We start from the raw sequence: 57671 nt of genomic DNA, 5'->3' as shown, positions 1-57671 counted from the left end.
CTCCTCGACATCCGCTGGCTTGCCAGCAAGGAGATCCTGCACTTCACCGGAGCCCTCCTGATCTTCCGCATCGTTCTGTCCGAGCAGACCAGCGGTGCCTTCGGGTTCTTCCAGGTTCTCGGCCTCCAGAACGGCCAGATGGCGACGTTGCTCTGGATCATTCTCGGCACCTCTGTCGCCGGCGGCCTGGCCTGCGCCGCCGTGATGAAGCCCGGCCGCGAGCCGGCCATTCACATGGTGGCGCTCAGTCTGCTGGCGGCCGGCGCTTTCATGGACAGCCAGGTGACGAACCTGACCCGTCCGGCCGAGATGTATCTGAGCCAGGCGATGATCGCGTTCGCCGGTGCCCTGTTCCTGCCGCCCGCCCTGGCCTCGGGCCTGATGTCGGCCCTGAAGAAGGGGCCGAACTACATTCTGAGCTTCGTGATCGTCTTTCTCACGACCCAGAGCATCGGCGGATCGCTCGGCTCGGGGGTCGTCGGGACCTTCGTCACCTGGCGCTCCAAGGTGCACTACCAGGCCCTGGCCGAGCACCTCATTCCGACCAATCCCATCGTCGCCCAACGCATGAGCCAGCTCTCGGGCGCCTATGGCCGCGTGCTCACCGATCCGGCGCAGATGAGCACCCAAGGGCTGACCCTGCTCAACCAGCAGGTCACGCGGGAGGCCAACGTCCTCGCCTACAACGACGCCTTTCTGGCCATCGCCTTGCTCGCCGTGTTCGCGCTGGCTGCGCTGATCGTCCACGTCGCGGTGGTCGCCATCGGCAAGCGCCTTGCACCCGCTCCCCAACCTTCCCTTGCCTGACAACCTCTACGATTGATCCCCATGCTGAAGTTTCTCAGATCCACCGCCACCCTTGTTGCCGTCGTGATCGGCATCGCCGGTACCGCGCTCGTGCTCTACGCCTGGCGTCTGCCCCCGTTCACGAGCTCGGTTGAGACCACCGACAATGCCTATGTGCGCGGCCAGGTGACCCTGATCAGCCCGCAGCTCAACGGCTATGTCGCAGAGGTCGCGGTTCAGGATTACCAGAGGGTCAAGACCGGCCAGGTGCTGGTGCGCATCGACGACCGCATCTACGAGCAGAAGCTCCAGCAGGCGAAGGCGTCCCTGGCCGCCCAGAAGGCAGCACTGGCGAACTCCGAGCAGACGCGGCGCTCGAATGATGCCAAGATCAAATCGAGCGAAGCCCAGGTCGACAGCGCGCAGGCCGCGCTCAAGGCGGCCGAGGCCAGTTGGGCGCGCATCGAGCCCCTGCTGTCCCGGGGCGTGACCACGCAGAAGGAGGCCGATCAGGCGCGTGCCAATCTGGATCAGGCCAGGGCGGCCCTGAGCCAGGCCCAGGCCGCCGTCGAGGTCGCGCGCCAGGACTGGGCCGCGACCCTGGTGAACCGGTCCTCGCTGGAGGCCGCCGTGCAGGGCGCCGAGGCTGCCGTGCGCCTGGCCGAGATCGATTGTCAGAACACCCGGATCGTGGCGCCACAGGACGGACGCCTCGGTGAGGTCGGCGCGCGGGTCGGACAGTATGTGTCCGCGGGAACGCAGTTGCTGGCCGTGGTGCCGGAGAAGATCTGGGTGGTAGCCAACTTCAAGGAGACGCAGCTTCCCGGGATGAAGGTCGGCCAGCCGGTGACCTTGCAGGTCGATGCGCTGGAGCATGCCAGGCTCTCCGGCCACATCGAGCGGTTCTCGCCCGCGGCCGGTTCGGAGTTCAGCGTTCTCAAGGCCGACAACGCCACTGGCAACTTCACCAAGGTGGCCCAGCGCGTTCCCGTGCGCATCGCCATCGATCCTGATCAGAACCTTGTGGAGCGTCTCGCGCCAGGCATGTCCGTCGAGGTCAGTGTGGACACGGCGGCTCCAGCCGGCACGAAGGGCATTGCCGCGGGCGGCGGTGTGGCACTCCGCTAGCCAGGTGCAACACAACCGGTTCCCACTTTGACGGCGGGCACGGAAGGATCAGACATGCCGTCGGATCAAGACCATGAGAGGCCCATGACGAAGATGATTTCGCTTCGCGAATTTCAGCAGATCAGAGATGCGGTGAGCGAATTGCGTGCCGTGAACCCCAAAAGCGTCCTGGCTGATCTGGTGGAGGAGAAAATCCGAGTGATCGAGGCCTGCGATCCAATGCTTCAATTCGATATCGCGCTTCTGCACCGGCATCGGCCCATTACGGCAACCCAGGATGCATCCATGGCCCTTGCTTCCGTCGGGCCCGCCCATGCCGAATGACAACATCGGTAGATTGGACCTCGACGGGACTTGGGTTCGCGGCAGACGGCGACGATGACGGGAAAAACGGAGAAGAAGCGGGTCCAGATCCTGGATGGAGCCCGGATCGTCTTTCTGGCCAAGGGATTTGACGGTGCCAGCATGGAGGCGATTGCCCAGGCTGCGGGTGTGTCCAAGGGAACGCTCTATACGTACTTCAAAGGGAAGGACGAACTCTTCACGGCCCTTGTTGCGGCCTGTCAGAACAGGAGTCTTGAGGAAACGTTTAGCAACATGAAGAAGGCCAGTGACCTTCGAGGGAACTTGGAAACCCTGGCGTGGAGCTATCTCGATGCGGTGCGCGAGCCGGAGAACCTCGCTTTGCTGAGAGTGGTCGTCGGGGCATCCGCGAAGTTCCCGAGCCTGGGGCGGGCCTTCTACGAAACCGGCATGCAGCCCCCTATCAGGCGTCTGGCGGAGTACCTCAAGGACAATGCCTCACCGGGGACAGCGGGTGCTTGGGATGCAGAACTTGCAGCGATGCAATTCTTCGCGTTCCTTCGGGCGAGCGTCGCGATCCCGATGCTCATCGCCGACGAACCGTCTCCATCCCCACAGATGTGTTCTGCGATTGCCGCCCAGGCCGTGGACACGCTGCTGCGGGATCTCGCTGAGGAACCCCTAGGTGCGGAGGCTTAGGCAGACATCAAGACTGGAGCACAGCGCAGAAGTCGACCGGGGATTGCGGGCTGCAAGTGGGTGTACAAGGTCGGCTCCTGGCACTTTCCAGAAGTACGTTGAATTTCTGCAAAGGCGCGAAGAGCGGGCCGTCGTATTATTTGCTGTTCGTTACTCTTTGACTCTGGTTGTCGTCGTCCGATCGCTCGTTGGAATTCAAGCCCTTTTTGATGTCGAGGGCGTAGTTTGCCGGGAGCAGTGTCGTCTTCGCGGTCGACAGTAGTCGCCGCATGATGGGGCTTCGCAGGAGGAACCTTCCAAGGTGTAAAACGCACGCTTCAGGCCTATGGGCTTGCAGGTGCATCAACCAAGGCGGAATGGTTCGTCCACGTCCCGGCAGGGACGCCTCGGCACGCCTCAGGACAGGCGCATCGGAGTTCTGTGTGGGTCAGGCAATAGCACTGACTGCCCGGCGGAACGGCTCGCCGGATGTGATCATCGCGTGCATGATGACCGCCAATTTGCGGGCGACAGCCACCGCCGCGCGTTTGAAGTCGATCCGTTCTCGCAGCTGCAACCCCCATTGGCGCAGGTCGCCCTCCGCATAGGTGCGCGTCAGGATCACGGTTGCGGCCTCATAGAGCAGCCCCCGCAGATGAGCATCGCCGCGCCGCGAGATATGGCCATCATAGTCAACGTCGCCGGACTGGTAGCGGCGGGTCGTCAGACCCAGCCAGGCCCCGACCGAGCGCGACGTCTTAAAGTTCTCCGGATCCTCGATGGCGGCCGTGAACGAGGTGCGGTGATCGCCCCCGCCCCGGGGATCGACATCGGCCGCTGACAGGCCGCACTCTGCCGAGCGTACGCCAGAATCTGGCGCCCCAGAGCAGATGCTCGGCTGCGCACGCTGCGCTAAGCCTCCAGCATCGGCAGGATGATCCGGGCAAGCTCGTCCTGACCAGCCAGCAGACGCGGGACTTCGGCTTCGAACGTGCGACCTTTGCTGAGGGGTACGACCAACCCGAACGTCTTCATGAGCCCGCGGATCTGGTTGGACAACTCGGTCGCGATCTGAACCAACCGGGCTCGGGCGGCCACCAGGGTGCGGGTCAGCATGCTGTCACAACCCTTCACCCGCACCGCGCGGTAGAAGCCGACCTCGGCCAGATGGGCTAGGCCATCGGCATCGTTGGCGTCGGTTTTGTTCGGCGCCATGTCGAGGGTAGCCTTAGCGTGGCGAGCGTCGATAGTACCACACCGACAAAGGACCCGTCTCGAACACTACCCGCTTTGGCTCGGGCGCGCGCTTGCGCAGGACCTCGGCGATCAGGCTGGGATCCGCCAGGCATTTGGCTCGCCAGATCCGCTTGCCTTCCCGCCGCACCGAGATCGTCGTCTCTTTCAACGAGACGTCCAGACCAATATCCTCACCCATGGTTGTTCTCCGTTCGATGCTTGGGCCTGGCGTCCAGTCGAGAGCCCGTTATTCCATCTTATCGGGGAACAACCACCCATTCTTCCATGCAATGACCGTCTGGCCTGAGGGCGACTCGCTCTGCGATTACCCAATGTGTAAAAAAGCGGGCGGCGGAACAAGGCAAGCAGTGGTAGGAAACCCGACTTCTCCCAAAGCGTTTTGACACAACCAAGACCCGACGCAGTCCTCCACGCCTTGAGATAGGCGTCTCTCCGATTGATCTCTCCGTCATTGGTAAGTTCGCACACAATGGATGGCACGGCGCTCGACATGCAATCTTCATAAAACCATGAAGAGCCTGTCACAAACGTCACCTAAGCCACCGCTGACATAGCCATGCATGATGACCGGAGGCAGGCGGACGTGAAGATCATCCAGATCACCGACACACATCTCAGTCCTATGAAGCCCCATTTCCAGGCGAACTGGAAGCCTCTGGTGGACTGGGTCGATGCCATCAAGCCGGATCTCGTCGTCCATACGGGCGACCTCACCGTCGACGGGGCCGACTTTGAGGAGGACCTCATCCATTGCCGCGAGATGTTGCGTGATCTGCGCTATCCGACGCTGTGCGTGCCGGGCAATCACGACATCGGAGACCTGCCAGGCACACGGCAGCCCGTCGACGGGGAGCGGCTGTCTCGTTGGCGTCGCATTATCGGTCCGGATCGTTGGATGCATGATCTCGACGAATGGCGGCTGGTCGGGCTCAACAGTCTGATCATCGGATCGGGATCTTCCGAGGAAAACGAGCAGCTCGCGTGGCTCGAGGAGACGCTTCGCACGCGCGCGGGACGGCGGATCCTCGTGTTCAAGCACAAGCCGCTCTTCGTCGAAGACCCGGAGGAGGGTGAGACCGGATACTGGGGGCTGCGTCCGGAACCGCGGCGTCGTCTCCTCGCGCTGTTTGCGGAGCATGGGGTGGAACTCATCGCCAGTGGCCATCTGCACCGCGCCCGGATCGTCGAAAGCACTCCCTTCCGCTGCGTGTGGGGACCGGCCTCCGGATTCACCGTTGGACCGATGGTCACCATGCCGGTCGGTGAGGTGCTCCTCGGCGCTGCCATCCACACCCTTGGCTCTACGGTCGAGAGCAGAATCGTTCCCTTGGGAACCTTGAAGCCGTTCGTCATCGACGATGTGCTGCATGAGGTTTACCCGCCGGCTCCCACGGAGGCTTCGGCAGCATGAGCGGGCTGGCTCTTCGCGGGATCTCCAAGGCCTATGGCGACAACCATATCCTTCGTCATGTGACCATCGAAGCCGAGCCGGGCGAGTTCGTCGCCCTGGTCGGCCCCTCGGGGTGCGGGAAGACAACGCTCCTGCGCATTGCCGCCGGGCTGGATCACCCCGACCATGGGAGCGTCTGGCTGGGCGAGCGGGACATGACGGCCATGAGGCCGTCCGAACGGGATGTCGCCATGGTGTTCCAGTCCTATGCCCTCTACCCGCACCTGACGGCGGGACAGAACATCGCCGTGCCCCTGGCAATGCGCGACCTCACGATCTGGCAGCGGCTGCCGTGGATTGGAAGCCTCGTGCCGGGCCAGCGGGAAGCCCGCACCGTCATCCAGAGCCGGGTGCGGGAAACGGCCCGCAGCCTCAAGATCGACCACCTGCTGGACCGCAAGCCCGGGCAGATGTCGGGCGGGCAACGACAGCGTGTTGCTCTCGGGCGGGCCCTCGTCCGCAGCCCAGCCGCGTTCCTGATGGACGAGCCGCTCTCGAACCTCGACGCCAACCTGCGGGTCCATACCCGCGCGGAGATCGTCGAGCTGCACCGGAGGGCAGGGGTCACGACGCTCTACGTCACTCACGACCAGGCGGAGGCCCTGAGCATGGCCGACCGCGTTGCGGTCATGATGGGTGGCCGCCTTCTCCAGCTCGACACGCCCGAGGGCGTCTACCGGAACCCGCAGCATATCGAGGTTGCCCGCTTCATCGGCAGCCCGCAGATCAACCTCCTTATGGGCGAGGTGGATGCGGCCCATGGGGTGCGCATTGGCGGCAGGCTTTTCGCCGAAGGCATCACCGCGACCCCGGGGTCCTCGGTGACGGTCGGAATTCGACCCGAGGCCCTGACGCTGGGTGGTCCCGGGCAGGCGGGGCTGGGCGCCACCGTACGGCGCCTCGAATTCCTCGGCTCCGAAACCCTCGTCTTTCTCGAACCTGCGGGGGGCGGCGGGTCATTGGTCGCGAAACTCGCGCCGGCCGAGGCGACGGCCTTCGGCCAGGGGCAGGCCATTACGATCGCGGCCGCCGAAGAGGACGTCCTCGTCTTCGGGGCTGACGGCTCGCGCCTGTCGATCTCTCCTCCGATGAGGATGGCCGCCCATGGATAGCATCGCACTTCCCGCGGGCATCCGGGCAGGGACATCCGATCCGGCAGCCGCCGCCCGCCGCTTGGAAGCCCTCGCCGGATGGCGCCTGGCCGGCCCCGCCGTGGCCCTTCTGGCCCTGCTCATCCTTCTGCCCACCATCGCCGTGGTCGCACTCAGCCTCACCGACTTCGAGCTGGGGTATCACGGCATCCGGTTCGTCGGCCTCGAGAACTATCTCGAGCTGATCGAGGACCGCACGTTCCTGATCTCGCTCGGCAATACGCTGACTTACACCCTGATCGTGACGCCGCTGTCGGTTCTGCTCGGTCTGGGCGCAGCCCTCCTGATCGAGGCGGAGGTGCGTGGGCGGGCGTTGTTCCGCACGATCTACTTCCTGCCCGTTGTGTCGCTGCTCGTCGCCATGGCGACCGTATGGCAATACCTCCTCCACCCCACGATCGGTCCAGTGAACGGCCTCCTGCGCCTCATCGGGATCGCCGGACCCAACTGGCTCGGCGGCAGCGATACCGTCCTCATGAGTCTTGCCCTCATCGGCGTCTGGCAGGCGGTCGGCTTCAACATGGTGTTGTTCCTGGCGGGGCTCACCGCGATCCCACGGGAGTTGTACGCGGCAGCCGAAGTCGATCGCGCCGCTACGGCCTGGGACAGGTTCTGGCTTGTCACCTGGCCGATGCTCGGGCCTACGACCCTCTTCGTCGTGACCATCAGCGTAATCAACGCGGTGAAGGTGTTCGAGACGGTCTCGACCCTGACGCAAGGCGGTCCGAACCGCGCCTCCGAGGTGCTGCTTTGGACGATCTACCAGGAAGGATTCGTGTACCTGCGCGTCGGCTATGCGTCCGCCATGACGGTCGTCTTCCTGGCGATCCTCATGGTCCTGATGATGCTCCAGTACCGTGTCCTCGATCGACGGGTTCACTACACATGACAGCTCGATCCTGGACTTCCGGCCGCGCCCTGCGCTTGGCGATCCTGTCGGCCGGCGCGGTGGCTTTCCTCGCACCCTATGTGTGGATGCTTTCGACTGCCATGAAGCCCCGCGAGGAGATCTTCTCCTCATCGCTGTCTCTGATCCCGGAGCACTGGGCCATTGCCGAGAACTTCTCGAAGGCCTTCACGCGGGTGCCGATGCTGCAGCTTCTGATGAATGGGGTCATCGTCTGTACCATCATTCTCGTCGTGCAGGTCCTGGTCGCGCTGCCATGCGCTTATGCGCTCGCGAAGTTGCGCTTCCCTGGTGCCCGCGCACTGGTCGCCGCGATCATGCTCGGGCTTCTCGTGCCGATCCATGCGACCGCGCTGCCGATTTACGTGGCGCTGAGCGGGGCTGGGGCCCTCAACACCTACTTCTCCCTGGCGGCACCGTTCCTGATCTCCGTCTTCGGGGTCTTCCTGTTCCTGCAATTCTTCCGGGCGATACCGGACGACCTGATCAACGCGGCGCGGCTCGACGGCATGTCGGAGTTCGGCATCGTGCTGCGGGTTATCGTTCCGAACGCCTGGCCTGCGATCACCGCATTCTCGATCTTCTCCGTGGTGGCGCACTGGAACGACCTGTTCTGGCCGCAGATCGTGGTGACCGAGACCGCGATGGCCCCCCCGCCGCTCGGCCTGATCTTCTTCCGCGCCGCCGAGGCCGGGGACGACTACGGAGCGCTGATGGCGGCAACCGTGGTCGTCACGGTGCCGTTGCTGGCCGCGTTCCTGTTCGCCCAACGGCGCTTCATCGAGGGCATCACCCTCACCGGGCTGAAGGGCTGACGCACCAACCACACGAAACCACGATCCACGTACAAGGAGACAAGACGTGATCCGGATCAAGACGATGCTTGCCGGGGTGGCCGTGGCCGCCTCACTCGCCAGCGGTGCGCTGGCCGAGACGACCCTCAACGTCCACTACCCAATGCCGGGTTTCTTCAAGGACGTGATGGACAAGATCTCGAAGAAGTTCATGGAGGAGAACCCCGGGATCAAGATCAACTTCGTCAGTCCGTCGCCCACCTACGAGGAGGGGCTGCAACTGATCCTCCGCCAGGCGGGCACCACCGAGATGCCGGACGTAACCTTCGTCGGCCTCAACCGCCTCAGGGTCGTGGCGGAGCGCGAGATCTCCGTCGACCTGAAGCCGTTCGTCGCAAAGGACGGCAACATGGCCGAGCAGGGCTTCAGCGACAACATCCTGAAGCTCGCGCAGTTCGGCGGTCAGCAGGCGGGGCTCGCCTTCGCGACCTCGAACCCGATCATGTACTACAATGCGGACATTCTCCGCCGTGTCGGCGCCAATCCTGATGTTCCGCCCAAGACCTGGGACGAGGTGATCGCGATCGCGTCCAAGATCAAGGCACTGGGCGACGGCATTCAGAGCATCGACTTCCGCTGGCAAGGCGACGACTGGATGTTCAGCGCGCTTCTCTTCGGCAACGGTGGGACCATGCTGGCGCCGGACGAGAAGAAGGTCGCCTTCGACAGCCCCGAGGGCCTCGCGGCCATCCGGCTCCTCGATCGTATGGTGAAGGAGGGCGGGATGCCGGTCCTCACCAAGAGCAACGGCGAGCAGGCTTTCGTCGCCGGCAAGGTCGGCTTCACCTTCCAGACCACGGGCGCGCTGCGCACCGTGATCAACAATGTCGGCGAGAAGTTCGATCTACGGACTGCTCCGATCCCGCTTCTGTCGCCCGAGAAGGGACGCCTGCCCACGGGCGGCAATGCCGCCGTCATGCTGACCAAAGACCCCGCCAAGCAGGAGGCGGCCTGGACGTTCATCAAGTTCGCGGCTGGCCCTTATGGCGCTTCCGTCGTCGTGCCCGGCACAGGTTATGTTCCCAACAACGAGCTCGCCGCGAAGTCCTCGGAGTACCTGGGCGAGTTCTACCAGAAGAACCCGCTCTTCAAGGCGGGTCTCGAGCAGATGCCGAAGATGATGCCGTGGTATGCCTTCCCGGGATCCAATGGCGTGAAGGTGACCCAGACGATCGTGGATAACCTCTCGCGCGTGGTCGAGCAGAAAGCGGCTCCTGAGGAGGCTCTCGCCGACGCGGCGCGGGAGGTCCAGCGCCTGCTGCCCCGCAAATAAAACGATTGGGATCGACTCGATTGCGCGCCTGATCCTTGCTCGGATCGGGCGCGCGAAGAAACGCATCGCTCGAAGTTCCTGCGCCAGGCTCCCCTGGGCGGCTTCAAGGGAGCTTGTCGGCGGCACGATCCGGATCGCATTGATCGAACATCGCCCAGCAGGCACAAACAGCCATGTGGCCTTCCTCATGCGAGTGATCCGGGTGTGATGTTAATTCAGGGTTGGTCGGGGCGCCAGCTTGGAAGCCGGTAGCAAGACCTCTGGTGCGGGTGGCCTGTAGGCCAAGGATGAGTGCAGGCGCACCGTGCTGTAATGCCGGTGCCAGCTCGCGATGATCACCTTTGCTTCGTCCAAGGTGTAGAAGATCTCTCCTTTCAGCAATTCGTCTCGAATTTTCGCGTTGAGGCTCTCACAGTACCCGTTCTTCCACGGGCTGCCGGGCTCGATGTATAGCGTTTGGGTGCCGAGTTGGGCCAGCCATTCCGGCAGAGCCCGGGCGATCATCTCAGGGCCATTATCGCAACGAACATGCTCAGGGATGCCTTTGGCCAGCCTGGCGTCGGCCAGGGTCTCGATCACGCCGAAGCTGTTGATCCGCCGCGCTGGCCCAGCGCTTCAGCGTGAGCACCGAGACCATCCGCAGGTGGCGCAAACGCGGGGCACAGGACTGCCAGGACCATTCCAGCCGGCCGCACAAGCTGCCCTGGAAGGCCACCGACGAGGAGCGCGCCATCGTCTGCGCCCTGAGGCAGGCCACCGGCTTTCCGCTCGATGATCTCACCTTCATCGCCACGCACTTCCTGCCGCATCTCAACCGCGAGCCGCAGGCTCAGAGGGAACCGGACGTACAGCCAGACCGCATGGGCGATGATCTGGGACGGAAACCGGTGGCGCTTGTAGCTGATGGGATTGGTCATGCCGCGGCTCATAAGCCACAGGCCGCTCACCAAAAGTTACCGTGACATCACCGGAAAAGTAGATCGCCCACTCTCTTGTAGGGAGTATAGTTGGCGACATGTTGCGGCGCAGGCGGAGGGTCTATGCCGAGTGATACGAGGCGTTCTTCGGGCGTCATGACTGAATTATCCAACTCGTTTGATGGTTATGCGATGCCTTCCTCAACACGGTGGCAGGCGGCGGAGCTGCCGCTGTCGTCGGGAAGGAGCAAGGGGATCTCGCGGCGACACCGCTCATTGGCGAGGGGACAGCGTGGATGAAAATGGCACCCGCTCGGTGGCGAAATAGGGCTCGGCACATCTCCTATGACCGGGACGGATGATGAGCCAGCCCGATGGGGGCGGATTTCAGGAACGGCGGCAAGAAGAGCCTGCGTGTAAGGGTGTCTCGGCTCCTCGAATACGGTGTCGGACGGTCCGGTTTCCACCAAGCGACCTAGATACATGACGGCAATGCGGTCACTGACATGCTGCACAATGCCGAGATTATGGGCGATGAACACATAGGCCATTCCCTGTTCGGCCTGCAGGCGGAGCAGAAGGTTGACCACCTGCGCCTGAATGGACACGTCGAGGGCGGAGACAGGCTCATCGGCCACGATCACGGACGGCTCAAGAGCAAGTGCGCGAGCAATCGCCAGCCGCTGGCGCTGACCTCCCGAGAACTGGCTTGGGGTGTTGTCAATCTGGTCGCTCCGGAGACCGACACGTGCGAACAGGTCTTCAACGCGTTCCTTCAATTCTCGGCCTTGAGCGACACCGTGGACGGCCAGCGGTTCTCCCACAATGTCGCCGGCGCGCATTCGGGGATTGAGGGAGCTGTAAGGATCCTGAAAAACCATCTGGATCTTACGCCGTAGAGGGCGGACCCGATGCTCCGGAAGGTGGGCGATATCTGTTCCATCGATGCGGATCGACCCTTCATCGGGTTCGATGAGACGCATCATCAGGCGGCCGACTGTCGACTTCCCGCAGCCGGATTCGCCAACGATGCCAAGAGTTTCGCCGGGCATCACGTGGAGCGATACGCCGTCGACCGCATGCACGAACGCTGTCCCGGCCATGCCGCGGCTGACGGCGAAGCGCTTGCGAAGGTTCTCGACGGAGACGATGGGGCGGGTCAGCGTGTCCATGCCGTTTCCTGCGCATTGGTGTGGAAACAGGCGACACGCCGGCCGGGCGCGACCTGCGTGAGCGTCGGACGCTCAAGCCGACACCTCTCTGTGGCACCCGGGCAGCGCGGAGCGAAGGTGCAGCCGGGGGGAAGCGCCCAGAGGGGTGGGACTGCGCCTTTGATCTCCGGCAGCGGTGCTCGACGGGCTACGCCGTGCCGACGACCCACGCGGGGGATGGAGGCGAGAAGGCCCTGCGTATAGGGATGGAGCGGATCGTTGAACAAGGGCTCCACCGGAGCCTCCTCCACGATCCCGCCAGCATACATCACGGCTACACGCCCTGCGTTCTCGGCCACCACCGCGAGGTCGTGGGTGATGAGGATCACGGCTGCGCCGGTCTCGCGCTGCAGGTCCTTGAACAGCGATAGGATTTGAGCCTGGGTGGTGACGTCGAGCGCCGTGGTTGGCTCATCGGCGATCACTAGGTCTGGATCGCAGGCGAGGGCGAGCGCGATCATCACTCGCTGGCGCATGCCGCCGGACATCCGGTGAGGATACTCAGACAGCCGGCGAGCAGGCTCCGAGATCCGAACCTTGCGGAACAAGTCCTCCACTCGCGCCATTGCGTTCACCCGCGACATGCCCTTGTGCAGCTCGAGCGGTTCCGCGACCTGCTGGCCGACCCTCATGGATGGGTTAAGGGATGTCATCGGCTCCTGGAATACCATGCCAATGCGGTCGCCGCGCAGTCGCTCCAGCTCGGCCTCGGAAAGGTGAGACAGTTCCTTCCCGTCGAAAGCAATGGAACCAGCGACCGGACGGATCGTGTTGCCAGGAAGCAGCCGCGTCATCGAGAGAGCTGTCAGCGATTTTCCCGACCCCGACTCTCCCACAATGGCGAACGTCTCGCCCCTGTCGACGTGAAACGAGACGTTTCGGACCGCATCGAAAGCCCTGGCCGTGGTCTCGATCCGCAGCGTCAGTCCGTCGACGCGAAGAACAGGCTGGCTCATGGCCTAGCCCACCCCGTTTGCGAGAGCTATGACGGCCCGCTGCGGAAACAGCGACAGCGCATTGTCCCTGAAGATCCGTCGCGTGTCCTCCGCCGACAGGAAGTCGGCATGGTCCGCGAGATAGTTCAGCGACTGCGCATAGGTGCAGTAACGCTCCACGTTCGGCATGTCGGAGCCCCACATGAACCGGTTGCTGCCGTAGGTTTCAACGAGCTGCCGGGCGTGGTTCACGGCACGCGGATAGGGATAGGCCATGCGCCCGCCCCAGCCGATCGGGTAAAGGAGCTCGGCGAAGACGGGCGCCTCGCGCAGCAGCCGGTCGAGGAGCGGGGGCAGGGCGATAAGGTCATCCGCGTCCGCGTAGAGGGCCGTTGGAACGCCGTGGACCAGGACGTGGCGCAGTGCGGGATGCCGCTCCACGATACGCGTCAGGTGGCGCATCTCGTCTTCATACGTGCCGATCGGCGAGTTGGCCGAGTGGACCCAGAACACAGGAAGATCTCGCTTGGCCACTTCCTGCCACAGGGGATCGTAGACAGGATCGTCCGGCAGGGTCCGGTACCCGTTCCGAAACAGCCCAGTGGTGGTGAAGTACAGTCCCGCCATGCCGAGTCGGTCGAAGTGATCGACGAGACGCGTGATCTCGCTGTCTTCGAAGGCGAACGCCTCCTCCACTTGAGCCAGGCCCAGGAAGCGTCCCGGATGGGCCTTGCTCGCCGAGGCAAAATCCTCGGCAAGGTTGCCATAGATGTGGTCGTTCTGAAGAACCGCAGTGGCGATGTCTGCATAGTCCATCTGCCGCACGATGGTTTCTGCCGGGGCCGAGAGGTCGTCCATGTAGGGGGGAAGAAACTGTACAAAGTACTCTTCACCGTCTTTGGTCCACTCGAACCGCCCGTGGCGCCCGACGCGGAAGTCGACATCGGTCGCACGCCCGGCTTCGGAGGGATCCTCGGGCGACCAGAGAGGGCGCAGCTGCGTGACCGCGTTGTCGCGCCACCGTCGATAGGGCTGATTGCCATGAACATGCATGGAGCGTTGCTGATGGAGGCGATGCGTCTCAACATCCTTGAATCCGCAGGCGCCAGCGAGGGGCGGAAAGATGTGAGCGTGGATATCGATGACACCGAAGTCGAGCATAGAGGCCTCTAGAGAACGAGATTGGGATCGAAGCGGTCGCGCAGCCCGTCGCCGAGCATGTTGAAACCGAACACTGCGAGGGTGATGGCGAGGCCCGGCGCCATGGCGAGATGCGGCGCGACCTCCAGGAACTCGCGGCTCGATCCGAGCATGGAGCCCCATTCCGGGTCCGGAGGCTGGACGCCGAGCCCCAGGAAGCCGAGCGCCGAGCCCACGAGCACCGCCTGTCCGGCAAGAAGGCTCAGCTCGATGACAATCACGCTCACCGCATTCGGCAGGACGTGGCGCACGAGAAGGCGGCTCGTGCTCATGCCGATGGTGCGCGCGGCGCTGACGTAATCCTCCTCGCGCAGCTCCAGGACGCGGCCGCGCACCAGTCGCGCCAGGGGCGGCACGAAGCTCGCCGTGATCGCCACCGTCAGCCCGGTGGCGCTCGCGCCCACGACGGAGACGACCGCGATCGCCAGCACGATGCTCGGGATCGTGAGGAGGAGGTCGATCAGGGCGGTCGCGACCCGGTCGATCGCGCCGCCGAAATAGCCTGCCACCAGGCCGAGGGCGATGCCGAGTACCCCGGATGCGGCGACGGACGCGAGGGCGATGATCAGCGTCAGGCGCGCGCCGACGATCAGACGCGAGAGGATGTCGCGCCCGACCTGGTCCGTGCCGAGCCAATGGGCAGCGGACGGGCCCTCCAGGAGCGCCAGCAGATCCTGCTCGGTCGGGTCGTAGGGGGCGAGGGCGGGCCCCAGGATGGCCACGCCCACGAGAAGCGCCAGAACGGCGATGCCGAGGATCAGGAACAGGTTGCGCCGGGCGCGGCGGGGCCGGGGCGGGGCGGTGTCGAGGACCAGTTCAGACATAGCGCATCCTCGGATTGATGAACACGTAGAGGATTTCCACGACGAGGTTGATGAGCAGGAACCCTGCGACGAACAGCACCGCGATGCCCTGCACGAGGGTGTAGTCGCGGACGTTGATGCCGGCGAGCAGGAGGTCGCCGATGCCCGGCCAGGCGAACAGCCGCTCCACCACCACGGATCCGCCGAGCAGGTATCCGGCCTGGAGGCCAATCACCGTGACGGTAGGGATCAGGGCGTTGCGCAGCACGTGGCGCGACAGGGTGGCCTTCGCCGAGAGTCCCTTGGCCCGGGCCGTGCGCACGTAGTCCTTGCGCATCTCCTCGATGACCACGCCGCGCGTCATGCGCGCCACGAGGGCGATCAGGCGCGCCGAGAGCGCAATGGTGGGCATGATGAGCGAGAGCGGCCCGGCCGCTCCGAAGCTCGGAAGCCAGTTCAGCTCCACGGACAGAACGGTGATCAGCACCATTCCGAGCCAGAAGTTCGGAATGGCCAGCAGCCCGATCACGACCGACGAGATCACGAGATCGGGCCAGCGGCCCTGGCTCGCCGCAGCGGCGACGCCGGCCGGTATGCCGATCAGCACGGTCAGCAGGATCGAGGCCGCCATGAGGGCGAGGGTGGCGGGCACCCGGTCGAGAATGTGCGGCAGCGGGTTGCCGCGGAAGGTCGAGGAGTAGCCGAGATCGCCGGTCGCGAGCCGTCCCATGTGGGCGGCGTATTGGGTGAACAGCGGCCGGTCGAGGCCGAGTTGAATGCGGATCTGGTCGATCTCGGCCTGGGTTGCCGTCGCACCGGCAACCATCGTTGCCTCGTCTCCCGGAACGGACTTGAAGATCACGAACAGAATGGTGATTACACCGAACGCGACAACGGGAATGAGGGCAAGGCGAAAGGCAATGAAACGCAGCATCGTATATGATTGGCCGCGGGCTGGATAACCCGCGGCCCCCTGTGTCAAACGGTGGAACGACGGACGTTTGTAAACACGATCGGCCAAACTTCGAGACCGGCGACGGATATGCGGGCTGCCGAGACGTTCTCGTTGATCTGAAGCCAGATGTAGGGTGTGTCGGCCCAGATGAGCTCCTGTGCTTTGCCAAGCGCGTCGGCCTGCCCCTTTGCGTCGGGCGTCTTGTCGGCCACCTCGAGAAGCCGGTCGACCTCCGGATTGCGGTAGCGGCCGATGTTCCACACGTCGGGTCGGCCGGCGTCGTCCGCATTCGACTTGAACAGCGAGGCGAGATGATACAGGCCTGACGCATTGGACGGGTTGAACCCGAACATCGCAATGTCCCATTTCGCGTTCGCCCGGTCTTGCCGGAGGGCGTCCCAGTAGGCGCCGCGCTCGACCTTGGTGATGGTCGCGTCAACGCCAACTTGCTTGAGTGCGCTCGCCACGATCTCGGCGACAGACACATCGCCCGGGAAGAGGCCGTCCGAGACGAACAGGTTCAGCTTGAGCGGATTGGCTGTTGTAAACCCGGCTTCGCCGAGGAGAGCCTTCGCCTTGGCTTGGTCGTAGACGAGCTTCGAGATCGACCGGTAGCCGGTCGTGTTGAATGCGAGAGGGGAGTCGGGCGCCTTGGCGAGCCCGAAGAACACCTTCTGAGCGATCGTCTCCACCGGTACCGCGAGGTTGAGTGCTTGGCGGACCTTGAGGTTCTTCAGCGGCTCCCGGTCAAGATTGATCGCGAAACCGATCGGCCTCAAGCCGGGGCTTGTGACGACCTGGAGGTTCGCATCCCGTCGGAGCTGGTCGACAAGGGCGACCGGCACCGCGTCGATCACGTCGACGGAGCCGGTTCGCAGCGCGCTGATCCGGGTCGCAGGCTCCGCGATGAACTTGAAGGCGAGTGTCTTCGTCTTGGGAACCCCGCCCCAATAGCCGTCGAAGGCCTCGAGAGTGAGCTCCTGTCCGGGAGAGAATGCTTTCAGCTTGAACGGCCCGGCACCGACGGGGTTCTGTGCAATGCCTTTATCCCCGTGCTTCCCGATGGCAGCCGGCGAGACGATGGCGCCTGAGCCGTGCGCCAAGGTGTTGGGCAGCTGCGAGAAGGGCGTCTTCAGACGGACGATCACCGTGGCGGCGTCGGGAGCATCCACCCCGTCGATCGGGTCCCAAAGCGGCCGGTTCGTCGGGTTGCGGGTTTTGTCCATCATCCGCTCGATGTTCGCCTTCACGGCGGAAGCATCGCAGGCGGAGCCGTCGTGGAACGTCACGTTCTTCCGGAGCGTGAGCTTGCAGGACATCAGGTCGCCTGCCATCTCATAGCTCTCGGCCAGCTGCGGCACGATATTCATCTGAGCGTCGAAGTCGAGCAGGCGGTCGTAGAGACAGAGCGCCGCCTCATAACCGGACGGGTAGCCCGTGAACGCACCATAGGCTGGGTCAAGGGTCACGATGCTCGTGCTCTGCCCGAACGTCAGTGTCCCCGCTCCCGCACCGGACTGGGCAAGGGCTCGGATGCTTGTGCCGAGGACGGCCGGCGCAGCACACCCGGCTCCTATCAAAGTCAGAAAGTCGCGACGTTTCATTGGATTTCCCTCTGGTTTTGGTGCCTTGTCGGCTTATGCGCCCTGATTTGCCTCCGGCAGCCAGAGCTGGTTCCACGAGAACACGGCCGGGTTCCCTCCGGTGTGGACGAAGACCAGGACATCGTCCTTCGTATAGCGGCCTTCACGGATGTGGCGGATCATTCCGGCGGCGGCCTTTCCCGTGTAGATCGGGTCGAGAATGACGCCCTCCGTTCTCGCGAAGAGACGGGTCGCCTCAATGGCCTCGTCGCTCGGAATGCCGTAGCCGGCGCCGACGAAGCGGTCGTCGTTGTGAATTTCCTCCTCAGCGATGACGATATCGAGTCCGAGGGTCGCTGCGGTCTCGTTTGCGATCGCCGCCGTTCTGGACGGAACATGAAATTCATCCGTCGCGGTGATCCCTTGCATTTGAAAGCCAGCGTTCGTCAGTCGCCGCGCCAGTACAATGCCGGCCTGCCCCTTGCCACTGGATGACATGTAAAGGGCTGTGGGACGCGTCTCTGCTGCATCCAAGCCATCGAGGATCTCGAGCGTCGTCTCAATGTAGGCGAGGGCTGAGGCGACATCGAACATCGGGTTGTCGTTGAGGATATGGGGCCGGCCGCCGGCGCTGCGGCACTGCTCCGCGAGAGTATCGAGCAGACGGCGCTGCTCGTCCCGTGTCTCGGCGAAGTGAACCTCCGCGCCGAGGAGGTAGTCCATGAGCAGATTGCCTTGCACAACGTCCGGGCGGCGGCCCTCGAGGACCAGAATTGTCCTCAGTCCGAGCTTGTTGCATGCACCGACCGTCTGGCGGGCGGAGTTGGATTGCAGGTCAAGGCCAACAATGACGGTGTCTGGGCTCTCGGCCATCGTCCGCGCCAGCCGGAACTCAAGGTTGCGGAGTTTATTGCCCCCGAGCGCGACACCAGTGAGATCGTCCCGCTTGATGAAGATCCGCGGGCCCCCGAGCGCCTTCGAAAGGTTTGGGGCCTCTTCCAGGGGCGTGGGGGTGATGGCGATCTTGACGCGAGGGACCTGCGCAATGCGGTCTCGGATCCACTGGAAGTTGGACGGGGTGGGATGATGAAGCATCATTTGTCTCGTGGCGAGGAGGCGTTGGTCGGAATGCGGCGCCGCCGGATTGCGGCATCCATCCGGGAGAAGCGCTCTTGGATGACAGTGGGCGGAGACAACAGGCTGACTCCGACGACGAGCGCGTCGATTACCGTGAGCTGTGCGATGCGCACTGTCATTGGGGTGAAGATCTCTCGGGACTCGGAAATCTCGATCGGCAGCACGATCGAGGCGATATCAGCGAGGGGGGAATGCTGCCGAGTGATAGCGATAATAGTGGCATTGTTCTCCTGCGCGAGGCGAACCGTCTCTATAAGCTCAGCGGCGGCGCCGCTGTTCGAGATCGCGATCAGCACGTCCTCAGGACTGAGAGTAGACGCAGCCATGGCCTGCATGTGCGGGTCGGCGTGAGCCACCACCATAGCTGCAAGGCGGTAAAGCTTGTGCTGGGCGTCCGCGGCTACGGTAGCCGACGCGCCGAACCCGAAGACGTGAACCCAGCGTGCTTTAAGAATGGCAACTGCCGCGTGTCGGATCGCTTCCAGGGGAAGCGACTTGCGAACCTGTTCCAACGCTCGAATGGTGAGCGCGAACGCCTTATCGGCAGCCTGCTCGATCGTGTCGTAACTGGTTATCGCGGGGACCTCGGGCGGTGAGCCCTGTTGACTGATGTTCTGGACAAGATCTTGGCGGAACTCTCGAAAACCGGCGTATCCCATCTTGCGGCAGAACCTGATCACAGTCGGCTCGCTGACGCCAACACGCTGGGCGAGCTCGGCTATCGACAACTGTGACGTTGCTTCCGGATGAGACACAACAAAGGTTGCAATCCGGGCGTTGGCAGCGGTTAAGGAGCCTGTGAATGATCGATTATTGATCAGCATGATATAAATGTTTTGTATTGTGAATAGTTGTCAATTGGCTTTGGCAATGCATCGGGAAAATGATATTAAAATTTACTATAAATAGGCTTTTGTCCGCCTACATAAGCCAGAAATGTAGCCCGGTGATAACTAAGTCGTCGACTCATAAGCTCGAAGCCACAGCCGCATCGAGGCGATTTGGATCATAGCGATGAAGCCGGCGGCAGGCTTGTGCCGGTCACTCATCGCCATCCAACCACCCGCCGCGCGAAGAGATCAAGAACCACGGCTAGGTACAGCCAGCCCTCGCTCGTCCACACGTACGAGAGATACTGTCGGCGAATTCAGAGAGCTGGCGCCAACGCAGCAAAGCGGGTCACGCGCGTCTTGGTGCGCGGTCGTCCGTCCAACCAGTGTACAATCCGCGAGACGTTCATCGCAGTCGCCGAACACACCTCCTGGAGACCGGTCTTCAGGAGGCCGATATACCGGCTCCGACGCATTCCGAATGCCCGCACACCCTGTGAGAGAGTACCCTCGACGCCGGCCCGGACATGATACCGCTCCGTCCATGTCGGATCGTGCATCCTGGATCGGGCTGCATTCAATGCCTCGTACTCGTGGCGCGTGTGGAAGTAGACGGCGCGGCGGCCTTCCTTCGCGGGCGTGCACAGCGCTCTGACGGCGCAGGCACCACAATCAGAGCGGCTGAACACAGCATTGATGCGCGGGCTCCCATCCTCTCTGCGCGCGACGCGCCAAGTCACGGAGACCTTCCCCTGTGGGCAGGTCACTTGTTCGCGCTCCCAGTCGATCACGAAGTTGGGCAGATCATATCCCTGTCCCGTCCGGGCCTGCCAGGACGATACGCCCCGCACCGGGCCTTCGAGCGAGATCCCGTGGTTCCGCTGGCTACTGACCAACAAGCCTGCATCGACGTAAGCCGAGTCCACGTAATGCTCAGAAGGCAGGAGGCCCTTGGCGGCCAGGCACGCATGGATCTCGGCCGTGCTCGTCATGTCCTGCTCCATCGCAAGGCAGGTCTTGACGTGCGTGATCAGGTGGGCGGCATCATCATCGCAGGTCTCGGTGATGTGGACCTTGTAGCCCGACCACTCGATCTGACGCTTGGTGCTGTAGTGCATCTCCGGGTCATAGGGTGACTGCAGCCGTTCGCCGACCGGCGGCAGTTCCGCTCCAGCGCGCCAGCGCGGCCGCCCGTCATCTCGTGCGTAATGCACCCGCCATACGTCACGCAGCGTCTGCACCATCGGCACCGCACGAGCCGCAGCCGGTGCGCTCGCATCGTCCAAGGCATCAAGCAGGAAGAACCCGTCCGCGCCGATCTCCAGCGAGAGGGCTTCGCGCTTCTCCCGGCTTCTGGGCAGGCGGTAGTCCTCAATGCGATGCGCATAGCGCTCGAACCAGGCCGGCTGCGCAATCGCGCGAACCCAGTCCGGCACAACGGCGGCCAGATCATCCAGGGTGGCGCGGAGCGTCTCGCCGACCAGTTCCAGAAGATGCAGGTCATGCACGGCCCCCAAGACATGCGTGCTGTCGGTGCGTTGCTTGCCGCGCGGCTTGATCAGACCGCGGGCCTTGAAGCGCTCGAGCATGGCGTCCAACAGCAGATGCTCCGCTTGGCCTGCGACAAGGCGGGCGCGGAACTCGGTGAGCACGCTGAAGTGGAACCCGGGATCGGCCAGTTCGAGCCCCAGAGCGTACTTCCAGTCGATCCGCGCGCGGACTGCGTCGGCGGCCTGCCGGTCGCTGAGATGTTCGAGAAACTGGAAGACCGTGATCAGAGCCAACCGCCACGGCGCAAGGGCGGGTTGCCCCCGGCTCGGGTAGAACCGTCGGAAGTCCTCATCCTGGTAGAGGATGCTAAATTCATCCCGGAGCCGGGTCACAATGTTGCCCTTAGGGAACGCTGCCCGGGCGACCCGCACGGTCTCGGCCGGGATCTCACCAATCGGCTCTGGATGAAGGCTCATGAATCCCTCCTCTTACTGAACAGCTAACAGGGAATTCGCCGACAGTATCTACGAGATATCGGCGTTCCATTTCTGGTTCGGGCGTGTGGCCGAGAAGTGTGCTTCGGCGTGGAATGTTGACCCTCTGAGGCAGGGGATCGGCGTCCAAATTTGACCCCTGCGGCTGTCACGCAAGCAAACTGCCTATCCTGGATCAGGATAGGTGGCAGGGGATGAAGGGCGTGGACACGATTGCGCGGATCCGGCGCGAGTTCTTCGTGCGCGGCAAAACAATCAAGCAGATCGCCCGCGAGCTCCACATCGCGCGCAACACCGTCCGCAAGGTGCTGCGCTCGGGAGCCACCGAGTTCCGCTATGAGCGCGAACACCAGCCTCTGCCACGCATCGGTCCCTGGAGGGAGGACTTGGATCGGCTACTGGCGCTCAACGGCGCAAAGCCCGCTCGGGAACGCCTGACCCTGATCCGTCTCTTCGAGGAGCTGCGGGGTCTTGGCTATGAGGGCGGCTATGACGCCGTACGCCGCGATGCCAGGAGTTGGCGCCGGGAGCAGTCCACCTCTGCAACTGCCGTCTTCGTGCCGCTCAGCTTTGCGCCAGGCGAGGCCTACCAGTTCGACTGGAGTCACGAAGTCATCCTGCTCAACGGCATACCGGTGACCGTCAAAGTCGCCCATGTCCGGCTCTGCCACTCGCGCATGATGTTCGTACGAGCTTATCCGCGCGAGAGCCAGGAGATGGTCTTTGATGCCCATGACCGCGCCTTCGCGTTCTTCAAGGGTGCCTGCCGGCGCGGCATCTACGACAACATGAAGACGGCGGTGGACACCATCTTCATCGGCAAGGAGCGCGCCTACAACCGCCGCTTTCTCCAGATGTGCGGGCATTATCTGGTCGAGCCGGTCGCCTGCACGCCAGCCTCCGGCTGGGAGAAGGGCCAGGTGGAGAACCAGGTCGGGCTCGTGCGTGAGCGCTTCCTCACGCCACGGCTGCGGGTGAAGAGCTATGACGAGCTGAATGCCTGGTTGCTTGATCAGTGCATCGCCTATGCCAAGGCGCATGCTCACCCGGAGCACCGTGATCGGACGATCTGGCAAGCCTTCGAGGCGGAACGGGCCAGTTTGGTGCCCTATCCCGGCTCCTTCGACGGCTTCCATGCCGTTCCAGCCTCCGTCTCCCGCACCTGTTTGGTTCGCTTCGATACCAACAGGTACTCGGTGGCCGCCAGTGCGGTCGGGCGCCCGGTGGAGATCCGGGCCTATGCCGACCGGATCGAATGCCGCCAGGATGGCCGGATCGTCGCTGAGCATGTCCGCTGCTTCGGGCGCGATCAGACGATCTTCGATCCCTGGCATTACGTGCCAGTGCTGGCCCGCAAGCCCGGAGCTCTTCGCAACGGCGCTCCCTTCAAGGACTGGGTGCTGCCGGCCGCCCTTGAGCGCGTCCGGCGCAAGCTCACCGGCCAGCATGATGGCGACCGCCAGATGGTCACTATCCTGACGGCGGTGCTGAGCGACGGACTGCCGGCTGTCGAGGCTGCCTGTGCCGAGGCCCTACGTGAAGGCGTCTGGTCCGCCGATGTGATCCTCAACATTCTCGCCCGGCGGCGCGAGCCGGACCCGCCGCTGACGATCACAACCCCACAGGCCTTGCGGCTCCGGCATGAGCCGCAGGCCGATTGTGCCCGCTACGACAGCATCAGGAGGGCTGTGTGATGGAACGCACTGAGATCCTTACGGCCATGGGCAGCCTCAAGCTCTATGGCATGAAGGCGGCCTATGACGAGATCATCACGACCGCCGTCAAGCGCAGTCACGAGCCCCAGCGCATTGTGGGCGACCTTCTGTCCGCCGAAATTGCCGAGAAACAGGCACGCTCGATCAAGTACCAGATGACGATCGCCAAACTGCCCCTGGCCAAGGACCTTGAGGACTTCGTCTTCGCCGGCACGCCGATCAACGAAGGCCTTGTGCGCGATCTGGCCGGGGGAGAGTTCCTGGCCCATGAGCGCAACGTCGTCCTGGTCGGCGGCACCGGCACGCCCACGCGAGGAACACGAGACGCTGGACGCAGCTCGCCAGCGCGAGGACCAGCTTGCCTTCTCGAAAGATTATCGCCAGTGCGCCGGCATCGAGGGAACGATCTCGGCGGGCGTCAGGGTCCTGCATCTGCGGCGCTCGCGCTATATCGGTCTCGCCGAAACGCATCTGCAACACGTGCTGACGGCAGCTGCCATGAACCTCATCCGACAAGGGGATTGGTTCGCTGGCACGCCACTTGCACGAACCCGGCAATCCGCATTCGCCAAGCTCATGATGGTTCCCATCCCAGTGAGATGAATTCGCCGGCATTATCTTTTTCGAAGCAAGTCCAATGTGACTTTTTGCTATATGAGCGGCCCAACACACTCCAAAGTCTCGGATCAGTAAAGGCGCAGGGAGGCGGTCGTGAGACGAGGCGCCGTTGTCCCGAGATAGCGGTCGCGATGACTGAAGTTGACGTGACATCACTGCTCTCGGAGCATCATCGGCAGCCGGCGCGCGTTCAGTCGCACGTGGGAGTCACGAGCATCCATTTAATCATGCTTCGGCAAGCTTCTGCTGCAGATAGTCAACCGCGCCATTCAAGGTGATGAGCTTGCGGTAATCACGCTCAGGGACATCGACCCCTAGGCGCTGGTGCAGGGCCGCGATCAGGTTCAGGAAATCCATCGAGTCGATATCACACTCCTCCCGCAGGTCACCGTCCAGGTGGATCGCTGCCACGTCGATGTCTGGAGCGATGCGCCTCAGCTCATGGTGAATGATGGTGCGGATGTCGAGGTCTGTCATAGGCTCTCCGGCTGCTGGAGAAGGCGGTCGATCTCAGCGAGAAACAGGGCGCCGCGATGGCCGTCGCTCACCCGGTGATCCGCGGCAAGCGTCATCGTCACGACCGGCCGAGGCACGACGTTACCGTCGCGGATCCAGGGCCGCTCAACGACCTTGCCGAACCCAACAATAGCAACCTGAGGCGGGTAGATGACGCCAAACACGGTCTCGACCCCCCGTTCCCCAAGGCTAGACATCGTGATGGTCGGATCAGCGATCTCGGAACTGCGGAACCGTCCGGCCCGCACTCGGCCGACGAGATCGCGCATCCCGGCCATGAGAGAATCCAGCGAGAGGGTATTGGCATCGTGGATTGCCGGGGCGACGAGCCCGCCGCCGCGGATCGCGATGGCGACCCCGACGTGGACGTGATCGCTGCGGATGAACGCCTGGTCTGTGAAGAACCCGTTGAACTCAGGAAAGCGGTCGACCGCAAGAGCCGTTGCCTTGACGAACAGCGCTCCCACAAGAAGGCGCTGTTCGGGCGCTCGGCTTGTATTGAGCAGGCTCACCCAATCGTGCACCGCGCCGGCATCGGTTGTATGCGAAAGGTAGTAATGTGGAATCTCACGCTTCGAACGCGCCATCGCCGCCGCGATGGCGTTTCGCATCTGGACAAGGCTGGATAGCCCTGGTGGTTGAGCTGGCGCTCCCGCAACTGATTTTTGCGCCAACTCGACATCGGCCAGGAGAATCGCCCCAGCGGGCCCGCTCCCTGTGATGCCGGAGAGATCAATCCCGTATACGCTCGCAAACCGCCGGGCCACAGGAGAGGCAATGACGCGTCCCGGAGCCTGACGAACGGGAGCTACTGCGGCAATAGGCCTGACAGCGGGGAGTTTTTCCATTTGTCGCGTAGGCTCGATGGGAGGTCGTTCGCGCCGTGGAGCCTCGGTGGGCATGGGAATGGCACCAATTCCTCCAACTGCACGGATGAGGGCGAGAGGCGTGCCCACGGGAACGGTTGCGCCCGTGTCAACCAGGAGCCTGTCGAGGATACCCTCCTGGAACACCTCGATTTCGATGGCGCCTTTCTGCGTTTCGACGACCGCGATGATGTCGCCCCGCTTCACGGGCGTGCCTGGCTTGACCAGCCACTCGACGAGCGTTCCCGCCTCCATGTCGGCGCCAAGCGACGGCATCAGGAACTCGCTCATGGCGCCCTCATCAGGTCTTGCCACAGACCGCCCGTGCGGCGGCGGCGATTTTCGAGGCTTGCGGGATGGCTGCCTCCTCGAGATGGCGGGGGTAGGGGATCGGTACCTCCTCGCTGCACACCCTGGCGACGGGTGCATCAAGCTCCCAGAAGCCCTGCTCGACAATGCGCATTCCAATCTCCCCGGCCAGGCTCCCGCTGCGCCAGCCTTCATCGACGATGACGGCGCGGCGTGTCTTTGACACTGATCCGATGATAGTGCGGTCATCGAGAGGGCGAAGGGAGCGAAGATCGATGACCTCCGCCTCAATACCGTCCCTGGCCAGCGTCTCGGCGGCGTCTAAGGTTTTCCAGAGCGACCCGCCATAGGTGATCAGGGAAATGTCACGCCCAGCCCGGCGAATGACCGCCTTGTCGATATCGACCGGTCCTGCGTCGGCCATTATCAGCCCTTTTTGATTATAGAGCATGATGTTCTCGAAAATGAGGACCGGGTCGGGTTCTTGGAGAGCGGTCCAGAGCATGCCGCGAGCGTCTTCGAGAGTCGCAGGTGCGAGCACCCGGATTCCCGGGATGTGAGCGTACCAGCCTTCAAGGCTGTGCGAATGCTGGGCCGCAAGCTGGCGACCGGCGCCGGTTGCCATGCGAATGACCAAAGGCACGCCGAACTGGTTGCCGGACATGTGCCGGATCGTGGCCGCGGTGTTGAGAATCTGGTCGAGCGCCAGCATGCTGAAGTTGCAGGTCATCAGTTCGACCACCGGGCGCAGGCCGGCCATGGCGGCGCCGATGCCGATGCCCGTGAAGCCGGATTCCGACAAGGGCGTGTCGCGGATGCGCTCAGGACCGAACTCGGCGAGGAGCCCCTTGCTGACGGCATAGCAGCCGCCATAATGGCCGACATCCTCTCCCATCAGAAAGACACACTCATCGCGCTGTAGGGCATCGCGGATCGCCTCGCGGACAGCCTCGCGATAGGTCGTCTCGACAGCAGGTTTGGCTGTGGCCGCAGGCCCGCGCTCAGGAGGGGAGGGGCGCTCCAAAGCATAGACATAACGGGTGAGGTCTTCGACGGGCTCCCAGGTGCCTGCTTCGGCGGCAGCGACCGCGGCGTCGATCTCAGCCGCGACCTCCTTCTCAATCCGGTTCAAGTCTTCGGGGTGGATCAGGCCGTTCTGCTCGAGCCAGCCCTGGAAGCGAACGATCGGGCCCTTTTTGCGCCAGTCCTCAATCTCCTCCTTGCTACGGTAGAGCTGGGCGTCGAACATGGAGTGCGCGCGGAAGCGATAGGTGTGGCATTCGAGGAAGTAGGGCTTTCCCGTCGCACGGATCGTCTCGATGGCGCGCCGAGCGGCCGCTTCGACAGCAACCACGTCCATACCGTCAACGGCTTCAGAGGCGATCCTGTAACTCTGCGCCTTGCGATGGATGTCGGTCTCAGCCTCTGAGATCTCCAGGGCGGTTCCCATGGCGTAGAGATTGTTCTCGCACACGAACAGCACAGGTACGTTCCAGAGTGCCGCCAGGTTGAGACTCTCATGGAACTCACCTTCGGCGACGGCACCCTCCCCGAAGAAGCAGGTAGTGACGTGATCCAGGTGACGTATCTTGTCTGCCAGAGCGAGGCCCACGGCGAGGGGTAGCCCGCCGCCCACGATGGCATTGCCTCCATAGAAGTTGGTGTCCCGGTGGAACAGATGCATGGAGCCTCCGCGGCCGCCGCTGCATCCTTCCCGCTTGCCGTACATCTCGGCCAAAGCTGCCGCCATCTGAACGCCGCGCACCAAGGCATGGCCATGCTCACGGTAGGTGGCGACGACCCGATCGCTCTTTTCGAGGACAGGAATGACGCCGACCGCAATGGCCTCCTCGCCATCATAAAGATGCAGAAAGCCCCTGATCTTTTCCTGTGTGTAGAGTTCTGCGCACTTGTCCTCGAACCGGCGGATCCGGATCATATGCTTGAGCAGATCGAGTTCATGGGCCCGGGAGAGCCGCGGCTTCGAGATCACGTCCGTCATCGCTCCTCGCTCTCAAGGGTGGAGGTGTCGCCTTCCGGCAGGCCGAGCTCGCGCGCCTTCAGGAGGCGGCGCATGATCTTGCCGCTGCGGGTCTTCGGGAGGTTCTGCCGAAAGGCAATCTCCTTGGGGGCAACAGCCGGGCCAAGCCTTTTGCGGGCGTGACCCAGGAGGTCCATGCTAAGATCCTCGCTTGGCTCAAACCCTGCCCTGAGCGCCACGAAGGCTTTCACGATTTCTCCGGCGACGGGATCCGGAGTGCCGATGACGCCGACCTCGGCTACGGCAGGATGCTCCATCAAGGCGCTTTCGACCTCGAACGGGCCGATCAGATGGCCGGCACTCTTGATCATGTCGTCGGCCCGTCCGACGAACCAGTAATAACCGTCGGCGTCCCGCATTGCGAGATCGCCGGAGAGATACCAGCCGTCCGCGAAGCATTTGCGGTAGCGCTCCTCCTCATGGAGATAGGCCCGCATCATCGAGGGCCAACCGGGTCGCAATGCCAGTTCGCCGACCGTTGACGGAATGGCTATTTCGCGGATGTGCCCATCCTGCTTTTCGACAATTCCCGCCACCACTCCGGGCAGGGGTTTGCCCATAGAGCCCGGACGGACATCCATCGACAGGTAGTTGGCGAGCATTATGCCGCCGGTCTCCGTCTGCCACCAGTTGTCATGGAACGGCTTTCCGAATGTTTGCGCCGACCAGACGACGGCCTCCGGATTGAGCGGCTCGCCGACGCTGGCCATGTACCGGAGGTGCGGGAGATCGAACTGCCGCACGATATCGCTTCCGACCTTCATGAGCATGCGGATCGCTGTCGGCGCGGTATACCAGACGCTGACTTTCTGATCCTGCAGGATACGATACCAACGCTCGGCGTCGAACTCGGCCTGATCCACGATCGTCGTCGTGCCGTTCGTCAGCGGCGAGATGATGCCGTAGGACGTGCCAGTGATCCAGCCCGGGTCGGCTGTGCACCAGAAGATGTCGTCGGGATGGAGATCGAGCGCCAGTTGCCCGGTAATGTGATGGGCGACCACCGCCGCGTGCACGTGCACAGCCCCTTTCGGCCGACCCGTGGTGCCGCTGGTGAAGTGGAGGAGGGCCATATCCTCCGGAGCTGTGCGCTCGATGCCGAAGGTATCGGGGACCCCGTTCATCAGCCTCGCGAGGCCATGGATGCCGTCGGACCCCGTCGCGTCACCGTCAATCAGGATGACATGATGGAGGCTGTCGAGGTCGCTGCGCCAGGACGCAATTTTGCGGCGGTAGAAATGGTCAGTTGTGACGAGAAGCTTCGCCTCACCGATGCTCATGCGGGCTTTGATGGGCTCGGGTCCGAACGCGGAAAAAAGAGGGCAGAAGACGGCCCCAGCCTTCAGGGATCCCAGTGCCGCGACATAGAGTTCGGGAACACGGCCTAAGAGGCAGTACACGCGGTCGCCCTTGCCGATCTCTAGGGACCGGATGACGTTGGCGAACCTATTGGTCTGCCTCTGCAGGTCGCTGTAGGTGAAGACGCGGATAGTGTCATCCTGGCCGATCCAGCGAAGGGCGATTTTGTCGCCAAGGCCATGTGCGACGTGCCGGTCAACCGCTTCGTAGGCGATGTTCAATCCGCCACCGGGCAAGCCGTCAAGTAGGACGCGCGCCCGGTCCCACGAGAAGTCTGCGACCGCGCGATCATAGTTACGCAGGTTTGCGCGGGCGATTTCTTCGGGATGCTTTCGAATAAAATCCCAGGGCATTCCGCCTCCACAGGTAGGCATTTTTGTAAAATTCTATCAAAAGCAGCGGCAGATCATTGAGAATGGTCAATAATGTGATGCCTGCGGGGCTTCAACATGCGCCCGTCACCAACCAAGACTTCGATACCGCACCTTGGCTGCCCTAGGAAAGGCATGCCCAGTAGGTCGAGAAGGCGCTATGTTGCTAAATTGGTAGTCAGTGCCAAGCATGAGTGAACTGCCAAGACACGCTCGCGCAAGGTCGTTCTATCATCTCGCAGATGTCTCTCTCTCGGGACGGTCCTGTCGCGGGCTCGCGCGTTACGCGGACCGCGCCGATGATCCGATTCGGTGGATTGCCGCTGCTGTGGCATCCCCGTCGGTTTACTGCCTGGGGAAATGCTACGCTGGGCCAAGCGATGCTGGAGCATCGGAAATTTAATCGGACGCGTATCCTGCGGCCTTGAGATAGTTCCAGCATTCCTGGGGCTCGAAGAGGTTGCAGATGTCGCCGAGCGCTCGCCAGAGCGCCTCGGAGGTTCGGGCTTCGGCCTTGCGCAGGTGCGCTTTGAGCTTTGAGAAGGCCTGTTCGATCCGCTTGCGACAGCGCTGGCTGATCGCATAGCCGGGATGGCGTTGGGTGCGCCCGTCCACGGCCGTGATGCGCGGCCGCCCGCGCGGGCCGAGATGGCCGTCGACGGCGATATGCGGGGTGACACGGCGGACGCGCAGGTCCTTGACGAACTGGCGCACATCATAGGCCTTGTCGGCCCCCAGCGTGATCCGCCGCCGGCCAGGCCTGCGGTCCAGCATCTCAAGCACGGCCTCGCGCTCGGCAGTGCCCGTGGCCGGGGTGAGGTGGCCATCCACCGCCAGGCCGTGGCGATTCTCCATCAGCGCATGGCCCAAATAGCAGAGCCGGGCCGGCTGACCATCGGCCTTCTTGTAGAGCCGCGCCTCCGGGTCGGTCGTGCTCTGGTGCGTCTCGTTCGAGCGCTTCTCCTGGTGAAAGCGGCGCTCGGCATTGCGCCCGGGCCCGTCTGGATCATGGTCGCAGCCGTCCTTGCGGCGGAAGCTCTTCAGCGAGGCCCAGGCCTCGATCAGCGTGCCATCCACCGAGAAATGATCCGAGGAGAGCAGTCTCTCGACCCGCGGCTGAGCCAAGACCGCGCGCAGGAACTTGGCCGCGATCTGCCCCTGAAGCAGCCGGTCACGGTTCTTCGTGAAGGTCGAATGGTCCCAGGCCGGATCGTCCACGCCGAGCCCGACAAACCAGCGGAACAGGAGATCGAACTCCATTCGCTCCATCAGCCGCCACTCCGAGCGGAGGCCGTAGAACGCCTGCAGGAGCATCGCCCGCAACAGCCGCTCCGGTGGGATCGATGGCCGGCCCCGTCCTGGCGGGTAAAGCGCCGCGAAGTCCCCAGCAAACGATCGTGGACGGGTCGACTCCACGCTCCTGCATCATCTCGGCTAGGTCACGGGAGCTGATCCCGTATTTGCAGTACCAGCGCACGCACAGAAGGATGACCTCGACTGGAAAGCGGCGGCGCTTGAACTGAGACAACAGGACGGCTGCTCAAATGGCCGCCATCCCATAAACTGCCAAGGTCAATGCAACGGAGCCTTCCATTGGCTCTCAGAGCTTTGACGCCCGTGGCTTATCTTCGTTCAATTCGAGACGAGCAGGATGGCTTCGATTTCGACTGTCATGCGATTGGGCAGCGAGCCCATACCGATGGCCGAGCGGGCATGCCGACCGGCATCTCCCAACACTTCGACGAGCAGGTCGGAGCAACCGTTGATGACTTTTGGATGATCGGAGAAATCTGGTTCGGCATTGACCATACCGAGCAGCTTGATCACGGCTTCGATGCGGCTGAGTTCGCCGAGGGCCGACTTCGCGACGGCCAGCAAATTGAGCCCGGTCAGGCGGGCATCCTCATAGGCCTCTTCAATGGTTGCATCGCGCCCTAAGCGGCCTGGACGGTAGGTCCCGTCCGGACGTTTCGGCCCCTGGCCTGAGAGATACAGCAGATTTCCGGCCCAGCGGTATGGCACGTAGTTCGCCACCGGCACCGGAACCTCGGGAAGTGTGAGACCAAGTGACTTCAGCTTTTCTTCCGGGGTCACGAATGAATTCTCCTTACTAAGGTAAAACGCCTTGAGTTCGACACATTAGCTCCACCCGCTGGGCAGGAAATCTGCCAGACGAGGGCGCGACGAGGGCTCTTAGTATTGGCGACGGTGCTGAAGTGCCACGGGGGGTTGTGCTTCCGGCTCTGTCGATCAGCCTCCCACCCTAAAGCACTTCCTGAAGCGGGTCCTGGGCCTGCGCTCGTGCCGCACCGATGGCGCCAGCGACGATTTTGAGGGCATTCGGCCCTTCCAAAGATTTTGTGACACCCTTCGACAAGCGCCTCTCCCGTCATGTCCAGTATAATAGACATTCATCTTATATTTCGGACACTGCGAAGCTAGACCCGTTAGTGTATCGCTGCAAGACCTCAATTGTGATGACGATGGTTCTGGCATGGTTGATTTAACCCGCCAACCCTCCAAAGGTGCCTCTCGGCCGTTAGCCTCACCGACCGGCGAGCGGCGGCATGGCATCGACCGCGTCATCAGCCTGCTCGAAACGCTTCTGCGCCAGCGGGCGCCAACCCGAGTCGCCGCGATTGCGTGTCTCGTCAACGCCCTTCGCTCGACCGCCTACGAGATCGTCAATCGACTCATCGAGGCCGACATTCTGGAGAATGTCGGCCCATAAGGTCATGTCTATTTCCGGAACACCTCGCATCTGTTCGGACGAGCCTACGTGGATGCGAATCCATTCTACTAAAGATGTAGATGGGCGCTTGATCGCCTTGTGGCCGAGACCGGCGCAACGGCACAACCGTGTGCCTTGCGAGGACGCAAGTGCGTGGTAATCGACATTGCGGCGCCAATCTGCCGTCGCACAGGCGCTGCCCTTGCAACGCTGTGCCTTACTGTTCCAGTTGACACAGATATCGATACGCGTTGTCGCAAACGCCCGCGAACTCTCGGGCACTATCGCATAAGTGTTCGACTTGCTTTACTGACGTTTCGAAAAAGGGCCCAGGAGCTGTTCTTCTGTTGCGCTCGTCAGCTGTCTATGACACAGGGCTCTTGAGCCTCTCAAGGGATGAGACCGCGATGCGCCACGTGAGTAGTCTGATCGATACTATGCGCCTCATGGAACCCGACATGAGCCGTGCTGAGCGTAACGTCGCAAATATTATCCTTTCCGACATTGAAGCGGCGACGCGGATCAGCACCAAGCTTCTGGCGTCGCAGGCCGAGGTCAGTGAGCCGACGATCGTCCGCTTCGCCCGGCGTATGGGTTGTGAGGGTTTTACTGACTTCAAGATACGCCTGGCCCAGGACTACGCTCTTGGGCGGATGTATATCGCTGCCGAACGGCAAGAGCCAGCGACGACTGGTCCAGCAGTTGCCGAACATGTCTATGAAGCGACGGCACAGGCGCTGGCGAATGCCTTTTCCCAACATGATCCGATTGCTTTGGAAGAGGCCGCCGATATCCTGGATAAGGTGCAGCGCGTCTTCTGCTTGGGCGTCGGTGGTAGCTCAGCCAATGTGGCTCGGGAGGCGGAGAATCGGCTATTCCGCCTCGATATGGCGGCGTCGGCATCGTGCGATTCGTATCAGCAGCTCATCATGGCGGCGAACTGCAGTACTTCGGATGCGCTCCTCATCTTCTCAGTCACTGGAAAGCCGCGGTCCTTGATCGACAGCGCTGAGATTGCCCGAGGTCAGGGTGCCGCAGTCATCGCCGTTACCCAACCTGACAGCGAACTCGCTAAACGCAGTGACGTGGTGCTTCCGCTGCATGCCTATGACGAAGAAAAGTTCTTCTACATGCCAAACAGGGGCCGCTACGGGCAATTGTATGTTCTCGATTGCTTGGCAACGCTACTAGGCGCCCGACGGATGAAGTCCGTATCCAAGAAGCTGTGGCGCGCTCGGATGATCCTGGCAAATCTGCATGGCCCTACAAACCCTCAACCTGTCGGCGATTAGTAATTTCACTACATTGAACGGCAGCGCCGATCTGCTCTTCTCGCTCGTCTGGATATCATCCTGGGGCGATACCCGGTATTACTCCGTCTTAGACCCGGGTGACATGGGCACCGTTTCCGCTATCTGGAAAGGGTCCGGAAGTGGCTCAGGTAGCAAGAATATTCGCCCCTCCTGAGGGCGCATTACCCTCTTGTTTGCATGTCCTGTTGCCCTTTTGCCTTGTATCAGCTTGATCGCCAGCCCGCTGGAGACCTGCGGCTATGGATGTCTGCTGCCGCGAACTCGGGTTGACAATCATGTAGTTCAACTACATGGTTCCGCAAATTGATCGAGGGCCAGTATGCAGCACGCCGATAAAGCCATCGCTTCCTTCAGGTTCGACGAAGTCATTGTTCCTTCGCATCCGGGCGTCATCAATTCAGACAGCCTTGCGAAGCCGCTCCACATGCTGCCTGTCGGCGGCAAAGCCGGGTGGAGTGTGCAGTTCGACGAACTCCCCAAGCTGATTTTGCGAATGACTTTGGCGGATGGCACGGTCGGACTCGGCGAGTTCTATCGGGACCACGAGTGGCCGCGCGTCGAGGCGATCTGTGCCGACCTGCTCGGTCGGTCGATCCTGGACCTTCCGCTCCAGGATCTGCCCCTGCCGCTCTGTCGCGAATACGACGGATTCGAATGCGCCATATGGGACGCCTACGCCAAGTCGCTTGGTGTGCCGTTGCACCGCCTCCTGGGCGGCGCGATCCGTGACCGCGTGCATGTCAGCGCCTGGTCGAGCCATCGCACGCAGGAAGAGGTCGGGCCCTGGGTCCGGCAGTACTACGAGCAAGGCTATTCGGTCATCAAATTCAAATGCGATCTCGAGGATGATGTCGCCGGCTGGTGCGCACGGATCAAAGAGTATGCGCCTGGCATGAAAGTGATCTTCGACCCGAACCAGCGGTGGGAGAACTCGGGCAACGCCAGACGGATCATCCGGGAGCTCGAAAAGGTCGGCAACGTCCTTCTGCTCGAGGATCCGATCCCGCGCTGGATGTTGCAGGACTTCGCCGAGCTGAGGCGCTTTTCGTCGATCCCGATCGTTCTGCACATTTCACTCCCCTATATCTACCAGGGTCAGCGCCCCTACGACGCAATCAACGCCATTGCCCACAATGCGATTGATGGCTTTAACTTCAACGGTGGTCTCGCTAAGTTCCAGGTCCTCGATCATATCGCTTCGACTGCCAACACCTATTGCTGGCACGGCTCGGAGATCGACCTCGGCATCCTCGAGGCGATGTACGTCCACCAGTCGGCAGCGGCGCGCAGCTGCGTGTGGCCCGGCGACATCTTTGGGCGCATGATCCGCAAGCACGATCTTCTCGCGACGCCGCTCACCTTCGAGCCGCCCTACGTGCGCATTCCCACCGACGGACCAGGGCTCGGTGTGCGCCTCGACGAAGAAGCAATTGCACGATTCCGCGTCGCAGAACGCGTCATTTCCTGACTGAACCAGGATCACGAGGAGCTTCCGTCCTATGCGCTGGGAGAAATTCACCACCAAGGAAATCGCGGCGCTTGACCGCAATATTCCCGTGGTGCTCAACGTCGCGGCCATCGAACAGCATGGACCGCACCTGCCGCTCGAAACCGATGCCTGTATTGGCGACCACTTTCTGCGCGAGCTCGAGGAGCGGCTTGGGGACGGCGTTCTCATTCTGCCACAAGTCAAGATCTGCTGCTCTGAGCATCACATGGATTTCCCCGGCACCTTATCCGTCCGGCACGAAACCTTCCTGCTCTATGTCGGCGACATCCTCGAATCCGTTGTCAGGCACGGCTTTCGGAATATCATCCTGTTCAACAGCCACGGCGGCAACCAGGCCATCGGCCAGGTGCTTCTTGAGAGCTTTGGAGCCAAACACCGGGATTGTCGCATTGCCATGCTGACGTGGTGGCGTCTCGCCGCCAAGGAACTAAGCGTCATTCGTGAATCCGACTTCGCCGGCATCAATCATGCATGTGAGTTCGAGACGTCACTCATGCTGCTGGCAGCGCCGGAGAGCGTACGACAAAACCTGATTTCCGGAATGAGCTATGTTGAAACGTTCGACTGGGCCAATGCCGACATGATTCTGCCGGCACGGGGAGCCCTGTTCCGCAGCATGAAGGACATGTCCGGCGGCACTGGCGTGGTTGGAGACCCGTCGGTCGCAAGTGTTGACAAGGGCGAACGGATCACTGCCGCCGTGGTCGATCAGCTGGCGCATGTCGTCACAAGCTTGGCGCGGGTCCGTTGAGGCGGCCCGCGTGAGTGCAAGAAGGAGGAACGGAAGAATGTTGAAAACATTACGTTATGCCGGTGCGGTCGTGGCCGCGCTGGCATTCGGCGGCATGCAGCCTGCCGAAGCGCAGCAGCGTGGCGGCGTCGTGACAGTCGCGACGATCGGCGAGCCCAATACGCTCGATCCGATGGTCTCCGCGGGCGATCTGCTTGGCATGGTCACCCAGCACTTTTATGAGACGCTCTATACCTTCGACAAGAACTGGGAGCTGACGCCGCTCCTGGCTGAAAAGCTCCCGGAAGTTTCGGCCGACGGAAAGGTTTATACCATTCCGCTTCGACAGGGCGTGACGTTCCACAACGGCCAGCCGATGACCGCGAAGGACGTGGTGGCATCCCTCAAGCGCTGGCTCGATCTTGCTTCGCGCGGCAAGCTGGTTGCCGGCAACATCCAGGCCGTCGAGGCTGTCGATGACAACACGGTGCGCCTGACCCTCAAGGAGCCATTCGCGGCCCTGACGGCCCTGCTTGCCTTCAACAACTCGGCCGCAGTCGTGATGCCGGCCGATCACATGGAAAATCCCATCAAGGACGTCATCGGCACTGGCCCCTATCGGTTGAAGGAGCGCAAGGCCGACCAATACATCCAGCTCGTTCGCTTCGACGGCTATAAGCAGCGGGAAGGCGAACCGAACGGCTTCGGCGGAGCCCGCAAGCAGTATCTCGATGAGATCCGGTTCGTGCCTGTCCCGGACGCCAATACCCGCGTCGAGGGTTCGCTTGCCGGCCAGTTCGACTATGCCGACCTGCTGCCGGTCGAGGCCTACGATCGCCTGAAAGGCCAGTCGAAGACCGAGCCCCTGATGCTCGAATCCTTCGGTTGGACCATGTTCATCATGAACAACAAGCAAGGAATGATGACCAATCAGAACCTCCGCAAGGCCGTCCAGGCGGCACTCAATGCGGAGGACATGCAGGTGGCCGCCTTCGGCAAGCCTGAGTTCTACTCGGTCGACGGCGCCATGTACCCGAAAGGCTATGTCTGGCGCACGGAGGTCGGTACGGAAGCCTACAACCAGGGTGATGCCGACAAAGCGGCCGCCCTCGCCAAGAAGGCCGGCTATGATGGGTCGCCCATCCGCATCCTGACGAGCCGCCAGTATGAGTTCCACTACAAGATGGCCCAGGTTGCCGCCGAGTATCTGAAGGCGGCGGGCTTCAAGGTCGACTTGCAGGTCGTGGATTGGGCAACGCTCGTTCAGCGTCGCGCCGAACCTGCCCTGTGGGATATCTTTATCACGCACAGTCCCTTCCTGCCCGAGCCGGCGCTCATCGCGCCACTGCCGGATACCTATCCGGGCTGGTGGGCGAGCGAGACCAAGAACAAGCTTCTCACGGCATTCAACACCGAGATGGATCAGAAGAAGCGCATCGCAATCTGGGCCGACATCCAGAAGCTGATCTACGATGAGGTCCCTTTCTATAAAGTCGGCGACTTCAATGCCCTGACGGCGAAGTCTCCGCGGCTTCAGGGCTTTACCGCCTCGCCGTGGCCGTACTTCTGGAACGCGTCCATAAAGCAGTAACATGGGCAAGGTGGGCGGCGGCTGAATTGCCGCTCACCTTTCTTCCCAAACAGGAACCTGGCAGCTATGACCCGCTATGTGATCCGGCGCTTCCTCGGCATGATTGCGGTGATGTTCACAGTCGTGACGATCGTCTTCGTCATCGTGCGCGTCGCTCCCGGCGATCCCGCCGCCGTAATGCTAGGCCCCGATGCCACAGCCGCTGATATCGCAGCTTTGCGCGAGACGTTAGGGCTCAACCGGCCTCTCATCCTTCAGTATTTCTTTTTTCTCGCCCAGTTGCTCCGAGGCGACCTCGGTCAGTCGATCTTTCTCAACATGCCCGTGCTCAGTGCTCTTGCTGAACGCGCCGAGCCCACATTCTTCCTGACCTTGTTCTCGATCCTGATCGCCAGCGCTATCGCCTTGCCGGTGGGCATTTTGGCGGCCTACAAGCGCGGCTCACTCTTCGATCAGGCTGCCACGACCCTTGCCATGCTGGCCGCGAGCATCCCGAGTTTCTGGCTAGGCCTCATCCTCATCCAGGTTTTTGCCGTCCGGTGGGGCTGGTTTCCGGTGTCAGGCTATGGCGGCCCTGATGCCTCTTTCTTGGTGCGGCTATCCCATCTCGTCCTGCCTGCAACCGCACTGGGAATCGTAAGTTCAGCGCTCATTACCCGTTTCACGCGGGCGTCCATGCTCGACGTGCTCAACGACGACTATGTCAGAACGGCCCGCTCGAAGGGCATGGGCGAGTTCCGCGTGGTGATGAAGCATGCGTTCAAGAATGCGCTCATCCCCGTGCTGACCGTGATTGGTCTGACGGCAGCGCTTCTCATTTCCGGCGCCGTCGTGACCGAAACCGTCTTCAGCCTGCCGGGTGTGGGCAATCTCGTCGTTTCCGCCGTACTGCGCCGGGATTATCCCGTCATACAAGGCGCACTTCTCGTCATTGCGGCGCTCTATGTCCTGATCAACTTCGTCATCGACATGCTTTACCTCGTCGTCGACCCACGGGTGCGTTACTGATGGCTATCACTTCGTCTCCTGCGATTGCCGGGCGCCCCGGGTTCGCGAGCCTTGTCTTTCAACGCAAGTCGCTTCTGATCGGCTTGGCCGTCATCGGAATCATCACCCTGTTCGCGGTGCTGGCGCCGCTGATCGCGCCTTATGCCCCGAACAAGCTCTCGGTGGTCAACCGCCTGAAGCCCCCGAGCGAGCGCTGGTGGTTCGGCACCGATGAGTTCGGCCGCGATATCTTCAGCCGGACGATCTATGCGGGACAATTGTCTCTCCTCGTCGGGGCGGCCGCAACCCTGCTCGCGGCTGTCATCGGCATCACGCTCGGCCTCGTTGCCGGCTTCTTCCGTAAGGCTGATGGAATCGTGGCGCGGATCATCGATGCCATGATGGCCTTTCCGGATATTCTTCTCGCGATCTCGCTGGTTGCCGCCCTCGGCCCTTCGCTGGCAACGGTCATTGTCGCTCTCGGCATCGTCTATGCCCCACGCCTTGCCCGCATCGTACGCGCCTCCACGCTCATCATCCGCGAGTTGCCCTATATCGAGGCTGCGAGGGCCCTTGGGGTTTCGACATGGCGGATCATGATCCGCCATGTCCTGCGCAATCTTGTTTCGCCGATTCTCGTGCAGGCGACCTTTATCTTTGCCTATGCCATGCTGGCGGAGGCTAGCCTGTCCTTCCTCGGTGTCGGCGTGAGCCCGGAGATTCCGACCTGGGGCACCATGATCGCCGCTGGCCGGCAATTTGTAGGAAGTGCGGACTGGATGACGTTGTTTCCCGGCGTCGCCATCGTGCTCGCCGTACTGTCCCTCCAACTCGTCGGCGACGGCCTGCGCGACATTCTCGACCCGCGCCTGAGAAAGGACCTCTGAGCGATGGTTGCAACAGCTTTCTCAGGAGCAACAGCCGGAGCCACTTCGGTGCTCCCTTCAAACATTCAGCTTAAAGTCGAGGACCTGCAGACCTATTTCATCCAGGGCGCCCGTTCCGTGAAATCGGTCGACGGCGTCAGTTTTTCGCTAGGACGCGGGCAAACGCTCGCAGTCGTCGGCGAATCCGGATCGGGTAAGTCGGTAACGAGCCTCACGATCATGCGGCTGCTCGCCCATCCGGGCCGGATCGTCGGGGGCCGCGTGTTCTACCGGTTGCGCGGAGGCGATGTGGTCGATCTCGCACAACTGCCCGAGAAACGCATGCGCGCCATCAGAGGCCGCGAGATAGCGATGATCTTTCAGGAGCCGATGACGAGCCTGAATCCGCTCTTCACCGTCGGCGATCAGATCATGGAAATGATCCTCCTGCACGAGCCCATATCCCGGGGCGAGGCACGGTCCAAGGCTAAGCGCATGCTGGAACTCGTCGAGATTCCGGCGCCGGAACGGCGGCTCGATCAATATCCGCACGAGATGTCAGGCGGCATGCGCCAGCGCGTCATGATCGCCCTTGCGCTCTCGTGCAACCCCTCGCTGCTCATCGCCGACGAGCCGACGACCGCTCTCGATGTCACTATTCAGGCCCAGATTCTGGATCTGCTGCGCCGTCTCCAGAAGGAGATCGGCATGAGTATCCTGTTCATCACGCACAATCTCGGCGTTGTGGCCGAGATCGCCCACGAGGTCGCGGTGATGTATGCAGGCCGGGTGGTCGAGCAAGGACCGGTGCTCGATGTCTTCGAGCGTCCACGACACCCGTATACGCGCGGGCTGCTCGCCTGTATCCCGGATGCGCGGCGCGACCGTACCGGAGGTGGTGGTCGGCGACTGTTGAACGCCATTCCGGGCAATGTCCCGAGCGCGCTCGACCTGCCGACAGGCTGCGCCTTTGCCCCGCGCTGCCCACTGGCCGTGGACCGCTGCCGTGAGCTACCACCGCTTATCCCCGTGTCCGAAGATCACCTGTCGCGGTGCTGGAGGTACGACGACCTATGATCAACGACAGTTCACCGAAGGATGGGATTCTGTTATCGGTTCGCAACCTGGAGAAGAGGTTTGCGACGAGTAGCGGCACCGTGCGCGCCCTGTCCGACGTCTCGTTCGACGTGCGCCGTGGCAGCATCCTTGGCATTGTGGGAGAGTCGGGCTCAGGCAAGACTACGGCCGGGCGCTGCATCCTGCGGCTTGTAGAGCCGTCCGGCGGCGAGGCGGTTTTCGACGGCGTCGATCTGTTCAAGCTTTCGGAAAAGGAGCTGCGCGCCTATCGCAAGCGTCTGCAGATCATCTTTCAGGATCCCTATTCGAGTCTCAATCCGCGCATGCGCGTCGGGGACATTATCGGCGAGGCCATCGATACCCATAACCTCGCCAAGGGCGCCTCGCGCGACGAGCGCATTGCGCAGCTGCTGAGCCGCGTCGGCCTGCGGCCGGAACACGCCCGACGCTATCCTCACGAGTTCTCCGGAGGGCAGCGCCAGCGCATCGGCATTGCCCGCGCACTCGCCGTGGAGCCCGAGCTGATCATCGCCGACGAGCCGGTGTCCGCCCTCGACGTCTCCGTTCAGGCTCAGGTCCTGAACCTGATGCAGGAGTTGCAGCAGCAGCTTGGTTTGACAATGGTGTTCATCTCGCACGACCTATCGGTCGTCGAGTACCTCTGCGATGATATCGTCGTCCTTTACCTTGGGCGCATCATGGAAATGGGGCCCGCCCGTGAGGTCTATTCCAATCCGCGCCATCCCTATACTCAGGTGCTTCTGTCTGCCGCGCCGATTGCCGATCCGCGCGCCAAGCGCGAGCGCATCATTTTGCAAGGCGATATCCCGAGCCCCCTCAACCCGCCCTCAGGGTGTGTGTTCCGCACGCGATGTCCCTACGCCGTGCAAGCTTGCGCTGAGATCGTGCCTGCGCGGGAAGAGGTCTCGCCGGGTCATAGCGTTGCATGTATTCGCCAGGTGGAACTCTCCGAAATGCGACGACCGGAGACCAGCGGAGCTGCTTGTGACACCGTATGAATAAGGCCGCCTAGGGCAGATCCGAGGGTCGTGCACCCAAGGCCCATCCTGCCTGAAGGCTCTATGCCGGCCAGGGGACCATCTATTTTTGCGAGATTCCGCCGCAGCAACTGCAGCGCAGCGGCGGTCAATGACATCGACCCCGAATTTTCCGTGGCGACGAGAAGACATTAGGCCTCCAATGACCAAGATTCACGAACTGGACACACCCGTCGTGTTGATCGACCTCGACCGCGTCGAGGCCAATCTCAAACGCGCTCAAGATTTCGCTGACGCGAACGGGGTGAAGCTGCGCCCGCACATCAAGACCCATAAACTGCCACGCCTCGCCAAGCGGCAGATGGAGCTCGGCGCGATTGGGATTACCTGCCAGAAGATTGGCGAGGCGGAGGTGATGGTGGAAGCCGGCATCACGGATATCTTCCTCCCCTATAACATCCTCGGCGAGCCCAAGCTGAAACGCCTTCTGGCGCTCGCTCGGCGTGCCTCCATCAAGGTGACAGCGGACAGTACGATCACCATCAACGGCTATTCCAAGACCTTTGCAAGTTCCGGCATCACTCTTTCCGTTCTTGTGGAATGCGACACCGGTGGCGGGCGTGTCGGTGTCCAGAGACCTGAGGACGCCCTGGCTCTTGCTCAGCGTATCGCCGCCTCTGAAGGGCTGCGCTTTGGTGGCCTGATGACATATCCTGCCAAAGGCATGGTGGCGCAGGCGAATGCCTGGCTCGAGCAAGCTACAGTCTTGTTGAAAGCGGCGGGCCTCACGCCCGAGATTGTCTCGACGGGTGGCACGCCAGACCTCTGGCGCAGCAGCGAGAACCACGCGGCCACCGAGTATCGCCCGGGCACCTACATTTACCTCGACCGTTCCCAGGTTCGGGAGGGTGTCGGCAGCTTTGATGATTGCGCGCTCACCGTGTTGGCAACCGTCGTTTCCCGTCCGACCGACAACCGCGCGGTCCTCGACACGGGCTCGAAAGCGCTTACAAGCGATACGTTGGGCCTCGAGGGGTTCGGCCGCATCATCGAGTATCCGGACGCAGCCATTGTGTCTCTGAGCGAGGAGCATGGCGTCGTCGACCTTACCCATTCGGCGGCAAGACCCGAGGTTGGAGAGATGGTTCGCATCATTCCGAACCACGTCTGTCCCGTCACAAACCTTTTCGACGAGGTGACGTTCGTGCGCGGTAACGATGTACTCGAAACTGTTCCCGTCGGCGCCCGCGGGAAAGTCGCGTAACGCGCTTCTTAGGAAATCTTCGTGCTGTCCTGCACCCAGAATCCGCTCGCAGAATTCGATTCTAACGCTGGAAGTTTACAGCGTTCGTCAGATACCCGCCGTTCCCGCTGGGCGAAAGCCGCGGCTATAATGACAAGATCACTCTCCTTTTGGGAGCGAGGCTAACATGACACAGGACTGGCTCATCAAAAACGCCCGGATCATCGACGGAACCGGGGCCCCGTGGTTCCGCGGCGACGTGCATGTGGCCGGCGGGCGGATCGCCGGTGTCGGCGCCAACCTCGCGGCGGCGCCGGGCGCGACCGTCGTCGATGCGCAGGACCGCTATCTCTCGCCCGGGTTCATCGACGCCCATTGCCATGACGACCTGATCTGCCTGCGCGAGCCGGACCGGCCCGAAAAGGCGCTGCAGGGCGTGACCACCGTGGTCGTCGGCAATTGCAGCTTCTCCCTCTATCCTGCGCGGGGCGAATCCCGGGAGGATTTGCGCAAGCACTTCTCGGGACTGCTCGGACAGACGGCGCCCGAGGAGATCTTCGACGATTTCGCGGATTACCGCGAGCGCCTTCACCAGGGCGTCGCCGTCAACGTCGTTTCCCTCGTGGGCCATGCGGCCCTGCGCCTTGCGGTCATGGGCTATGAGCGGCGCGCCGCGAGAGCCGACGAGATCGCCGCGATGGCGGCCCTTCTCGATCGCCAGCTCGAACAGGGCGCCATCGGCCTGTCCCTGGGATTGGTCTACCCTCCGAGCGCCTTCGCCGACCTCGACGAGATGGTGGCCCTCGCCAAGGTCGTGACATCTCACGGACGCCTGATGACCGCCCACGTGCGCAGCTACGAGGATCGGCTCGTCCCATCGATCGAGGAATTCATCGAGATCCTCCGGCAATCCGGCGCGGCCGGCCTCCTGTCCCACCTGCAATCGGCGGGACGCCCCAATTGGGGGCAGATCCCGCGCGCCCTGGAGACCCTGGAGGCGGCCCGGCGGGAAGGCATCGACATCAGCTTCGACATGTATCCCTATCCGGCCGGCAGCACCTATCTCCTGCAATTGCTGCCGCCCGCTTCCCTCGAGGGAGGCCTCGACAGCCTGAAGCGGCGGCTGCGCGATCCCGAGATCGGCCCCGTGCTGCGCCGCTGGGTCGAGAACGGCGGCCCGGCCTTTCACGGCCAGAGCAAGCTGGCGCTCATCGGCTGGGAGAACGTGCGCATTTCCGGCGTCAACAACCCGGCCCTGAAGCGGCTCGAAGGCCTGAACATGCGCCAGGCGGCGGAGCGCGAGGCCATCGAGCCCTACGACCTGATGATCCGCCTCGTGGAGGAGGACGACGGCCAGACCGGCGTCATTCTGTTTCAGCTCGACGAGACCGACCTGCATGCGGCCTGCTGCCACCGGCTGCACATGGTGGGGTCCGACGGCCTGCCCCGGCCCGGCACCAAACCTCATCCGCGCGCCTTCGGCACCTTCCCGCGCATCGTCGGACCCCTGCGCCGCGACGAAGGGTGGTTCTCCATCGAGGATGCGGTCCGCCGCATGACCTCGATCGCGGCACAGCGCTTCTCCCTGCAGGATCGCGGCCTGGTGCGGCCCGACATGGCGGCAGACCTCGTGCTGTTCGAGGAAGGCGTGACCGACCGGGCCACCTTCGACGAATCCACCCTGCTGCCCTCCGGCATCGTCGCCGTCTGGGTCAACGGCGAAGCCATCGTGCGCGACGGCGCGCCCACGGGAGCCCGCCCGGGCCGCATGCTGCCCCTGATGGGGTGAATCATCCGGCGCTGTTCCGGCATGGGCCGCATGCTGGTACTGTCAAATTAGCCCGGGGGTGACTGGATCGAAGCATATGTGAGGGATGAAACCATCCCGCCGTACTCACTATGCCCGCCACCGCTTTTCGGCTGAAGTGATCAGCCATGCAGTCTGGTTGTACTTCCGGTTTCCGTTGAGCCTGCGCATGGTCGAGGAGATACTGGCTGCCTGAGAGATCCTGGCTCGCCATGACGCTATGTGGTGGTGGGCGCAGAAGTTTGGCGAGAGCTTTGCCCACCGAGCCCGTGGAAGTCCCGTAACCCTCCGTGATAAATAGCGTCTCAAAAGGTTCTGATGAGGTGGACGCCCCCCGACGGCCTCGGTGTGCCACAGTGGAGGTGTTGAAAAGCACCACTTGAGGGAGGCGTCCACCTCATCAGAACCAGATCACACCGAATGCTTCTCACCAGCAGCGGCGATGCTCTTGAATTTCACGGGTGAATAGCAAAGGCCTCATACCATCGCCAAAGTCGGCCAGCAGGAATCCACTTTCTTCTTGCGCGCGTTCCATGGGCCCGGCGCGAGGATGCTCCGAGAGGGTAGGAGGCTAGTTCACACAAGATTCAGCAGATCCGGTTCATCCTGCTGGTTCAACAGGGCGCGTGAAGCCCCACGCCCTCACCGAGATTGACCCAGTCCCGATGTGTCTTCCTCCCTCCGTCCCCGCCGTAGCGGACTGTCCGTCCTTCGAAGGTACCACCGCGAGGCGCGCCACTCCGTCCAAAGACACGACCTTCGCCGCCATCGGCCTGGCTGTCCTGTCAACCGTCTTCTTCGCCATGGGCGATGTCACCGCGAAAGCTCTGACCGGCACGCTGCCTGCGATCGAGGTCACTTGGCTGCGCTACGTCGTCTTCTGCTCGGTGGTCGTTCCAACGGTCTTCATCGCGCGTGGCGCGAGGGCGATGCACACACCGCGCTTGCGCCTCCAGATCATCCGGGCGCTGGCCATGGCCGGCTCATCCGTCCTCTTCATTCTCGGACTGCGACACCTCCAGGTAGCGGAGGCGACGGCGATCAACTTCATTTCACCGATCTTCATCACCGCCCTTTCAATCCCCCTTCTCGGAGAGAGGGTGGGCATCCGGCGCTGGGCCGCGGCGGCGCTGGGTTTCCTGGGCGTGATGCTTGTCGTCCAGCCCGGCGGCTCGGCTTTCCAGCTCGCTGCCCTGCTCCCGATCGGCGCCGCGCTCGCATGGGCTGTGGCCGCTGTCACCACCCGCCGTATGATCTCCGAAAAGCCTGAGGCGACCTTGGCATGGTCGGCGGTCCTTGGGTTGATCATCCTGTCAGCCTTCGTGCCATTCAACTGGCGCACACCCGGTGTTGCGGAGATCGGCCTGGCCGTTCTGATGGGCGCGTTCTCGACCACTGGCCACTGGCTCATCATCCTGGCCTACCGGAAGGCCGCAGCCTCCACCATCGCTCCGTTCTCCTACGTCCAGCTCCTGTTCGCCGGGCTGCTCGGCTTCGCCGTCTTCGGCACCGTCCCGGGGGCAATGACCCTCGCCGGCGGGGTCGTCATTGCGGCGAGCGGCCTCTACACGGCCCATCGTGAGCGCATCAGAGCCAGGGAGGCGAGGCTTGCTGCCGCCGGGATCCGCCGCCCTTAAATTGCGGTGCACGGCACCGACGGCTCTGATCGACTGTTTCGATAAGGGATTGCCAACGCCAAGAATCAAATCGGATCGATCCAGGCGTTCGACGCAGCAGGCGACACAATGCCCCGCGGCAGGTCGGCAGCGGTCCGCTTGGGGGCACCGTCAACTCAACCGAGTAAAGGCCGTTTCCCGGCGATTGCAGCAATTTCCCGGCATGTCCAAGCTATTGAAAATGCGTGACCGGCATCGAACCTAAACGCCGAAAATGGCAAGTAAAAGCGTTAAGATGACGGTGCCGTTTCACCTGCTCGCCGCATAGCGGCAGTACAGGGCATCTGCTTCTTTCTCGCCCCTGTTCCGGATTTGCGCCATGTGTGGACGTCCCGCGAGGCGCAACAGAAATCTTGTTTGATGCAGCGCGTGGTCAGGGCTCCGACATGCGTGCGGCCTCTACTGCGGCTCACATGCCGCGGGCCCGATGCTGAGCGCTGCCGCAGGCCTCCATCGCCACCGTACCGGACGGTTGGCCGGCAAAGAAGGTGAGCACCTGGTGCCGCCGCAGCTTCTTGCGGAACAAGACCGCTCCCGATGCATCGGCGCCGTGTCCTTGGATCACGCTCTTCGCCAGATCCAACCCAATCGTGCTGACCTCGCCCATGGACACCTCCCTCAAGTGGTGCTCTTCAACACCTCCACTGTGGCACACCGAGGCCATCGGGGGCGTCCACCTCATCAGAGGCAGCAGCAGAGCTCAGGACACGAAACGCTCAATCGAGTACGGCTTTGGATCGGTGAAAGTCTCCCGGCCGGTCATCATTTCGGCCAGCAAACGTCCCGTAACAGGTCCCAGGGTCAAGCCATGATGATTGTGACCAAAGGCGCACCACAGCCCTTGATGCCTTGGCGCAGCCCCAATGACGGGGCGCATATCGGGCAGGCAAGGGCGGGCTCCCATCCACGGCTGCGGATCGATCCGCCGTTCAAGAGGGAAAATCTCGCGTGCCAGGGGCTCCGTTCGGTCCAACTGCAAGGGAGTTGGTGCGGAGTCTCGGTGGGCAAACTCGACTCCCGTCGTCAGGCGGATACCGCGAGTCATCGGTGCAAGCAGAAAGCCTCCGTCCACGTCAACCACAGGATGATGAAGGAGAGATCCGGCTTTAGCCCTGAAATGCACATGGTACCCACGCTTCACGGCCAACGGAACGCGATAGCCGAGCAGACGTAGGACCGTGTCGGACCATGGCCCAAGAGCAATTACCACATCGTGGGCGCGGACCAGGCCATCCCCGCTGCGGACCGTCCATTCGGTGTCGTCCTGCTGGAGCGTGCGGGCCTCACCGTGAACGAAACGGCCGCCGCGTCGCAGAAACAGGTCGGCGTATCCTTTTACGAGACCGCCAGGGTCAGGAATTGTCGCCGGGTCCCGCCAATGAATTCCGCCAATGAGGGTCTCGGACGTGTGAGGCTCTCGCTGACGAAGGGCCTTGCTGTCGAGGATATCGAAGTGCAACCCATAAGGCTCGAGAGCCGCAGTATTCTTCGCTGCTTGGTCGAATGACTTTGCGCTGCGGAATGCCTCAATCCAGCCTGTCCGGCGCAATTGCTCCAGGAGCCCGGCTTCTGTCATAAGGCGCTCATGCTCTGCGACTGACCGCTCAATGAGAGGCAGCATGTCGCTCGCTGCCATTTTCAATGGGCCGGGTGCGGATTCGCGCCAGAATCGCCAGAGCCAAGGGAGGATCCGGGGCAGGAAGCGCCAGTCGGAACGGACATCTGCGGAGCGGTTCAGGGCGTAGAGGAGAATGGTCCTGAGATCGCGGGGGACCCCGTAGGGAATGACGCTCGACCGTTCGATCAGCCCGGCATTGCCATGGCTCGTTTCCTCGCCCGCGCCGCGTCGGTCAATCAGGACGACATCGCGCCCCCGCATCTGAAGATGCAGAGCGGCGGATACGCCCACGATGCCGGCCCCCAGCACAATGACATCGGCGCGGATTTCACGATGCGGGTGTGTCATCGGCTCAGGAAGCGTGCGAGCTCACGCGGTGGATCTCGAGCGCCATCTTCACGTCTTCGATGCCAAGGCCCATGGACCGGAAAAAACTGGCCCGATCGGGGGAGGGGGCCAGCGCCTTGCCGCAGGCAAGTTCACCCAGATCACCGCGGATGTCGTCGCGGGACCATTCGTGCTCAGAGGCCATCACCATCTCACCCGCGATGAGCGGAGTCGTCGACCGGTCGTCGCAATAGACATTCATTCGGGTCAGGGCTTCTGGCGGAATTTCATGTGCCCGTGCGACGTTCGTGCTGATCGAGGTCACAAGCATCCCGGGCCTGATATGCTCCGTTGATAGAACCGGGGTGCCGGAGGACGTACAAAGCAGCACCACATCGGAATCGGCCACCGCGAGAGAGCAATCGTCGGTAATCTCAGGGAAAGGTTGGAGATTGCCGAAGCGTGCCTCGAGGGTCTCCTTTTTGGCCAAGATATTGCGTGAATGAATGCGGACCCGCTTCCACGACCGAAGCGGCAGGACGTGACGCAGGTGAGCCAAGGCAACAGGACCGCTGCCGATGATTGCCAGATTGGCGGAATCAGCTCGGGCGAGGAGATCGACTGCCAAAGCGGTCGTCGCGGCGGTTCGCTCTGTCGTCAGCGCCAGGGAGTCGCAGAACAGCAAGGGCTGTCCCGTCTCAAGGCTCATCAGCATCGTCGTGGCCGTGACCTTGCCACCAGACGGGGTGACCACATAGGGCGAAACCTTGACCCCGAGCACCCCATCCTCCGGCAAAACACCCGAGTAGGTGATGTAGTCGCCCCGGTTGTCGGGCAGAAGGGTGAGGGCCTGCGGCGGCTGGGTCACGAGGCCTTGTCCGTGCGCCTCAAAGAGGTCGCGCATCGCCGCGACAGCGTCAACGCGCTTCATACGGTCCTCGACGGCAGTGGCGTCGAGCCAAGCAGGGGAGGGCTATGTCATGCTCGACTCTCCGCGATGACAGGCTCTTCAGAGGATCGGGAACGAATAAAGACTTCTGGGTTGTAGGGGGTGTCGGGTTCGAGCGGATACATCGGTCTCGGCACGCGCGTGAAGGTGAACTTCCTCAGATCCGGAGAGGCCAGCGCCCCGCTGTCGCACACCAGAACCCGACTTGCGATCGGCTCGAACGCGGCCCGGAAATGCTGCATGGATTTGACACCGACGATCCCCTTGGCGCGAGGGTCAATACCAAAGGTGAGGAATTGCTGCAGATCATGACACTGATGAGGCTCAGTGACGATCACGACCTGAACGCGCCCGACCTCGATCACCGCCGTGGGGCCAAAGGACATGCGGACACCCGCATACATCGGTCCATCACAGGTGTAGCTGCCGTCGGATACGCTCAGCAGCGTGCCCGTGAGGTCAAGGGGCTCGCCGCCGAAGGATGCGTTCACCTTGCCGCCGAGACGGATCGATACCGTTTCACCGGGCTTCCTGGTCTGCAGCTGCGAGGCAATCTCGGGGTCCACGATCGGGCAGAAGCAGGCGTCTGCGTCTGCCGCTATCAAGGCCCGAAGCAGGTTCGTGCCGTCGCCGTACCCTCCAGCTCCGGGATTGTCGGCATAATCCGCGATGACCACCGGCCGATCATCCCCCGCACGCGCGGAAGCCACCGCATCCTCAGGGGACAGGAAGCGGTTGACGAGATCATGGCGCATGTCCCACATGGCCTTCGCCATCTCCTCGGCGAACGACCGGTGAGATTCCGGATCTCCGGAATAAGTCACCGTGATCGTCGGACCGATCTCATCAATATCGGCATAGGGAAAGGCGCCGTTGACGCTCACCGCCAGGACATTCGGCTCGCTCTCATACGCCCGGGCCCGGTCCATCACGGCAACAAGCGGCCCGACATCAGTGCGGCCGCCATTGGCGTCCTCCAGCATGGGCGGACGCACGAACAGAGTATGCGGCTTGATTTCACCGGCCATGGTCCGGTGCAACAACTCGCCCGCATGCCGGCCGGCCACGCGCATGTCGACATGCGGATAGGTCTTATAAGATACGAGAATGTCAGCCAGTTCGCACATGCGCCTGGTAACGTTCGCATGCAGATCCAAGGTCGCGGCGATCGGAATGTCCCGGCCAACGATTGCGCGGAGGCGTTCGAGAATCTCCCCTTCGCCGTCGTCTGAATGGGTCGTGACCATGGCGCCGTGGAATGCGAGCAGGATCCCATCGAGCCGTTCCCGCTCCCGGCGGGCGGCGTCCTCGACGACTTTCACGATCTCCTCGAAAGCCTCCTCGGTAACGCAGCCTGCCGGATTGGCGTGGGCGCTGATGACATGAACCAGCTCCCAGCTCTTCTCGCGTGCAACATCCAGGAAACCCGCGACCTCGGTATTCGTCCCATCGAGCGCCCGCAGGGCCTCGTCGCCGTGGAGCAAGATCACATCGGCGAAGCGGTCCAGAGACGTCAGGCGAACGCTGAAGGAATTCGACTCGTGCATGATTTGTGCCGAGAGAACGCGAAAGGACATCGTCCGACTCCAGGTTTGAAGGAGGGAAGGGGACGAGTACCGGTGGAGCGTCTGCTCCCTTGTGTCTCGTCCTCATGCAAAGAGGCAGCGTGCCCCGCCGGCTCAACCCAGCGGGTTGCCTTCAACAACATTGATACTTGATTACTTTGCGGCGAGGTCGCGCTTGAACCACTTCTGGGACAGCCGCGAGATCGTGCCGTCGGCCAGGGCCGATGCGATCGCCTCGTCGAACATGACTTTCAAGTCCTGGTCGGCTTTCCGCAAACCTGCCGCAACACCCCGCCCCATGAAACCACCGGTGAAGCCGGGACCGGCGATGACGAAGTTCTCGAAACCCGGCTTGCTCAAGGTGGTATCGAGGGTCGTCGTGGCCGCGGCTACGGCGTCGACGCGCCCAGCCGCCAGATCCAGATCATGCTGCTCCGTGGTCTTGTACTCGCGGATTTCCACGCCCTGGAACAGGCGCTCCATCATGGTCGCCAGTGTCGTCGAGCCCTGGACGCCCACGACCTTGTCCTTGAAAAGCGGCTTGATCTCGTCAGCGGCCTTCTGGGCCGCCGCAGCATCCGCCCCGATATCGAAGACCTTGTCGTTCGGCACCTTTGCCAGGGGAGAGTCCTTGGGAACGAGGAAGGCACCGGGGGTGCGGGCGTACGGCCGCGAGAAATTGATGGTTTCCAGCCGCTTATCGGTGATCTGCATCCCGGCCATGATAGCATCGTACTTGCCGGCGTTGAGCGCCGGGATGATGCCATCCCAGTCCTGGGCCACGATCTCGCACTTCACCTTCATCCGCGGGCAGAGCTCGCCGATGAGATCGATCTCGAAGCCTTCGAGCTTGCCGCTCGGGCCGGCGAAGTTCCATGGAGCATATGCCCCTTCCGTGGCGATCTTCACGGTCTCCCATTTCTTTGCCTGTGCGAAGGCGCCGCCTGCGGTCGCAAGAAGCCCCAGAGCCGCAATGCCGAGTAGTTGAAGTCGCTTCACCGAGCCGCTCCCCTTTTGAGTATTTCTGAAATCCGTCCAGCGGCCGACCTGGGCCTCCGTCAGGAGCCCCAGACCTTGCTCTAGACAGATGGGCTCACGCAATCGAGAATGTCTCCGGCTCAACTGTGAGAAAATCTAACAATGGCAGCACGTCGGCTTCCCCCTCTCAACGCTCTGCGGGCCTTCGAGGCGGCGGCCCGCCGTCGCTCGATCTCCCGGGCCGCCGAGGAACTCGGGGTGACGCATGGAGCAGTCAGCCACCAGATCCGGACGCTGGAAGCTTTCGTCGGCACCGATCTCCTGGAGCGGGCGGGCAACCGCTTCAAGTTGACGGTGGCAGGAGAGCAACTCCTGGCCCCCCTGAGTTCCGGGTTCGACCTTCTGGCGACAGCCGTCATTAGCTTGGATCGACCGAGCGTCCGGGGCGACGTCACGGTAAGCGCGCCTCCTGCCCTGACATGCCTGTGGCTGGTGAAGACGGTCGGCGGCCTGTTGAAGCAGTACCCCGACTTGCGGTTACACCTGCGTCCCTCAAACAGTCCGAAGGAGGTCATCGCCTCCGATGTCGATCTGTGCATTCGCTATGGCGATGGAATCTGGCCTGGCCGACGCAGTGAGCGGCTGACCGACACTGATCTTTTCCCGGTCTGCCAGCCGGATCTTCTCGCAAGTGGAGACATCCGTGAGGTGGCCAACTCACCCCTGCTATGTGCCGCGAACGGTCATGAGTGGGACCTCTGGCTGGCGACGGTTCCACAGGGAAGCATCCTCACCGGAGGACGCCATTATCTCGGAAATCATCTGGCGATGATCGAGGCGGCCGTCGGCGGCCTTGGTCTCGCCATGGGAGACAACGTGACCTGTCAACGCTACTTGGAATCTGGGATCCTTGTTCGACCGTTCGCTGAGAGTGTCCGGGCGCCGGCCTCATTTTTCCTGATCGATGCCGGCGACCACGAGCGGCGTCCAGCCGTAACAGCGGTTCGGCAATGGATCCTCGAAAGCTTCAATCGGGAAACCGCTCTAACGGCCTGAGTCCATAACGGGAGACAATGGCGACGATCCAACCTGGCTCTGATGAGGTGGACGCCCCCCGAGGGCCTCGGTGTGCCACAGTGGAGGTGTTGAAGAGCACCACTTGAGGGAGGCGTCCATGGGCGAGGTCAGCACGATTGGGTTGGATCTGGCGAAGAGCGTGTTCCAGGGACGGGCCTGTCACGTTAACCTGAAGGGACGGTCATAGGCCCTAACTTGTGAATCTCAGGCAAGCACACCAGTTGCAGCTTTCCATGCCGCCACCTCCTGGAGGCGGTGCAGGTGGGTGGCGAGAGCAGACCGGTGTGAGCGAGGTGGTACGGACAGGTTCCTGACGGATGAAAAGATGGTTGTGAACCGCTGCAGACCTCCCGCAGACCGAAAGCCCTGCATCATGCGCTCTCGCTTTCGCAGCGGCACGTGCGAGTTCTCCGCTCTGTTGTTCAAGCCCTTGTGGGATCGGTGCTCAACGCTTGGCATAACCTGCCGCTTGGCGGCCCCGTATGAAGGCAACTCGTCGGTGATGATGCGCTTGGGCGCCACGCCCTGCTTCTTCATCCGGCGGATCAGCAAGCGCTTGGCTGCCTTGGTGTTGCGGCAACCCTGGACGACCTCGTCAAGCACATAGCCGTCCTGATCGACCGCGCGCCAGAGCCAGTGCTTCTTACCCGCGATACTGATGACCACCTCGTCCAGATGCCAAACGTCATTCGAGCGTGGCGGCTTGCGACGGAGGCGCCGCGCGTACTCTGGTCCAAACTTCCTACCCCATCGACGGATTGTCTCATAGGACACGACAATGCCGCGTTCGAGCAGCATCTCCTCGACGAGCCGCAGGCTCAGAGGGAACCGGAAGTACAGCCAAACGGCATGAGCGATGATCTGAGGCGGGAACCGATGGCGCGTGTAGCTGACAGACCTGGTCATGCTACCGTTCCTACCGCAGAGGCCCTGACCAAAAGTTATCGTGACATCACCGCGAAGAACTCGCCTGGCTTGATTTTGCCGAACTTCTATTTACGGTAAGGATCATGATGACGCGGCTTTACCTTCCATATCGTCACACGGGGTGCCTCCTCGCAGGCTACTAGTCCCCGAAGACCGGTCTTCCCATCGCGGTGCCCGTTCTTCGGGGCTCTGACGCTGACACCATTCTGCGGGACCTGATGGCGCAGGTGGATGATCCGTCGCCCTCTTGCCAGAGCACGACCATCTCGGTGCATTGGGGCAACGCGGATATTTCAGGAGTGGTGGACCCGGCCGCAGAGCGCGACGCCATTTCCCCGCTGCCGACAACACACCAGGAAACGGATCGATCCAGGGCCGCTGACCCTGCGACGCCGATTGATGTTTTGATCGAAGAGGACAATTCCGATGACACGCCGTCGTGCAACTCTCAATGCCGCCACCCTGTTCAGTGGCGTGTGCCTGATGCTCGGAACGCCCGGTGCATTGGTGATCGAGGCAATGGAGCTCCTTGCGATCTACGGTGTGGGCGTCCTCGGCTTTGCGGCCTGGGTTTCCCGGGATGCGTACCTGAGGCATCAGTGACAGGTGAGCCGGATGCCGGGGATCTGGCCGTGCCTTCGGCGCCACGATCCTCTCCCGTATCCCGCTGCCGATAGCCATGCGAATGTCGTCGCTTGCCTTATCGAAGGGCTACAATCGCCCGCGGGATCTCATAGGCCCCGATCCTGCGCTGCGCGCGTGTCTCTTCAACGTCTCCGCCTTCAGGCAGATCTTCAACCTGAAGGGGGATGCCGCAATCTCCGCAGGATCGGGATATCATTCTTTGTCGCTTGCGCGCGGGATGTAAGCCAGCGGCTTCGGCTTGCAGCGATCGCCCGGCTGTCGGTGTCGGCAGCGGGAGAGTTCTCGGCGTCGGCATCTCGATCGCGCAGGCAAGCCGCGACTGCGGCGCACATTATGATGTTGATTAATTTGTGTAATCGTATATGACATGATTTCACCTGATGCAGGTTTCATCTGCTTGTTGGGGAGGACGCCATGTCTCGCGACGCCCTTTTCCAATTGAGGATGGACTCAGTTCTGCTGAATGCCACCCAAACGGAAGAAATCCTTGCCAAGCGCGTCGATCTGACGCGCATTGCGGCAACCGATACTGCAATGACAGGCCGTGACTTCGGTGTTGTCGCGTTGTCCGTTGCCGGCCTGTTTCGTGCCGAGAGGAAGAGCCGGGGTAACAGCGCCAAAGCGCTGATTGAGAGCGCATTCGCAAGCGCACCCTGATCTCACTGAAGCCGACTCCCTGCCGCCATCTTCATGAGGCGCGTCAAGCGCAGGAATGGCTTCATCTTCATTCTTCATGGCGCAGCCCTTTGGCGCGCGAGTGACCTGAATCCGGCGGTGCAGGCCGGTCTATCCCATTTTGATCTCGCGGCTGCCCGCGATCATCTCCCTCGAGCGTCACGTCGCTCGAGGGCTGGAGCCATCGTTGATGATAGGAACGCCCTACTACCAAATCGATAAGAGCGCCTTGCTTCGCAACATGCGGATCATTCAGCATGTTCGGGAACGGTCCGGCGCAAAAGTTCTGCTCGCCCTCAAATGCTTCGCCACATGGTCCGTATTCGACCTCATGCGCGACTACATGGACGGCACGACCTCTTCGTCCCTGTTCGAAGTCAAGCTGGGCCGTGAAAAGTTCGGTGGCGAAACTCATGCCTATAGCGTCGCCTTTGCCGATCACGAAATCGATGACGTCGTCGCGAATGCGAACACGATCATATTCAATTCGATCAGTCAGTTCGAGCGTTTCGCGGACAAAACGATCGCGCTCGACCGCGGGATACGCCTCAATCCTCTGGTTAGCTCGTCGGATTTCGACCTCGCCGATCCGGCCCGTCCTCACAGTCGTCTCGGAGAATGGGACGTGTCGAAGGTTGCGGCGATCGTAGACCGTGTCGATGGATTCATGATCCATAACAACTGCGAGAACGGAGACTTTGCCCTGTTCGACCGGCTTCTCGGCCAGGTCGAGGAGAGGTTCGGCTCGCTGCTGGAACAGGTCGAATGGGTCAGTCTCGGCGGCGGCATCCACTTTACGGGCGAAAACTACGCCCTCGATGAGTTCTGCCGCCGCCTGAAGGGCTTCTCGGAAAAGTACGGTGTGCAAGTCTACCTGGAGCCCGGCGAGGCCGCGATCACGAACAGCACGACACTCGAAGTAACGGTTCTCGATACCCTCTTCAACGGCAAGAATCTTGCGGTCGTCGACAGCTCCATCGAAGCGCACATGCTCGACCTGCTGATCTACCGGCAGAGCGCGAAGCTTACCCCGAATGCCGGACCGTACCGGTATATGGTGTGCGGCAAGTCGTGCCTTGCAGGCGATATTTTTGGTGAGTTCTCGTTCGATCGGGAGCTTCAGGTCGGCGACCGGATCTCCATCCAGGACGCGGCCGGCTACACAATGGTGAAGAAGAACTGGTTCAATGGCGTAGCGATGCCGTCGATCGTGGTACGCGAGCTCGACGGCAGCCTGCGGGTCATTCGAGAGTTCTCCTTCGGCGATTACCTCTCCAGCCTTTCATAAGGCTTCCCCTCAACCTGCAAGGAAGGAGCATTCGCAGCAAAATGAGGAAGAACATCCTGATCATTGGCGGCGGTGGCGTCGCCCAAGTGGTTGCCCACAAATGCGCTCAGCACAACGACGTGCTCGGAGACATCAACATCGCATCGCGCAGCATTGCCAAGTGTCGTGCAATTGTCGATTCGGTCCGCGACAAAAAGACCATGAAGGTCGATGGAGTTCTTGCGGCCCATTCTCTGGATGCGCTTGATGTCGAGGCGACGAAGAGGCTGATCGAAAGCACGCGAAGCCAAATTGTGATCAATGTCGGCTCTGCCTTCATCAACATGTCCGTGCTCTCGGCCTGTATCGGCACGGGAGCAGCCTATATCGATACGGCGATCCATGAGGATCCGCTGAAGATCTGTGAAACGCCGCCGTGGTACGATAACTACGAGTGGAAGCGGCGTGAGGAATGCGCGGCGGCCGGCGTGACCGCTATTCTCGGTGCGGGGTTCGATCCGGGTGTGGTCAATGCCTACGCGGCACTCGCTCGGGACGAATATTTCGACCGGATCGACTCGATCGACATCGTCGATATCAATGCGGGCGATCACGGGCGCTGGTTTGCCACAAATTTCGACCCGGAGATCAACTTCCGCGAGTTCACGGGCCAGGTCTGGTCATGGCAGAACCGGCAGTGGACGTCGAACAAGATGTTCGAGATCCAGAAGGATTGGGATCTGCCGGTCGTCGGCACCCGGACGGCCTACATGACCGGGCACGACGAAATTCATTCGCTGTCGAGAAACCTGGACGTGCCGGACATACGCTTCTGGATGGGATTCGGAGAGCGTTACATCAATGTCTTCACCGTGCTGAAGAATCTCGGCCTGCTCTCGGAACAGCCGATCCGCACTGCGGAAGGGCAGGAGGTGGTTCCGTTGAAGGTGGTCAAGGCGGTCCTGCCCGATCCGTCGTCGCTCGCGCCGGAATACACGGGGAAGACCTGTATCGGCGACATGGTAAGAGGAGTGAAGGACGGAAAAGAGTACGAGGTCTTCATCTACAACGTTGCGGATCACAAGGAGGCCTATCTCGAAGTCGGCAGTCAGGCGATATCCTACACGGCCGGGGTTCCGGCTGTGGCTGCCGCCATCCTGATCGCCAAAGGTCCCTGGGACGTTAAGACGATGGCCAATGTCGAGGAGTTGCCGCCGCGTCCTTTCCTCGGGCTGTTGGGCGATATGGGGCTGCCGACGCGGATCAAGATCGGCGACGAAGATCGCGAGCTCGTTTTCGGCGAGACAACCGAGGGGGCTGTCCGGAGTCCATCGCCGATGACCGCCGCCGCATAGCTCGCGGTTGCCGATCCGCCTTGCTCGAAGTTGCGAAAGGGGAGCACCGGACGCCGGTGCTCCCCTGAGCATAAGTCCTCCAAAGCAGGACCCGGTCCCACTGGGAAGATGCTCCCTTCCTGGAAAGAGCGCATCGTTTGCGCGGACCCGAAGGGCCACGTTCGTGAAAACCGGGTCCCCTTTTCGCTCGCGCGGCCCGCCGGGTCCGCACGGTGCGCTAGGACGATCTTCTCGAATGCGGTGCACCAGAATGCGGTGCGCGTCCCCGCTTCTGGGCGGTGGAGGACGTGTTCAGTGCGACAGCGGCGCGAATGAGTGCCTTCAACGGCTCTTCATCGATGTTGTCACCCTCGTGAAAATCGATGGCGCGTCTGACGTTGCCTTCGAGACTGGAATTGAAGAGGCCCGAAGGGTCCTCCAGCGAAGCGCCTTTGGCGAAGGTCATCTTTACGACGTTCTTGTATGTCTCGCCGGTACAGATGATCCCGGCATGCGACCATACGGGGACTCCTCTCCATTTCCACTCTTCGATGACCCTGGGCTCGGCTTGTTTCATGATCGCGCGGATCCGGGAAAGCATCTCGCCCCGCCAATCGCCCAGTTCTTCGATGCGCTCACTGA

At 62.2% G+C, this 57671-nt stretch carries 48 protein-coding genes and 8 pseudogenes (2 of these 56 only partly in view); 30 read left to right on the top strand and 26 right to left on the bottom strand.

Annotation, left to right across the window (positions count from 1 at the left end; translation table 11 throughout):
* The 4 genes from RE429_RS21160 to RE429_RS21145 all read left to right on the top strand — a co-directional run.
* Positions 1-807 carry the 3' portion of an MFS transporter gene (locus RE429_RS21160; RefSeq protein WP_414475871.1) on the top strand. The gene continues 762 nt to the left of window position 1, outside the view, so 807 of the gene's 1569 nt are visible here — the last part of the coding sequence; its start codon lies off the left edge, out of view; the stop codon is at positions 805-807.
* A gap of 21 nt (positions 808-828) precedes the next feature.
* Positions 829-1914 carry an HlyD family secretion protein gene (locus tag RE429_RS21155; RefSeq protein WP_414475317.1) on the top strand — a complete coding sequence of 362 codons (1086 nt, stop codon included), beginning with the start codon at positions 829-831 and terminating at the stop codon, positions 1912-1914.
* 84 nt (positions 1915-1998) lie between these two features.
* Positions 1999-2238: a hypothetical protein gene (locus RE429_RS21150; RefSeq protein ID WP_414475316.1), complete on the top strand. Its 240-nt coding sequence runs from the start codon at positions 1999-2001 to the stop codon at positions 2236-2238.
* Between the two features lie 54 nt (positions 2239-2292).
* Positions 2293-2916, top strand: coding sequence for a TetR/AcrR family transcriptional regulator (locus tag RE429_RS21145; RefSeq protein ID WP_414475315.1), 624 nt, complete (start codon positions 2293-2295; stop codon positions 2914-2916).
* Between the two features lie 427 nt (positions 2917-3343).
* Here the strand turns inward: RE429_RS21145 and RE429_RS21140 are convergent.
* A pseudogene (locus tag RE429_RS21140) lies at positions 3344-4330 on the bottom strand (IS110 family transposase).
* Between the two features lie 405 nt (positions 4331-4735).
* Between RE429_RS21140 and RE429_RS21135 the strand changes: the two are divergent.
* The 5 genes from RE429_RS21135 to RE429_RS21115 all read left to right on the top strand — a co-directional run bounded on the left by RE429_RS21135 (position 4736) and on the right by RE429_RS21115 (position 9787).
* On the top strand, positions 4736-5563 hold the full coding sequence (locus RE429_RS21135; protein WP_414475870.1) for a metallophosphoesterase family protein: 828 nt from the start codon (positions 4736-4738) through the stop codon (positions 5561-5563).
* Positions 5560-6714 (top strand): ABC transporter ATP-binding protein, encoded by a 1155-nt coding sequence (locus RE429_RS21130; protein WP_414475314.1) that lies wholly within the window; start codon positions 5560-5562, stop codon positions 6712-6714. The genes RE429_RS21135 and RE429_RS21130 overlap by 4 nt, the downstream gene beginning before the upstream one ends.
* Positions 6707-7642: a carbohydrate ABC transporter permease gene (locus tag RE429_RS21125; protein WP_414475313.1), complete on the top strand. Its 936-nt coding sequence runs from the start codon at positions 6707-6709 to the stop codon at positions 7640-7642. Before RE429_RS21130 ends, RE429_RS21125 begins: the two co-directional genes overlap by 8 nt.
* Complete coding sequence (locus RE429_RS21120) at positions 7639-8475, top strand: carbohydrate ABC transporter permease (protein ID WP_414475312.1); 837 nt, start codon at positions 7639-7641, stop codon at positions 8473-8475. Before RE429_RS21125 ends, RE429_RS21120 begins: the two co-directional genes overlap by 4 nt.
* A 64-nt stretch (positions 8476-8539) precedes the next feature.
* Positions 8540-9787, top strand: a complete 1248-nt coding sequence (locus RE429_RS21115) for an ABC transporter substrate-binding protein (protein ID WP_414475869.1) — start codon at positions 8540-8542, stop codon at positions 9785-9787.
* 210 nt (positions 9788-9997) lie between these two features.
* Here RE429_RS21115 and RE429_RS21110 read toward each other — a convergent pair.
* Positions 9998-10387 (bottom strand): annotated as a pseudogene (locus RE429_RS21110) (integrase core domain-containing protein); the annotation flags it as partial.
* A gap of 20 nt (positions 10388-10407) precedes the next feature.
* Here RE429_RS21110 and RE429_RS21105 point away from each other — a divergent pair.
* Positions 10408-10608: pseudogene (locus tag RE429_RS21105) on the top strand (IS481 family transposase); the annotation flags it as partial.
* On the opposite strand, the pseudogene RE429_RS21100 reads toward RE429_RS21105, so the two are convergent.
* The 10 genes and pseudogenes from RE429_RS21100 to RE429_RS21055 form a co-directional block, all read right to left on the bottom strand.
* A pseudogene (locus RE429_RS21100) lies at positions 10609-10704 on the bottom strand (IS6 family transposase); the annotation flags it as partial.
* 185 nt (positions 10705-10889) lie between these two features.
* On the bottom strand, positions 10890-11867 hold the full coding sequence (locus RE429_RS21095; RefSeq protein ID WP_414475868.1) for an ABC transporter ATP-binding protein: 978 nt from the start codon (positions 11865-11867) through the stop codon (positions 10890-10892).
* Positions 11864-12871, bottom strand: coding sequence for an ABC transporter ATP-binding protein (locus RE429_RS21090; protein ID WP_414475311.1), 1008 nt, complete (start codon positions 12869-12871; stop codon positions 11864-11866). Before RE429_RS21090 ends, RE429_RS21095 begins: the two co-directional genes overlap by 4 nt.
* 3 nt (positions 12872-12874) lie before the next feature.
* Positions 12875-14011, bottom strand: coding sequence for an amidohydrolase family protein (locus RE429_RS21085; RefSeq protein ID WP_414475310.1), 1137 nt, complete (start codon positions 14009-14011; stop codon positions 12875-12877).
* An 8-nt stretch (positions 14012-14019) separates the two neighbouring features.
* Complete coding sequence (locus RE429_RS21080; protein WP_414475309.1) at positions 14020-14874, bottom strand: ABC transporter permease; 855 nt, start codon at positions 14872-14874, stop codon at positions 14020-14022.
* A complete protein-coding gene (locus RE429_RS21075) occupies positions 14867-15787 on the bottom strand; it encodes an ABC transporter permease (protein WP_414475308.1) in 921 nt (306 codons plus the stop codon). The genes RE429_RS21080 and RE429_RS21075 overlap by 8 nt, the downstream gene beginning before the upstream one ends.
* 44 nt (positions 15788-15831) lie before the next feature.
* Positions 15832-17277, bottom strand: coding sequence for an ABC transporter substrate-binding protein (locus RE429_RS21070; RefSeq protein ID WP_414475307.1), 1446 nt, complete (start codon positions 17275-17277; stop codon positions 15832-15834).
* 168 nt (positions 17278-17445) lie between these two features.
* On the bottom strand, positions 17446-18489 hold the full coding sequence (locus tag RE429_RS21065) for a pyridoxal-phosphate dependent enzyme (protein ID WP_414475306.1): 1044 nt from the start codon (positions 18487-18489) through the stop codon (positions 17446-17448).
* On the bottom strand, positions 18486-19352 hold the full coding sequence (locus RE429_RS21060; protein ID WP_414475305.1) for a MurR/RpiR family transcriptional regulator: 867 nt from the start codon (positions 19350-19352) through the stop codon (positions 18486-18488). Before RE429_RS21060 ends, RE429_RS21065 begins: the two co-directional genes overlap by 4 nt.
* Positions 19353-19675: 323 nt before the next feature.
* Positions 19676-21325 (bottom strand): IS1182 family transposase, encoded by a 1650-nt coding sequence (locus tag RE429_RS21055; RefSeq protein ID WP_414475304.1) that lies wholly within the window; start codon positions 21323-21325, stop codon positions 19676-19678.
* A 212-nt stretch (positions 21326-21537) separates the two neighbouring features.
* Between RE429_RS21055 and istA the strand changes: the two genes are divergently transcribed.
* The 3 genes and pseudogenes from istA (at position 21538) to RE429_RS21040 (ending at position 23661) form a co-directional block, all read left to right on the top strand.
* Positions 21538-23037, top strand: a complete 1500-nt coding sequence (gene istA, locus RE429_RS21050) for an IS21 family transposase (protein WP_414475303.1) — start codon at positions 21538-21540, stop codon at positions 23035-23037.
* Positions 23037-23363 (top strand): annotated as a pseudogene (locus RE429_RS21045) (ATP-binding protein); the annotation flags it as partial. The gene istA and the pseudogene RE429_RS21045, both read left to right, overlap by 1 nt.
* Positions 23326-23661 (top strand): transposase, encoded by a 336-nt coding sequence (locus tag RE429_RS21040; RefSeq protein WP_414475302.1) that lies wholly within the window; start codon positions 23326-23328, stop codon positions 23659-23661. The pseudogene RE429_RS21045 and the gene RE429_RS21040, both read left to right, overlap by 38 nt.
* Before the next feature lie 240 nt (positions 23662-23901).
* Here RE429_RS21040 and RE429_RS21035 read toward each other — a convergent pair whose 3' ends face one another.
* The 7 genes and pseudogenes from RE429_RS21035 to RE429_RS21005 form a co-directional block, all read right to left on the bottom strand.
* The gene (locus tag RE429_RS21035; RefSeq protein WP_414475301.1) at positions 23902-24153 is read right to left on the bottom strand and encodes an acyl carrier protein; all 252 of its coding nucleotides are present in this window, start codon (positions 24151-24153) and stop codon (positions 23902-23904) included.
* Entirely contained in the window at positions 24150-25349 is a 1200-nt protein-coding gene (locus RE429_RS21030; protein ID WP_414475300.1) for a dihydrolipoamide acetyltransferase family protein, read from the bottom strand. The genes RE429_RS21035 and RE429_RS21030 overlap by 4 nt, the downstream gene beginning before the upstream one ends.
* Positions 25350-25359: 10 nt before the next feature.
* Positions 25360-27369, bottom strand: coding sequence for a pyruvate dehydrogenase (acetyl-transferring) E1 component subunit alpha (gene pdhA / locus RE429_RS21025; RefSeq protein WP_414475299.1), 2010 nt, complete (start codon positions 27367-27369; stop codon positions 25360-25362).
* The gene (gene acsA, locus RE429_RS21020) at positions 27366-29120 is read right to left on the bottom strand and encodes an acetate--CoA ligase (RefSeq protein WP_414475298.1); all 1755 of its coding nucleotides are present in this window, start codon (positions 29118-29120) and stop codon (positions 27366-27368) included. The genes pdhA and acsA overlap by 4 nt, the downstream gene beginning before the upstream one ends.
* Positions 29121-29537: 417 nt before the next feature.
* Positions 29538-30524 (bottom strand): annotated as a pseudogene (locus tag RE429_RS21015) (IS5 family transposase); the annotation flags it as partial.
* Positions 30523-30666 (bottom strand): annotated as a pseudogene (locus tag RE429_RS21010) (IS6 family transposase); the annotation flags it as partial. The pseudogenes RE429_RS21015 and RE429_RS21010, both read right to left, overlap by 2 nt.
* Positions 30667-30770: 104 nt before the next feature.
* Positions 30771-31232 carry a RidA family protein gene (locus RE429_RS21005; RefSeq protein WP_414475297.1) on the bottom strand — a complete coding sequence of 154 codons (462 nt, stop codon included), beginning with the start codon at positions 31230-31232 and terminating at the stop codon, positions 30771-30773.
* A gap of 400 nt (positions 31233-31632) precedes the next feature.
* Here RE429_RS21005 and RE429_RS21000 point away from each other — a divergent pair, with 400 nt between their 5' ends.
* The 12 genes from RE429_RS21000 to RE429_RS20945 all read left to right on the top strand — a co-directional run bounded on the left by RE429_RS21000 (position 31633) and on the right by RE429_RS20945 (position 45628).
* Positions 31633-31869 carry a helix-turn-helix domain-containing protein gene (locus RE429_RS21000; protein WP_414475296.1) on the top strand — a complete coding sequence of 79 codons (237 nt, stop codon included), beginning with the start codon at positions 31633-31635 and terminating at the stop codon, positions 31867-31869.
* Positions 31870-32276: 407 nt separating this feature from the next.
* Positions 32277-33161 (top strand): MurR/RpiR family transcriptional regulator, encoded by an 885-nt coding sequence (locus tag RE429_RS20995; protein ID WP_414475295.1) that lies wholly within the window; start codon positions 32277-32279, stop codon positions 33159-33161.
* Positions 33162-33501: 340 nt separating this feature from the next.
* Positions 33502-34650 (top strand): mandelate racemase/muconate lactonizing enzyme family protein, encoded by a 1149-nt coding sequence (locus RE429_RS20990; RefSeq protein WP_414475294.1) that lies wholly within the window; start codon positions 33502-33504, stop codon positions 34648-34650.
* A 31-nt stretch (positions 34651-34681) separates the two neighbouring features.
* A complete protein-coding gene (locus RE429_RS20985) occupies positions 34682-35443 on the top strand; it encodes a creatininase family protein (protein WP_414475293.1) in 762 nt (253 codons plus the stop codon).
* A 94-nt stretch (positions 35444-35537) separates the two neighbouring features.
* Positions 35538-37013: an ABC transporter substrate-binding protein gene (locus RE429_RS20980; RefSeq protein WP_414475867.1), complete on the top strand. Its 1476-nt coding sequence runs from the start codon at positions 35538-35540 to the stop codon at positions 37011-37013.
* A gap of 66 nt (positions 37014-37079) precedes the next feature.
* Entirely contained in the window at positions 37080-38021 is a 942-nt protein-coding gene (locus RE429_RS20975; RefSeq protein ID WP_414475292.1) for an ABC transporter permease, read from the top strand.
* A complete protein-coding gene (locus RE429_RS20970; protein ID WP_414475291.1) occupies positions 38021-38887 on the top strand; it encodes an ABC transporter permease in 867 nt (288 codons plus the stop codon). The genes RE429_RS20975 and RE429_RS20970 overlap by 1 nt, the downstream gene beginning before the upstream one ends.
* 3 nt (positions 38888-38890) lie before the next feature.
* The gene (locus RE429_RS20965; protein WP_414475290.1) at positions 38891-39943 is read left to right on the top strand and encodes an ABC transporter ATP-binding protein; all 1053 of its coding nucleotides are present in this window, start codon (positions 38891-38893) and stop codon (positions 39941-39943) included.
* On the top strand, positions 39940-40962 hold the full coding sequence (locus tag RE429_RS20960) for an ABC transporter ATP-binding protein (protein ID WP_414475289.1): 1023 nt from the start codon (positions 39940-39942) through the stop codon (positions 40960-40962). Before RE429_RS20965 ends, RE429_RS20960 begins: the two co-directional genes overlap by 4 nt.
* A gap of 181 nt (positions 40963-41143) precedes the next feature.
* The gene (locus RE429_RS20955; protein WP_414475288.1) at positions 41144-42205 is read left to right on the top strand and encodes a D-TA family PLP-dependent enzyme; all 1062 of its coding nucleotides are present in this window, start codon (positions 41144-41146) and stop codon (positions 42203-42205) included.
* Between the two features lie 166 nt (positions 42206-42371).
* A complete protein-coding gene (locus tag RE429_RS20950) occupies positions 42372-43973 on the top strand; it encodes an N-acyl-D-amino-acid deacylase family protein (protein ID WP_414475287.1) in 1602 nt (533 codons plus the stop codon).
* 683 nt (positions 43974-44656) lie between these two features.
* A complete protein-coding gene (locus RE429_RS20945; protein ID WP_414475286.1) occupies positions 44657-45628 on the top strand; it encodes a DMT family transporter in 972 nt (323 codons plus the stop codon).
* A gap of 457 nt (positions 45629-46085) precedes the next feature.
* Here the strand turns inward: RE429_RS20945 and RE429_RS20940 are convergent.
* The 5 genes and pseudogenes from RE429_RS20940 to RE429_RS20920 all read right to left on the bottom strand — a co-directional run.
* Positions 46086-46274 (bottom strand): annotated as a pseudogene (locus RE429_RS20940) (IS110 family transposase); the annotation flags it as partial.
* A 93-nt stretch (positions 46275-46367) separates the two neighbouring features.
* Complete coding sequence (locus tag RE429_RS20935; RefSeq protein ID WP_414475285.1) at positions 46368-47633, bottom strand: NAD(P)/FAD-dependent oxidoreductase; 1266 nt, start codon at positions 47631-47633, stop codon at positions 46368-46370.
* A gap of 4 nt (positions 47634-47637) precedes the next feature.
* On the bottom strand, positions 47638-48543 hold the full coding sequence (locus RE429_RS20930) for an ornithine cyclodeaminase family protein (RefSeq protein WP_414475284.1): 906 nt from the start codon (positions 48541-48543) through the stop codon (positions 47638-47640).
* Between the two features lie 47 nt (positions 48544-48590).
* A complete protein-coding gene (locus RE429_RS20925; protein WP_414475283.1) occupies positions 48591-50138 on the bottom strand; it encodes a M81 family metallopeptidase in 1548 nt (515 codons plus the stop codon).
* Between the two features lie 141 nt (positions 50139-50279).
* On the bottom strand, positions 50280-51125 hold the full coding sequence (locus RE429_RS20920; RefSeq protein WP_414475282.1) for a transporter substrate-binding domain-containing protein: 846 nt from the start codon (positions 51123-51125) through the stop codon (positions 50280-50282).
* A 141-nt stretch (positions 51126-51266) separates the two neighbouring features.
* On the opposite strand from RE429_RS20920, the gene RE429_RS20915 reads away from it, so the two are divergent.
* Positions 51267-52160 (top strand): LysR substrate-binding domain-containing protein, encoded by an 894-nt coding sequence (locus RE429_RS20915; protein ID WP_414475281.1) that lies wholly within the window; start codon positions 51267-51269, stop codon positions 52158-52160.
* Positions 52161-52385: 225 nt separating this feature from the next.
* Here the strand turns inward: RE429_RS20915 and RE429_RS20910 are convergent, their stop codons facing one another.
* Positions 52386-53087, bottom strand: a complete 702-nt coding sequence (locus RE429_RS20910; RefSeq protein ID WP_414475280.1) for an IS6 family transposase — start codon at positions 53085-53087, stop codon at positions 52386-52388.
* A gap of 447 nt (positions 53088-53534) precedes the next feature.
* On the opposite strand from RE429_RS20910, the gene RE429_RS20905 reads away from it, so the two are divergent.
* The 4 genes from RE429_RS20905 (at position 53535) to RE429_RS20890 (ending at position 57050) form a co-directional block, all read left to right on the top strand.
* Positions 53535-53711: a hypothetical protein gene (locus tag RE429_RS20905; protein WP_414475279.1), complete on the top strand. Its 177-nt coding sequence runs from the start codon at positions 53535-53537 to the stop codon at positions 53709-53711.
* Between the two features lie 456 nt (positions 53712-54167).
* Positions 54168-54410 carry a hypothetical protein gene (locus RE429_RS20900; RefSeq protein ID WP_414475278.1) on the top strand — a complete coding sequence of 81 codons (243 nt, stop codon included), beginning with the start codon at positions 54168-54170 and terminating at the stop codon, positions 54408-54410.
* 208 nt (positions 54411-54618) lie between these two features.
* On the top strand, positions 54619-55716 hold the full coding sequence (locus RE429_RS20895; RefSeq protein WP_414475866.1) for a carboxynorspermidine decarboxylase: 1098 nt from the start codon (positions 54619-54621) through the stop codon (positions 55714-55716).
* A gap of 41 nt (positions 55717-55757) precedes the next feature.
* The gene (locus tag RE429_RS20890) at positions 55758-57050 is read left to right on the top strand and encodes a saccharopine dehydrogenase family protein (protein ID WP_414475277.1); all 1293 of its coding nucleotides are present in this window, start codon (positions 55758-55760) and stop codon (positions 57048-57050) included.
* 217 nt (positions 57051-57267) lie between these two features.
* On the opposite strand, the gene RE429_RS20885 is transcribed toward RE429_RS20890, so the two are convergent.
* Positions 57268-57671, bottom strand: the 3' portion of a protein-coding gene (locus RE429_RS20885; protein WP_414475864.1) for a DUF1801 domain-containing protein. Its footprint extends 46 nt past the window's final position; 404 of the gene's 450 nt are visible here — the last part of the coding sequence; the start codon falls outside the window, past its right edge; it ends in the stop codon at positions 57268-57270.

This window comes from Microvirga sp. M2, assembly GCF_047497095.1.
Lineage (GTDB): Bacteria > Pseudomonadota > Alphaproteobacteria > Rhizobiales > Beijerinckiaceae > Microvirga.
The sequence above is the reverse complement of the archived record's forward strand: the minus strand, read 5'-3'. Positions and strand labels throughout refer to the sequence as shown.

Coding starts and splice junctions, on each gene's coding strand:
- RE429_RS21155 (WP_414475317.1), top strand. CDS start 829: ATGCTGAAGTTTCTCAGATCCACCGCCACCCTTGTTGCCGTCGTGATC.
- RE429_RS21150 (WP_414475316.1), top strand. CDS start 1,999: ATGACGAAGATGATTTCGCTTCGCGAATTTCAGCAGATCAGAGATGCG.
- RE429_RS21145 (WP_414475315.1), top strand. CDS start 2,293: ATGACGGGAAAAACGGAGAAGAAGCGGGTCCAGATCCTGGATGGAGCC.
- RE429_RS21130 (WP_414475314.1), top strand. CDS start 5,560: ATGAGCGGGCTGGCTCTTCGCGGGATCTCCAAGGCCTATGGCGACAAC.
- RE429_RS21125 (WP_414475313.1), top strand. CDS start 6,707: ATGGATAGCATCGCACTTCCCGCGGGCATCCGGGCAGGGACATCCGAT.
- RE429_RS21120 (WP_414475312.1), top strand. CDS start 7,639: ATGACAGCTCGATCCTGGACTTCCGGCCGCGCCCTGCGCTTGGCGATC.
- RE429_RS21115 (WP_414475869.1), top strand. CDS start 8,540: ATGCTTGCCGGGGTGGCCGTGGCCGCCTCACTCGCCAGCGGTGCGCTG.
- RE429_RS21090 (WP_414475311.1), bottom strand. CDS start 12,871: ATGAGCCAGCCTGTTCTTCGCGTCGACGGACTGACGCTGCGGATCGAG.
- RE429_RS21085 (WP_414475310.1), bottom strand. CDS start 14,011: ATGCTCGACTTCGGTGTCATCGATATCCACGCTCACATCTTTCCGCCC.
- RE429_RS21080 (WP_414475309.1), bottom strand. CDS start 14,874: ATGTCTGAACTGGTCCTCGACACCGCCCCGCCCCGGCCCCGCCGCGCC.
- RE429_RS21075 (WP_414475308.1), bottom strand. CDS start 15,787: ATGCTGCGTTTCATTGCCTTTCGCCTTGCCCTCATTCCCGTTGTCGCG.
- RE429_RS21065 (WP_414475306.1), bottom strand. CDS start 18,489: ATGATGCTTCATCATCCCACCCCGTCCAACTTCCAGTGGATCCGAGAC.
- RE429_RS21060 (WP_414475305.1), bottom strand. CDS start 19,352: ATGCTGATCAATAATCGATCATTCACAGGCTCCTTAACCGCTGCCAAC.
- RE429_RS21055 (WP_414475304.1), bottom strand. CDS start 21,325: ATGAGCCTTCATCCAGAGCCGATTGGTGAGATCCCGGCCGAGACCGTG.
- istA (WP_414475303.1), top strand. CDS start 21,538: ATGAAGGGCGTGGACACGATTGCGCGGATCCGGCGCGAGTTCTTCGTG.
- RE429_RS21040 (WP_414475302.1), top strand. CDS start 23,326: ATGAGCGCAACGTCGTCCTGGTCGGCGGCACCGGCACGCCCACGCGAG.
- RE429_RS21035 (WP_414475301.1), bottom strand. CDS start 24,153: ATGACAGACCTCGACATCCGCACCATCATTCACCATGAGCTGAGGCGC.
- RE429_RS21030 (WP_414475300.1), bottom strand. CDS start 25,349: ATGAGCGAGTTCCTGATGCCGTCGCTTGGCGCCGACATGGAGGCGGGA.
- pdhA (WP_414475299.1), bottom strand. CDS start 27,369: ATGACGGACGTGATCTCGAAGCCGCGGCTCTCCCGGGCCCATGAACTC.
- acsA (WP_414475298.1), bottom strand. CDS start 29,120: ATGCCCTGGGATTTTATTCGAAAGCATCCCGAAGAAATCGCCCGCGCA.
- RE429_RS21000 (WP_414475296.1), top strand. CDS start 31,633: ATGGTTGATTTAACCCGCCAACCCTCCAAAGGTGCCTCTCGGCCGTTA.
- RE429_RS20995 (WP_414475295.1), top strand. CDS start 32,277: ATGCGCCACGTGAGTAGTCTGATCGATACTATGCGCCTCATGGAACCC.
- RE429_RS20990 (WP_414475294.1), top strand. CDS start 33,502: ATGCAGCACGCCGATAAAGCCATCGCTTCCTTCAGGTTCGACGAAGTC.
- RE429_RS20985 (WP_414475293.1), top strand. CDS start 34,682: ATGCGCTGGGAGAAATTCACCACCAAGGAAATCGCGGCGCTTGACCGC.
- RE429_RS20980 (WP_414475867.1), top strand. CDS start 35,538: ATGCAGCCTGCCGAAGCGCAGCAGCGTGGCGGCGTCGTGACAGTCGCG.
- RE429_RS20975 (WP_414475292.1), top strand. CDS start 37,080: ATGACCCGCTATGTGATCCGGCGCTTCCTCGGCATGATTGCGGTGATG.
- RE429_RS20970 (WP_414475291.1), top strand. CDS start 38,021: ATGGCTATCACTTCGTCTCCTGCGATTGCCGGGCGCCCCGGGTTCGCG.
- RE429_RS20965 (WP_414475290.1), top strand. CDS start 38,891: ATGGTTGCAACAGCTTTCTCAGGAGCAACAGCCGGAGCCACTTCGGTG.
- RE429_RS20960 (WP_414475289.1), top strand. CDS start 39,940: ATGATCAACGACAGTTCACCGAAGGATGGGATTCTGTTATCGGTTCGC.
- RE429_RS20955 (WP_414475288.1), top strand. CDS start 41,144: ATGACCAAGATTCACGAACTGGACACACCCGTCGTGTTGATCGACCTC.
- RE429_RS20950 (WP_414475287.1), top strand. CDS start 42,372: ATGACACAGGACTGGCTCATCAAAAACGCCCGGATCATCGACGGAACC.
- RE429_RS20945 (WP_414475286.1), top strand. CDS start 44,657: ATGTGTCTTCCTCCCTCCGTCCCCGCCGTAGCGGACTGTCCGTCCTTC.
- RE429_RS20935 (WP_414475285.1), bottom strand. CDS start 47,633: ATGACACACCCGCATCGTGAAATCCGCGCCGATGTCATTGTGCTGGGG.
- RE429_RS20930 (WP_414475284.1), bottom strand. CDS start 48,543: ATGAAGCGCGTTGACGCTGTCGCGGCGATGCGCGACCTCTTTGAGGCG.
- RE429_RS20925 (WP_414475283.1), bottom strand. CDS start 50,138: ATGTCCTTTCGCGTTCTCTCGGCACAAATCATGCACGAGTCGAATTCC.
- RE429_RS20915 (WP_414475281.1), top strand. CDS start 51,267: ATGGCAGCACGTCGGCTTCCCCCTCTCAACGCTCTGCGGGCCTTCGAG.
- RE429_RS20910 (WP_414475280.1), bottom strand. CDS start 53,087: ATGACCAGGTCTGTCAGCTACACGCGCCATCGGTTCCCGCCTCAGATC.
- RE429_RS20905 (WP_414475279.1), top strand. CDS start 53,535: ATGACACGCCGTCGTGCAACTCTCAATGCCGCCACCCTGTTCAGTGGC.
- RE429_RS20900 (WP_414475278.1), top strand. CDS start 54,168: ATGTCTCGCGACGCCCTTTTCCAATTGAGGATGGACTCAGTTCTGCTG.
- RE429_RS20895 (WP_414475866.1), top strand. CDS start 54,619: ATGATAGGAACGCCCTACTACCAAATCGATAAGAGCGCCTTGCTTCGC.
- RE429_RS20890 (WP_414475277.1), top strand. CDS start 55,758: ATGAGGAAGAACATCCTGATCATTGGCGGCGGTGGCGTCGCCCAAGTG.